The sequence below is a fragment of the Butyrivibrio sp. AE3009 genome (genome assembly GCF_000420845.1).
In the GTDB taxonomy this organism is placed as follows: domain Bacteria; phylum Bacillota; class Clostridia; order Lachnospirales; family Lachnospiraceae; genus Butyrivibrio.
In genome coordinates this window covers 1-42562 of sequence record NZ_ATVS01000030.1, presented here as the reverse complement: position 1 = coordinate 42562, position 42562 = coordinate 1, and the positions used below count along the sequence as shown (strand labels likewise).

Here is a 42562-nt window from a genome sequence, read left to right as displayed (position 1 = left end):
CCCGTTATCTCAATATACTCATGTCCGTCTTTATGAATCTTCTTCTCGTATATAACCATCTATATCTAAAACATCTTTCTCTTAATTACCTTGGCTTGCCACCAGCTCCTGATTGCCGCCCTCAAAAGTCCGCTAAATAACCTTGGCTTGCCATATTACAGCTCATTACACTTAGCCTGCCACCAGCTCCTGATTGCCGCCCTCAAAAGTCCGCTAAATTACCTTGGCTTGCCATATTACAGCTCATTGCCCGGCGAGCCTTGCTTGTATAGATAAATAAACCGATTTTGGTGCTACGAAGAAGAGACCATTGTATCGCAAGTGCCTTATGCACGCCGCGATACAGCGCTTATGGGCTCTTCGCAGTGTCCAGCGCCATGAGGTTTATTTGTCTATACAAGCAAGGCTCGCCGGGCAATGAGCGTCCTCATGTCAATGTATTTAGCTCTTCTGCAATCCTTTGATGAATTTGCCAATGGGATTTTCCTGCACTTTCATTGCTCCCACCAGGCAGTACTCCTGGCAGCAAAAGCACTTGATACATTTGCTCCTGTCAATCGACGGAATCGTGATCTCCTTCTCCGTCCCATTAACCTTCTTGGTATAAGGCACCATCGTAATAGCCTTGGCCGGACAGGTCTCATAACACTTCTTGCAGCTGATACACTCCGCCGCCTTGACCTGAGGCCTTGCATTAAACACTGTCTTCACCGCCCAGGCCGCAATCTTCCAGCCTATGCCCTCACCCTCAAAGGTAATACTCTGATGGCTGGTGGCCCTGTGAAAATCAGGTATCTTCACATCACTTAGGGAAACCCTTCCCACTATATCAACCTCAGCTACAGTCTTCGGTCCCAAACCTCTCTCATAGGCAGCTCCCAAAATAGCACAGTCAGACAGCCCCATTCCTATAATATCAGCGCAGGCCATATCAAGAGCATAGGGTCTCTTGGATGCAAGAAGCGCACCTACATGCCTCTTATCTCCCATGGTCGGTCCGTTTCCTTCCATTCCGTCTACGGCATCCACCACATACAGCACCGGCTTAAAATACTCATTGAGATCCACCATCATATTGGCAAAGGCTCTCTCCTCCGGAAATCTCATATGATACTCCGGCTTGGTGGTACCGGGCACCGTTCCGAACATATTCTTGACCGCACAGCTAAATCCCATCATTGCATGGGTCTTGAGCTTGCAGAAATCTATGATGGCATCCACTTTGTCCAGCCACCCCGTGTAGATAAAGGTCTTGATGGACTCTGCCTCGGGAAATACCGCATTACTTATGGAAAAATCGTCATTTAGCCTGACCTTGCGTTCCCCCGACAGCTCTTTTACCATGTCTGTGAGGCCGCATACTCTGTAAACTCTGTCAAGAACAGCCTGATTGTACAGCTCCCCGGGGCTGTCTCCTATTACCACCTCTGCCCCAAGGTCTGTCAAAAGAATACTCAGCTCCCTCAAAAGAGCCGGATGAGTAGTCCCTGCCTTCCCCGGTTCCAACGCCGTAATAAGATTGGCCTTAATTCCAACCTTCATCCCCGGCTTAACAAATTCAAGCCCGCCGATATTGTCCAGAACTTCCTTAAGGGCGGGCCTTACATCCTCTATACTGTAGCTGTCGCACTTAGCGACGGATACGGGATCAAACATTGATTATCCTTTCTTGCCTGTCATAATGGTTATGGCCTTGTCTATTACTTCTATCTCAGTGGTTCTTGCGTCTCCGCCGTACTCTCCGTCTATGGTCCAGCTGGTGTTCTCATCGGAATAAAAAGTAACTTTGTTAACCTGTCTGAAGGTGATGAAATTACTGTTAACATCTCCCACCGCCAGAGCTGTCAGTATCAGATTTATCTCTCCGATATTCTTGGGTGCGCGAATAAGGATCAGCTCCATCTTGCCGTCATCCTGCTGAACATCTGCATTCTCAAGAAGCTTCATTCCGCCAACGGAGGCTGAATTGCACACAGCCCCGAAGATATAGTCCCCTTCCTCTGTAAGATCATCGGTCTCTATCTTCATATGACAGTTATAACCAATATTCTGAGGGAGCTCCGCAATGGCACTGATTACGTAGGCTGCGTAGCCCAGAACGTTCTTCAGCTCCTGATCCGTAGCATAACTTACCTTGGAAAAAGCTCCGAAGGCAGCTACATAGTTAAAATAGTGATCGTTCATTTTTCCCACATCATAGGAAAAAGGCTCGCCCTCAACCGCAATCTCGGCGGCAGCCAGGTGACCGGACGGAATCCCAAGCCCTCTGGCAAAATCATTGGTACTTCCTGCGGGAATATAGGCCAGAAGCGGTCTCTTTTCCATGTTCATCATGGCATTCATAACGTGGTTCAAAGTTCCGTCGCCGCCACTGCACACAATAAGCTCGGCCTCCGTGTCATATTCGGCCACAAGTTTCTCAGAAGTTAATTCGGTTCCCGGAATAATCGGATAAACAATAGGCTCATAGCCCTTTGCCCCGAGCTTTTCCACAAGCTGCATGACTTCATTGCCGGCCTTGCCCATTCCGGCCTTTCTATTAATCAGAACTAACGCTTTCTTCCTGTCAGCCATAATACCCACCGTTACTTTCTCTTATAGGTTCTGTAAGTATAGGTTATGTCAAAATATACCTGCTCATCGCTCTCATCCACCATTTCCCAGTTCGGGTCTTCGTCCAGATTGGGGAAATAGGAATCTGCCTGATATTCCTTATCGATAAAGGTCACGATGGCAGTGTCGCACTCATCAATAAACTCATTGTAGACACTGGAGCCTCCGATGATAAATACCTCATCGCTATTAAGGCCTCCAACCATATCAAGAAGCTCTTCCTTGTTGTGGGCTACCCTGGCATTTTTAACCGCATAGTCCTCTCTGGTTGATAAAATAATATTGTCTCTTCCGGGAAGAACCACCTGCTGGGGAAAAGTCTCAAGGGTCTTTCTTCCATATACTATTGTGTTCCCCATGGTAATGTTTCTGAAATTCTTCTGATCGGCGGGAATGCTGACAAGGAGCTTGCCCTTGTTGCCGATGGCCCAGTTACTGTCTACTGCTACGATTGCTTTCATAAACTCCTCCGTTTGACTTGTTGTATGATACCCACTACTTTATGAACGATATACGGCTTGCTCCGCTTACGCTCTCGCAATCCTACGCACATTCGGAATCCGCATTACCACGCTACTTCCTCATGTACGTTCGGCCATTTCATAATCACAGCGCTTCGTGCAAGCACAAGCACCGCGATTACTCATGCCCTATATCGTTCAGATCGCAATTGGAATATCCTTGATCTGCTCCCCGGCTACTTCGTAGCCCTCGAGGGATACATCGTTTCTTGTAAATTCATAGAAATCCTTGACGTCAGGATTTAAGTGGAACTTAGGTGCAGGAAGAGGCTTTCTCTCAATAAGCTCCTTGATGAGCGGTACATGTCTGTCATAGATATGTGCATCTGCGATAACGTGCACCAGCTCTCCCACATTCATGTCACAGACCTGAGCCAGCATATGAACAAGAACTGCGTACTGGACAACATTCCAGTTGTTGGCTGCAAGAACATCCTGGGATCTCTGATTAAGGACAGCGTTAAGAGTAAGCCTGTCCTCTCCCTTCTTCTGAGTTACGTTATAGGTAACGCTGTAAGCGCAGGGGTACAGATTCATCTCATGAAGATCTGAGAACACGTAGGTGTTGGTCATAATCCTTCTGCTGAAGGGGTTGTTCTTAAGGTCGTAGATAACCCTGTCGATCTGGTCAAACTCACCCTCTTTGTAGATACTCTTTTGCCCAATCTGATAGCCGTAGGCCTTGCCGATGGAACCGGTCTCGTCGGCCCACTCATCCCAGATGTGGCTGTTAAGGTCGTGAATATTGTTGCTCTTTTTCTGATAGATCCAGAGAATCTCATCCGTCGCACTCTTAAGGGCAGTCTTTCTAAGGGTCATTATGGGAAATTCCTTGGACAGATCGTACCTGTTCACCACGCCGAATTTCTTGATCGTGTAGGCTGATGTTCCGTCAGGCCAGTGAGGACGTACCTTCTCCCCCTCCGTTGATGTACCGTTCTCTAAGATATCTCTGCACATATCAATAAAAATCTCATCTGCTCTTGACATACTCTTCTCCCCTCTTTTTTCATCCTATTTACATCGCAGATAAACACATGGCTCCACTTATCTGCTCCATTTGTCACATAGTGAATTGATCTGATCCGCAAATTTGGCCTTGTCCTTGTTGGATATACCTTCCGATCTGGCAATAATACCCATAAGGCGCGCACCTGCAGCCTTAAGACGGGCATATACATCCGAAACAAGCGTGTACTCCTTCTTCTTGATAGGAATCGGAATACCTTCTTTGGTTATCATTCCGGATATGATGTCGAACTCAGTTCCGGAATAAGGTGCATAGGTATCATAGCCGTATTCCTCTTCAAGGCACTTGGCAAAAGACATACATACACTGTCTTCACCATGCACGATAAATACGCGCTTGGGTCTCTTGACATCAAAGCCCTTAAGCCACTTGATAAGTCCGTTCTTATCAGCATGACCGGACAATCCCTCGAGCTTGCACACCTCTGCCTTCACGTCAATGGTCTCGCCAAAGAGTCTCACCTGTGTAGCTCCGTCGATGATGGCCCTACCCGTTGTTCCAACGGACTGATATCCCACGAACAAAATAGTACACTCAGGTCTCCACAAATTGTGCTTAAGGTGATGTCTTATTCTTCCCGCATCGCACATTCCGGAGGCAGAGATAATTACCTTGGGCTCCGGATCTTCATTTATCGCCCTGGATTCTTCCATAGTAATAGCAAGATTAATTCCCGGGAAAGTTATTGGATTGATCCTCTTTCTGATCAGTTCAAGAGCTTCCTCATCGTAGCACTCAAACTGGTTGTTCTCAAATATCTCGGTTGCTTCAACGGCAAGGGGACTGTCCACAAATACCGGGAAATTAGGATAAGACTTAACCAGCCCATCCTTCTTGATCTTCCTTATAAAATAGAGCATCTCCTGGGTTCTTCCCACCGCGAAGGATGGAATGACCACATTACCGCCTCTTGCAAAGGTTCTGTCGAGAATCTCCGCCAGCTCAGCCACATAATCGGGCTTCTCCTCGGCATGAAGTCTGTCACCGTAGGTTGACTCCATTACAACATAATCTGCTTCTGAGGTGTACTGGGGATCCTTGATAAGAGGCTGGTCGGTATTACCTATATCACCGGAAAAGACTATCTTCTTGGTCACATTTTTTTCCGTGAGCCACACTTCTATGCTGGCACTGCCAAGCAGATGTCCGATGTCTGTGAACCTTATCTTAACACCTTCACAGACCTCTATCTCCTTGCCGTAGGGGCAGGGAACAAAACACTTGATGGTCTTGTCAGCATCCTCCATAGTATAGGAAGGCTCCATTTTGTTAATATCTTTGCTTCTCTTGGCCTTCCTGTTTCTCCACTCTGCTTCCTGCATCTGAATGTGTGCACAGTCACGCAGCATGATGTTGCACAGCTCCGCAGTGGCATCGGTGGAATAGATCTTGCCGCGAAAGCCCTTGGCATACAAAAGCGGCAGATTACCGGAATGATCCACATGTGCATGGGTCAGAAGTACATAGTCGATCTCCGGAGCGGATACGGGAAGGGGAACATTCTCAAAATAGTCCCTGCCCTGCTCCATACCGTAGTCCACCAGGATATTTTTACCCGCGCATTCGATGAAATGACAGCTTCCTGTCACCTCATGATCTGCGCCTACAAATGTCAATTTCATAGAATTATTTACTCCCGTAGCGCTTCTTATAATGTTTTAGTATACCACAAAAAGCGGTCTACTTAGGCAAAAAACATAAGTAAACCGCTTAGTAAAAATCTCGTTATTACAGTTCAACATCCGGGAATATCTCGGGCCCCAGGAAACGAGGATCAAAATAACGACCGGGATCCGGCATTGGTACAGGTCTTACTCCGGGTCTGAAAGGTTCCGGCATGGGAATAGGATCTACTCCGGGAATAGTCGGTGTCGGCATAGGAATAGGGTCCAATCCGGGAATAGGATCTATTACAGGCATAGGTACAGGACCGCCTGATCCACCTGGATAAATAGGCTCAAATCCGGGTGAAGGCATAGGGATAGGATTCACTCCTGGTGTGGGCATAGGGATAGGATTCACTCCGGGTGTGGGCATAGGAATAGGCTCTACTCCGGGTGTGGGCATAGGAATAGGCTCTACTCCGGGGATAAGAGGTTCCGGCATAGGAATAGGCTGTATTCCGGGGAATCTCTCAATCGGAATACCTGTTTCCGGATCAACCGGCATGATATGATCGATCGGAATGGCCGCATCAATTGGCATATCCGGATTAGGCATATAAGGTAAAGGCTCAACTGTTATAGCTGGGTTGCCGATGTTAATATATCCCATTTCGGCCCTCACTTCTTCTGCGCTACCTGAGCCACTTGCGCTACCGGATCCGCTTGCGCTACCTGAGCCGCTTCCGCCGTAGCCGCCTGCTTCTCCGCCGCCATAGCCACCTGCGCTTCCGCCGCCATAGCCGCCTGCGTTTCCACCGCCATAGCCGCCTGAGCTACCTGGATTGCCTGCTGATGCGCCACCGCCAGCCTGTGCACCGGCTGAGCCGCTGTTGCCGCCTGAGCCGCTTCCGCCGTAGCCGCCTGCACTACCGGGGTTTCCACCGCCTGCGTTTCCACCGCCGTAACTGCCTGAGCCACCTGATCTTCCTCCGGCTCCGCCTGTGCCTGCGCCGCTATTGCCGCCGGGTACTCCATCGCTGGGATCGCCCGCACTTCTTCCTTCATAATCGCCACCGGCTCTGCCTGACTCTTCACCGTAACCGCCGTAGCCGCCTGCTTCTCCGGCACCTGAGTCTCCGGGTCTTCCACCGGGCATACCCCAGTCACCAGTGCCAAAATCTCTGCCGGGATTCCACGATTCTCCGGGATTCCAGTTATGATTACCGTCATACTGTGGATTATATATTCCCCTCTGGGATTTGAACTGCTCGATTACTTCCTGTTCGGTTGTAATATAGTATTCAACAATCTGTTTCAATACTTCACTGAATTGCTCCAGCTTGGAATGATGCTTCACAATATCCTCAAGGATTGCTTCCAGCGTCCTACGCACGATCTCGTAAGCAGGTCCTGCCAAAAAAGGAACATTTAAAATCTCCTGAAGAATATCAGCCTGTGACTGAACTGTTGCAGCAGCATCAGCCAGTGTCTGAACCTGCTGTTTAACTGAATCAGGTTTGATACTAAACTCACTCATACTTTTTCCGTTTACCTTTCGTTGTTTAGATCTGTCTATACTTACTCCCACGCTTCAAAACAGATCCTCTTTTCTTATGGGCAACATCCTAACACATAATCATCTTATAATGTTGATTTTCTGACGAATGACACTTGAAATCGGACGAATGACACTTTTGGGGTTCCAAAAACCATTATTCATAATTTTTATGGCATTATCATCCCAACTCTGTTAGAATGGTAATAATGATTTATTTTAAAGGAGATTATGAAAATGTATATTAGAAAATATGCAAAGAAAGCTATTGCTATCGCAATGTGTTCCATTACATTATTATCTGTTGCAGCTTGCGGTTCCGAGGGCGAAAATGCCGGAGAGGATACCGGTGCGGTAGGTGTATCTTTTGAGCAGATTGAGTCACAGAATACAACAGAGGCTACTGCTGAGGCGACCACTGAGGAGCCCGCTGCCGAAGAGGCAGAGGCCTATGTACTTCCCGAGGGAATGTACTTCTCAGAGCTTACAGGCGAGCCTATCAGCGAGGAGCTCAAGGACCAGCGTCCCATCGCAGCAATGGTTGATAATGAGATTACAGCTCTTCCTCACTACGGAACATCAGAGGCAGACGTTGTATATGAGCTTATGAACAGCACCAAGAACGACCGCATCACAAGACTTATGTGTGTTGTTAAGGACTGGGGCAGCATCGAGCAGCTCGGAAGTATCAGATCAACACGTCCCACCAACATCCTTCTTGCTTCAGAGTGGAACGCGATCCTTTGCCATGACGGTGGCCCTTATCACAACGATGCATACTTTGCCAACCCTTGGGCCAAGGATCACATCTCAGGTTACTTCTCAAGAGTTAACAACGGCAAGGCAAGAGAGTTTACAGAGTATATCTTAAAGGGTGATATGGAATCCTGCATCGACAGATTCGGTATCTCCGCTACTTATACAGAATATGCCAACGAAGGCAGCCACTTTAACTTCGTTCCTTACGGTACAGAGGTCAAGCTCGATGAGAAGTACTCAAGATATTATCAGGCTTACAAGGCAATACTTCCTTTCTCTCACAACGGCTCACAGCTTGTATACAACACTGAGACAGGCTTATATGAATATTATGAGTACGGCGAGCGTCACGAGGATGCCGAGGACGGCGCACCTCTTGCTTTCAAGAATGTAATCCTTCAGAAGTGTTCTTTCAACCAGCTTGATGAGAACGGATATCTTATTTACAACTGCATCGATTCAGGCAAAAATGCATGGTATCTCACTGGCGGTATTGCCAAGGATATCACCTGGGTTAAGAGCAGCGAGACAGGCGTTACCAAGTACTACGACGAGAACGGTGAGGAGCTTGCCATCAACACAGGTAAGACTTACATCTCACTTATCCCCGAAGACTCTTGGGAAAACATCATCTTTGAATAATGCATTACCATCTAAAATAGTTTAAAATAGGTCATGACAGTTATCATTTCTGTCATGGCCTTTTCTTTTGGCCTTATCTACCAAAATAATCCGTAAAGGAAGATCGTTACCATGCCTATTTCCATTCCAAAGAAACTAAACGGCAATCTCCTGAAACTGATAGCATGCTTTACAATGCTGATAGACCACGCAACCGCAGGCATTATGCTGCCAATGATAAGGGACGGCCTGTACGCGGGTGGTCTTACAAATCACGAGCTTAATCTCATCTACAAGATTCTTAGGGGAATCGGCAGAACCGCTTTTCCCATCTTCTGTTTCCTTATTGTGGAAGGCTTTTTTCACACCAAGAGCAGGCTTAAATACGCCTTGAACCTTCTGCTGTTTGGAATAATATCGGAGCCTTTTTTTGACCTGACTCTCTACGCCAAGGCAGACAAATACGATTTCAACATAATTAAAGTCCTTACAGCCAACTCTGATATACTTATTTCGCACCAGAACGTCTATTTTACCCTTCTTATAGGATTACTTGTAATATGGGGCATCGAAACGATACAGACCCGATTCGGCCGTATACTGCCCTTATCTGATCCCATGGACATGAACCTTGCAACGGTTGACGGCAACATCAATTTCATAAGCCTTATTCTCTCAGGAGCGCTTGCCGCTGGATGCGCATATCTGGCGCAGCGTTTACACACCGACTACCGCTGGTGGGGAGTTACGCTGATTGTCATTTTTTACCTTCTTAGGGATTTCGGTGTTCTCTCACTACTTGGGGGCTATCTGTTTATAAGCAATCTGGGCACGGAATATCTTTCATTTCCGGCCTTTATACTGCTGCTTTTCTACAACAAAAAACGAGGTAAAAGACTTGGCAGACTCAAATACTGCTTCTACTTCTTTTACCCCGTTCATCTTCTTGTTATACATCTGATACGTTGTCTGTTATTCGGTTTAGCTTAGCTCTCTCTGTGTCTTGCCATTGCCTCCTGGGCGCCGGAAATATCGGTCGTTGACAATGTGTAGTTCTGAAGGAGCTGAGTCTCGAAGGATACGCACTTGTTGCTGTCAGCTGTGGTCACAGCCACCTCTCTGTATCCCTTCTCCTTGTTGCCGGTAAGAATATATACCGGCTGGCCTTCCTCCACGTCCATCTTGACCTGGACTGTTGCCTTGTCGTTCAAAATAGCATTTCTGCTGAATGTAAGCTCATATGTTCCGGGATAAAATGCATCCTGGGACTTAGTCACTGTGCCACTGATCGGTAAGGTACCGCTCTCATCATAGATCGTAACTCTCTGAGTAAGCCTTCCCCTTTCATTCAAAATGCCTTCCTCATTGAGTGTCTGTTCGCCTCCGGCTATAGGATCGTCATCTGTAGAAACAACAAAACTTGCCAGGGAGTTTCCATTCTCCTCCGGAACGTCCTGAGCTGCACCGACTCCTCCCTCCATGTATCCGAACTTGAAGAGGGCTGCCGTAAAGCAGGTACACATCAGGATCACAGCGACAAAGAGCGATATCTTGTACACTCTTGTCTTTGTCATAATATCAAACCCACCTAAACTGTATTTTGAAGTAAAAATGCAAGTCTTTCACAAAACTGAAACAAGTTTATCACAATTTGGACACAATTTTCAATGGGTTTTTTAAAAAAAGTTTATAAAATTTTATAAATGTTTATACTTTTTTTATAATTGTATGCAATGGAATTATTTTTTATTTTCTCCAAGTCTTAGGCTTAATTACGATTAAAATAGGTAACAGCTCAAGTCTTCCTGCCAGCATATCAAACATTAGGACAAGCTTGGAAAGGTAGGAGAACTCTGAATAATTTCCCATTGGACCAACCATACCAAGACCGGGTCCTATGTTGTTCAAGGTTGCGGCAACCGAAGTTACCGTAGTCTGAAAATCAAAGTTATCAAGTGCCACAACAAGGGTTGATACTATGAATGTAATAACGTAGATGCCAAGGTATGCGGAAACCGACTTGACCGTGGTGCCCTCAACAGTATGTCCGTCCATATATACTCTCTTGATGGCCTTGGGATGAACTATAAAGTTCAGCTCATTTCTGGCATTTCTGATCACGATAAGAGCTCTTGAGAACTTGAAACCACCGCCGGTGGAGCCTGCGCAGGCACCGACCAGAGACAGGATGCACAGTATCATCTTGGAAAAAGTCGGCCACTTATCAAAATCCAGGGTTCCAAAACCTGTCGTGGTCATAACCGATGTCACCGCAAACAGCGCATGATGGAAAGATAATCCTGCATTTTGCAGAACTCCCGCTCTGTATATATTTATAGCTATGAGAAGAGCCGCTACAAACATTGTGCCAAAGTAGTACTTGACCTCATCGATTGAAAAGGCTTCCTTGGGCTTTCTGTTAAGAAGGAAATAGTACACGGTAAAATTGACACCGCACATAGCCATAAACACAATTATTATGGCCTGGCTGACAATCGGATATCCACCTATTCCGGAATTGGTAACGGCAAATCCTCCGGTTCCAACCGTTGAAAAAGTAATTGTTATCGCATCATATAAAGGAAGTCCCGAGATGAATAAGCAGGTGATCTCAAGGATGGTAATGCCAAAGTAAATCAGATAGAGAATCTTGGCTGTGTCCTTAACCTTGGGAACAATCTTACCAACAACCGGTCCCGGGCTCTCCGCCCTCATAAGGTGCATGCTGTAGCCGTCTGCCATGGGCACTACGGCAAGAAGGAATACCAGAACTCCCATACCTCCTACCCAGTGAGTGAAGGTTCTCCAGAACTGAACGCTCCTCTCCATTCCGTCCACAGAAGTAAGAATACTTCCTCCCGTCGTGGTAAAGCCTGATACCGTCTCAAACATGGCATCTATGAAATTGGGAATAACCCCTGTCATTACGAACGGAACAGCTCCAAGCACACTTATTCCGATCCAGGCAACGGCTGTAATGGCAAAACCTTCTTTAGCATAAATAACGGTATTGGAAGGCTTTTTTACAGATCCCACATATCCTATTACCAGACAACTCAGAATAAGGACAAAAAAGGCCTTGGCACTGTCATACTCACCGTAAATAAGGGCAACCGCAAAGGGCAGCGCCAATAGCAGTCCCAAAGTTCGCAGCAGTCTGAATAGTACGTATCTTATCATTGAGTAATTCATTTATCGGTTCTCCAGTATATCATTTATGTCTTTAAGGCCCGTAAGCATTGTTACTACGATTACGGAATCTCCGGCTCTTATGATGCTCTCACCACTGGGGGATATGATCTCGCCGTAGTGGCTGATGCAGGCAATAAGAATGCCTTTTCTAAGTGACAGCTGACTTAAGGGAACACCTATAACAGGGCTTCCCGCCTTAACTATAAATTCAAGAGCTTCGACTCTTCCGTCATTTAGCTTGTAGAGAGTCTCGATATTGCTGTCCGCTGAAGCTGACATTCCTCTTACGAACTGGACAATTCTGTCAGCGGTGATGTTCTTGGGATAGATAATACTGCCGATTCCAAGAGAGCCTATAATGTCGCCGTAATTAACCCTGTGAACCTTGGTAATAAGCTTAGCCTTGGGGTTGATGCTCTTAACATACATTGAGAGCATGATGTTCTCCTCATCAAGGTTTGTGAGGGAAACAAAGGACTCGACACTGGTCACGCCTTCTTCCAGGAGCATATCCTTGTCTGTTCCGTCTCCGTTGATGATAAGGGCCTGTGGAAGGAGTTCTGACAGCTCTTTGCACCTTGTCGCGTCCTTATCGAAAATAGTAACCTTGATACCGAAGTTAAGCAGCTGCTTGGCAAGGTAGTAGGCTGTCTCTCCGCCTCCGATGATGATTGTGGAATGAACCTTGGCGGTGGGAAGTCCCAGCTTCTTGAAAAATCCCAGTGTATTCTTACTTGAACCCAGGATAGTGATCTCGTCCTGATCCCTTAATATAAAGTTACCATCGGGGATATAGACCTCGTTACCTCTTGAAACTGCCGCAACAATGACCTGTTTTTTGAGATCTGCGGGAAAATCCTTAAGCGCCAGATCGCAGAGCCTTGACTTGGCATCAATGATAACTTTGACAAGCTCCGCCCTTCCTCTTGCAAAGGTCTCAATCTTGGTGGCGGAAGGGAATTTCAGAAGGCGCTCTGCTTCAGACGCAGCAGCCTCTTCCGGGTTGATTACCATGGAAAGACCAAGCTCCTCCTTGATGAAGTTGATCTCTTTCTTATATATGGGATTGCGAACTCTGGCAATAGTGTGGCAGTTACCGGCTTTCTTGGCAATAAGACAGCAAAGAAGATTGAGCTCATCGGAATCGGTAACGGCTATCATAAGATCAGCTTTCTCGATGCCTGCATCATTCATAATGGAATAGCTGGCGCCGTTGCCAACGATGCCCATTACGTCATAACTGTTAACCACATTCTGAACAACACTGCTCTTTTCCTCAATTACAGTGATGTTATGGCCTTCCTTGCTAAGCTGCTGTGTAAGAGCCTGCCCCACATTTCCGCAGCCCACAATAATAATATGCATACATTCCTCCGGGATACCTGTAAAAAGTATCGAAAAATTATTTGTCTGACAGGCGATTTCTCTGCCTGTAAATCCACATTACATTATATTTACATTGCAATATTTTATCAACCTTCACGGTTTTTTAATTATAGTTTATTGCAACTTCATTGCATTTTATGCCCATGAAATCTACAATTATCATGTCGGTAGATGGCAACATCCCGATTCTGCCTATAGGAGATGGCTATGAGACAGTTTTTTATCAGGTTATTCCAAGGGCGCTACGGTTCCTACGGTACCGATATGCTGACGAGATTTTTACTTTTTGGAGCTTTTTTATGTTTCCTTTTGTCTGTCATTGCCGCGCCGCTTAGTTTTTTTTATTATATTGCGATAGTACTGCTCATCTACTGTTACTTCCGACTTTTTTCCAAAAATATCACAAGACGTTATAAGGAAAACGAACGGTATCTGAGTATAAGAAGAAAGATCACGGGACTCTTCAAAAAACGCTGAGGACACATATGCTGAAATACCTTGTAATATATGCCAGTCAGACCGGAAATACGCAGATGCTGGCAGAAGAAATCTATAATTCCCTGCCTGTATCCTCCAAGGAAAAAAAGCTGGTGGATGTCCGCTCCTGGCACGGAGAGACCGATGCTGAGACCTACATTGTGGGGTTCTGGGCCAACCGCGGATCCTGCTCTCTCGAGATCATAGACCTTCTGTCCTCCCTGTACTGCAGAAATGTGGCTCTGTTTGGGACCTGCGGAATGGGAGCCGGCAGCCGCTACTATGAGTCCCTGGAGCAAAACGCCAGAGTATGGCTCCCTGACAGTAACCGATTCCTTGGTTCCTTCTTCTGTCAGGGTAAAATGCCAATTGAGATAAGGCAAAAATATGAATCCTACAAGGGAAAATGTGATGACGCCCGAATAGACCAATTTCTCGGATATTTCGATGAGGCCGCATCACATCCCGACAGACAGGATTTTATGCATGCCCATATGTTTGTAGAAAAGGTAGTGGAAAAAGCTAAAGAGAATTCTCTTGAATATGCATGAGCCGCAGCTGTGAAGATCACAGCCACGGCTCATTATCTTTTGCATTATTATATCTTAGTTCTGAAGTACTCCGTTCTCATCAAATTCATAGGTCCAGCCCCAGATTTTGATCTTACCGGTAGCCATAGTTCCGTCTGCCTTGAAGAAGTACTTATTGCCATCGATTTCCTGCCAGTTGGACTTAACCATTCTTCCTGATACATCAAAGAAGTAGGTCTTACCATCAATAGTGGTCTTGCCTGTTGCAAGAAGTCCGTCTTCCTTGGCATAGAAAGTTGCAGAATACTTGTTAAAGAAGCCTGTAACCATTGCTCCTGTGCCGTCAAAATATCTAATGCCCTCAGGGAAGTATTCAAATGAAGCTACTGCCAGGTTGTTGCTCTCTCTGAAGAAATAGTACTTGCCGTCAATATTTACCAGCCCCTTTGCATAGGTTCCGTCTGCGTAAACATAGTATCTTGCACCCCATTTGGTCTTCCACTGGCCTGAAACAGGTTCAGGTGTAGGAACTACCTCTTCTGAAGATGCCTCAGATGAAGCTTCTGATCCGGACTCTGAGGAAGCTTCTGATGCTGCCTCTGAGGATGCCTCACCTGCTGCCTCGGAAGAAGCTTCTGAGGATGCCTCAGAGCTGCCCTCACCGGGCTTGTCCTCATCATCTCCTGTGTTGCCGTTTGCTGAAGCTGTCTCAAATACCATATAGAAGAGATTCTCGACATCCTTCTTGGTAAGCTCATGTGCTCCCTTGGTGATATCAAGTACCATTACACTACTTGTATCCTTGAAGTCCTTGCCGTCAAGCTTGATTGAAGAATCCTTGTCACCAAATACAAGTGTAAGTTTTCCTTCTGCAGGAGCTGTGAACTTAATTTGGGTCTTGGACTCAATCTTAAGGCACTGTGTGAGGTTCTTGCCATCATATTTAACACTTCCCTTATTGGTTGCAAGGCTTCCTGTTATAGTAAAGAAATCATCCTTAAGACCTGTTGCTGTAAAGTTGTGAACATATTTGCCTGTTGTATCGGAAGGTACTTCTATCACTACTTCTGAAGAAGCCTCACTGGAAGCGTCACTTCCGCTGTCGCTGGTTGATGCATCTCCTGAAGAATCGCTGGAACCACCGGAAGATGCTTCACTTCCTGAGTCATCGCTCTTTACGCCCTTGCCGCCTACAGAAATGAGATTTGTCTTGTAGGAGTTAAGTTTAGCCTTGAGAGCCTTGTTTACACCGTAGTCTGCATCGTCAACGGAATCATTGAACTCCCACTTGAAGTCGCCGCCGTTTTCTCTTCCGGCTAATTTCTCAACCTTCTCTTTTGCTGCCTGAGGTGAATCAGCCTTGTATGAGTACATGATGTTGGATGTATCGAAGTTGTTATAGCTTGAACCGCCCTTGTATGCCTTAACTTCTGCAGGTACCTTGGCAGTCGCACTTGTTACTTCATATGCATCGAACTCAGTCTTATTCTGCTGATAAGTAACATAGCTCTTGGCACCTGTAATGTAGTTGTTATAGCTCTTGATGATACCGCCATCCTCGCTTGAGAAGGTTCCCATATTCTTCTCATCTCTCTTAAGAGTCGCCCAGTCAGCGATGACATCGGAACCCTGCATGGAGATAAGCATAGGATATTTGCAGTTTCTGAAGTAGTTACCCTCAACAAATGCAGATGCACCCATGGTTACGCCTGCACCATACTTGGCATTGCCGTCATAGAAGTTATTGTAAATATGAACAGAGCAGGTTCTGATACGAGGATGTCTTGAATCTGAGTGATCATACCAGTTGTGGTGGTAAGTGATGTAGTTAGTAGTAGACTCGCTCTTCATTCCCTGAAGATTGCTCTTACCTGTATCATAGAAATGATTGTAGGAATGTGTTACAAAAGTAGACTTCTTGGTATCAAGTGCGCCGTCGCCCTTAGCCTGGTCAGCATCACCACCTGCAAGTCCATAGAAAAGATCACAGTTATGAACCCAAACGTGATCATTGCTCTGCTGAAGTCCAATATCATCACCCTCATCGCTGTTACAGTTCATAAATCCGAGGTTTCTGACTTCAACATTTGAAGCATTCTTAATTCTAAGTCCCCAGCCATCAGCTGTGGCATCCTCTCCTACGCCCTCGAAGGTAATACCGCAGGAAAGTCTCTTACTGTCGCCGCTTCCGCTGATGCAGATATCGCCACCTTCCGAAGTAGCGAAATCAGTGATCTGTCCAACAAATCTCACATCAAGAGGACGTGAGTCATAGCCCTTTTTATAATTATTCAGAATGTTCTGAAGTCCATTGGCATTGGTTGTAGCTCCCTTGGCGTTTGTAACAACATCAAGAGATACACTGTCCTTGGTCTCCTCTGTGATATAGAGAACAACTGCATTGCTTTTAAGTGTTCCATCGTTATTATAAGCTCCGCTGCTGGTGCCATTCACAAAGCCAAAGCCGCTGCGGTCATGGCTGCTAACCTGAACCTGTGATGATTTAGCTCCTGTCTGAGCCTTGCCATTTTCTACAGGCACAACGGTAAATGTATAATTTCCTGCCTTAAGTCCGAGAGCATCGGCTCTGTAATACTTGCCGCCCTTGCCATCGGAGTATAATCTTATAAGCTCATCGTCAAGCTGAACGTCTCCGGATCCTCCGTTAACGTAGACATTATAGCCATCGGCGTTGCCTACTGCCCACTCTACGTAAGCTGACTCCATCCATCCACCGCATTCGGTGATAACAGTCTGAGCCTTGGCAGCACTAACCTCTACAGAAGGTGCTGCAAAAAATGTTGTGGTAGCCATAAATCCGGCCATCACTAAACCCATTCCGATATTAAATTTCTTCCCCAACTTTTTTCCTCCCTTTGATGTTAAAAATTTTAAGATAATGCTTATCCGGTTCTGATAAATTAATTCAGAATTGTAAGCATATACTATAATAAAAGTTTCAGCGGGGAATTACAACGAATAAATGAAAGCGTTTACAGAGAAAATACTGAAGTAAATTTGGTGATTTTTGACAATTTAGTTTTGGAAGTGGTTACAACAAAATCAAATTGCGCCACATCAAGGCTTATGTTAATATTTTGAGGGAAATGAATACATAGTTTTAGAGGGAATTATGGAAGATAATCTTATTTCGGTGATCATACCGGTCTATAACAGAGAAAAATATCTTGATAGATGCATTTGTAGTGTACTTGCTCAAAAAGAGGTTAACACCGAGATCATTCTAATTGACGACGGAAGCACCGATCAATCTCCTGAGATCTGTGATAAATACGCAAAAGAACATTCAAATATAAAAGTAATTCACAATACTAACCATGGTGCATCATATTCTCGAAACTGTGGTTTGGATGTAGCCAAGGGCAATTATATTTTTTTTGTTGATAGTGATGATATCATTACAGAAGATGCCTTAATCAGTCTTCAGACTGCTCTTGTAGAAAATGATGCCGACTATTGCATTGGAAACTTTGACCAATATTTGGAAGACGGAACATGCATCTTAGAAAACAATATACCTCCCGATTTTTCAAACATGATAATCGACGAAAAACGTGCTTGGGATATTATGGTGGATGTCAATAGCTTTCTGATCATAGTCCTTTGGGGAAAGCTTTTCAAAAGAGAAATATGGAACAATCTCCGCCTACCTGACATGCCAATTTCGGAAGATGATAATATCTTATCCGATATACTTGAAAAAACAAATCGAATCTATATATTAGACAAAATCATATATCATCAGACTATGTCCGGCGAGAGCCTCATCAGAAGTGCTTCTGCCGGTAAAAAACTGTACTCCACCAACACGATCATTAAATCTATCAAATACCTGATTTCAAAATCGTATTACAGAGTTGCTTTATTTAGATTTGGTGATGGCACAAGAAGACTCTTGGATAATAAAAGATTTCTTTCAATAGAAACAGAAAAGCATGAATTCCATCGCCAATACAAAGAGTACTGTACTCTATCAAAACAGCTTGAATCCCATACCGGCATGAAAAACCGTGTTAGATTTATGCTTTTTAGGTTCAGTATTCCTTTATATAATGCCGCAAGAAGAGTATTTTAGTTAAGGGTATAAAATGCAAAACAAACTAATATCTATTATCATACCTATTTACAACAGAGAAAAATATATACATAAATGCATTGAAAGTGTGTTGAATCAAGAAAACGTTGAGACAGAAATTATTCTGGTCGATGACGGAAGCTCTGATAGCTCACTGGAAATATGCAATCAGTATGCCCGTAACTATAATAATATTGTGGTCCTTCACCACGACAATCACGGAGTATCCTACTCCAGAAACCGCGCTCTAGATTGCTGCAAAGGCGATTATATCTATTTTCTGGACAGTGATGACTCAATTGCTCCAGGCGCACTCTATAAAATGATGACTGCTCTTGAAGAAACAACAGCAGGTTACTGTGTAGGGCCTATTTCTGTTTATTCTGATGACGGTAAACTTGCTTCAATAAATGTCCTGCCAGAAAGCTATCAGAACAAAGAAGCAGACATCAAAACCTTTTTAGGGCTACTCCGTGTAGTTCATCAAAATATCGTAGTTACCGTAACCGGAAAACTTTTCAGAAAAAACATATGGAAAGATCTACGCTTTCCTGAACTCAAAAGCTCTGAAGATGATTATCTTCTAACAACAATTCTGTCACGGGCAAATACTGTTTATATATTAAAAGATGTTGTTTATGAACAAACTTTATCATCTTGTAGCATTATTAGATCAAATCCATCAGAAAACCTTTTACTTGGCAGTCAAACCAGATTAGACTCGTTGCCATATTTAATTGAAAACGGTTACTACGACGCCGCCCTATATAGGTTTGGCGATGGTACAAGACGACTTATTTGGGCAAATAGACAGCTCAAAAACAAAGCCGGCAAGTCTGAGAACAAGAAACAATATAAAGGCTTCTGCAAAGCATCAAAAGCTCTTGCCAAGCATGTAAGTCCTAAAGAGCAAATACGCCTAATGCTTTTCAGAACAAATCTATCCTTATACGGATTTATTCAAGACAAGGCTGCTAAATAATCTTTCAGCCTTCTTAAATACAATAGACAAAACGATAGTAATAACAAAACACACAACAAAATACACATACTTATTCTCAACTACATTTTTCAAAAGCATCATAGGTATTCTTTGCAATATATATATTTCAAAAACATATTTTCCAAGCCATGACAATATGGGATTACCTATAGCAAACATCATTGTCACTCCGACAATAGTCAAAGCAAAAGTAATATTCTTAATTTCCACAAATACCAGATTCACAAATGGTACCTGTAACTTCTTCTGCGCCAGATGTGCAAAAACACATATAAAAAACATGAGCATAGTAGCTACAGCAGGATATACTTTGCGCTTTCGCAGAAGGGAATTAAGCTTGTCAAAGTATAAAGCATATAACATACCTACCGGAAAACAGAAAATTGTATCATAACAATATCTTGGCTTACCGCCAATTTTCATCAGTATAATATTGACAAAGCATCCAAGACATACAGAAAGAATAAGCATAAGGTATTTCTCTTTGCATAGTTTACCCGCAATAAAAGTAATAATATAAAGACATAGCACCGCAAAAATATACCAGTTACTATTGCCTATTGATTCCCAACCGGTAAAAGCCAACAAAGTATCAGCAAAACCATACTTTTTACCAAGAATAGCATTTGCCACCACAAAAAGTACTATTGCACAATCAAACTGTAACAAAATTCTTACAAACCTTTTTGGAATAGTATTAACATAATTCTTTTTATTTATCATGGAATACATCATTCCATAACCTGAATATAATAAAAATGTAGTGACTATCACTTGCCCAAGTTCATTATCCAAAGCATGAAATATCTGATCATACTTCCCATATTCGATATACTGTCCAAAATGCCTAAGGAAAACAAGTAGCACAAATATGCCGTTTATCGCAGAAGTCTGCTTTATACCCATGTAATCTTCCGTTTTTCTTTCTCTTGGGCACATTTTCCAAATTGACACAGCTAATACGAACAGCAAAACAAAATTCATAACAATTCTCCGATAATAAAGAGCTTCTTTCTACTGGTTACTTAATAGAAAGTGTTCCCGCACTCTCTTCGAACGCATCCTCACAATCATCATCTTCAGCTCTCTGATAAGTCACAGTGAACATTCGGTACTTTGAGATCAGCATGTACACCGTCTGGTGAATCACCTCTTCATCAGCGGGCTGATAACTAGAAACTATCTTAAATCCGGGATAACCGTCTACTTTTATCTTTTCAAAAGATTCCACTTCAAAACCAACCTTCTGCTGATATTCATTATCATAGGCTGCGGACATGGTCTCCTGGTATATCTCCTTGGTAAGATTAAGAGATTCGTCAATGATCTCCATCTCGCCGGAAGCAATAACCGCTGCCTTTTCTCTGTTGGTCAGAATCTTGTCTTTTTCATTGTCATAATAACTGAATTTTATGGAAGAAGATTCCATGGGATAATTCTTATTGATAAATAGTCCCTTTTCAGAACCGGGAACAAATTCTCCGGGCACGATAAAACTGCAGGATGTGGCCGTTTTAAGTTCAGTCTCCGCATTGGCTCTGATTACTCCCTGGTAACTTAAAGATGAAAAAAAAGCCAGAATCACCACTGCCAAAGCCACTACGAAAAATCTGATCTTACCCAACTTACTGATCTTACTCATACTTCCTCCGGGACCTACAAATAGTTAGAAATAATTACTTAGAAATAGGCACAGTACCAAAGGCACTGTGCCTACACTGTTTGAAAATTATGCCTCGTAGCTGTCTATAAGCTCTAAGCTATGCTCCTCGTTCATCTTCTTGCACATTGCAACAAGACCTTCAAGAGGAACGTTCTGGATCTGCTTGTTGGAACCGCGAACATTGATAGAAACAGTTCCCTCTGCAGCTTCCTTATCACCGATAACAAGGATATAAGGATCCTTGTAGTTCTTGTACTTCTTGATCTTCTCCTTCATGTTGTTGTCAGAGTAATCTGCCTCAACACGAACGCCGGCATCCATAAGAGCCTTCTCAACCTTCTTGGCATACTCGTTGTGCTCAACACGGATAGGAACGATACCTACCTGATAAGGGCTGAGCCAGAAGGGGAATACGCCCTTGAAGTTCTCGATGATGATACCGATAAATCTCTCAAGTGATCCGTAGATAGCTCTGTGAATAACTACAGGCATCTGCATTGAACCATCCTGAGCCTGGTATGTAAGGCCGAAGTTATGAGGAAGCTGGAAGTCAAGCTGTACTGTTCCGCACTGCCACTCTCTTCCAAGAGCATCCTTGATCTGAAGGTCAATCTTGGGACCGTAGAAAGCTCCGTCGCCTTCGTTGATCTCATATCCGCCCTCGCCGTACTTCTCATCAAGAATCTCCTTGAGAGCAGCCTCGGCTCTGTTCCAAACCTCAATATCACCCATGAAGTCCTCAGGTCTTGTTGAGAACTCAGCTCTGTAGGTTACACCAAAGGTTGAATAGATCTCATCAGCGATTGCGATTACATCGGCAATCTCTTCCTTGATCTGTGACTCCATTACGAAGGTATGGTCATCATCCTGTCTGAACTCCTGAACACGGAAAAGACCATTCATCTGTCCTGACTTCTCCTTACGATGAAGTACATCGTACTCACTGTAACGGATAGGAAGTTCCTTATAAGAGTGATTGGTTCTCTTATAGGTCATCATAGCGTTAGGACAGTTCATAGGCTTAGCAGCCATTGTATCGTCAAGCTCACGGTTGTAGATAACGGAGCCTGCCTGGATCTTAACGTTTGTAGGAACCTCTGTGGCATCATTGATATTCTCAAGGACGCCGGGGATCTCAGCATCAGCCTTAACCCAGCCTGAAATGCCGGGAACCATGAACATGTTGTTTACATAGTGTGCCCAGTGGCCACTGATAAGCCAGAGCTTCTTGTTGTTAACAAGAGGAGCTGCGATCTCTGTATAGCCGTGTCTCTCCTGTACCTCTCTTGAGTACTTAAGAAGAGCCTGGTACATCTTCCAGCCTCTTGGAAGCCAGTAAGGCATTCCGGGAGCTGTCTCGTCAAACATGAACAGGTCCAGAGCAGCACCAATCTTCTTGTGGTCTCTCTCCAATGCTTCCTGGATCATCTTGATGTGCTGCTTGAGCTCATCCTTGCTGGGGAAAGCATAGAGATAAATTCTTGAAAGCTGATCTCTCTTCTCATCACCTCTCCAATAAGCTCCGGAAATGCTTCTTACCTGGTAAGATACATTCATAAGCTCCTGAGAGTTCTCAACGTGAGGTCCTCTGCAGAGATCAACATAATCATCACCTGTGTAGTAAACAGTGATAGTCTCATTCTCGGGAAGATCATTGATAAGTTCTGTCTTGAACTTCTGATCCTTGAACATTTCAAGTGCTTCCGACTTTGAAACCTCTTTACGTGTCCAATCCTCTCTTCTCTTGATGATCTCGCGCATCTTGTCTTCAATGGTCTTGAAATCATCCTGAGTTACTGCCTTAGGAAGTACGAAATCGTAGTAGCATCCATCATCGATCTGTGGTCCGATGGCATATTGTACTTCCTTACCGTACAGCTCGATCACCGCCTTTGCGAGGATATGCGCCATTGAATGACGATAAACCTCTAAAAATTCTTCTTTTGTCATTTCTTATCCTTTCTTTGCAATACCTACCGGGTAGAGCAATATAAAAATATATTTCTATAAGCCGTTATTGGCCTATATTCAAATTAATTATGCGTTTTTGCCGTGGCACTTCTTGTACTTCTTGCCGCTTCCGCAAGGGCAGGGATCGTTGGGATATACCTTGTTCTCTTTTCTTACGGTGTGAGAAGCCTTCTCCTCTTTGTAGAGAGCCTTTCTCTTGTCCTCATCAAAGATGTCGTTCCACTCCTCAAGGTTATAGAGCCAATCAGCACCTGCGTTGACCATGTTCTTGTAAAGAAGTTCCTTGTCAAAGCCAAGGTTAACCTCTGTATCCTCTGTCATATCGTCGATAGGATTGGGCTCCTTCAAGCTGTCGTTGATACCGTCAAGGAAACCTGTCATTGTCATGATATCAAGACCAAACTTGTCAGCAAGCTCCTTAACTGTTCCCTTAACTACCTCGTCAGGGTTCTTGAGAAGCTCTGCGTATACGTCCTTCTCCTTCTGAAAATAATCTGTCCATAATCTCTGAAGATCGCCCTTGTTAGCGGTCTCAGAATAAGCTTTGTCACGCCACTCTTTTAATAATGCCATAACTTATTACTCCATTTCTTTGAATTCAAAATTATATCTCCAATAAACAATTTCCGTTTATGAGAATATCATTCAATATTTTAATATATTTGCCCCTGTATGTAAACAATCGACATTTCTTTAAATAATAAATATATCCGCACTAATGAATACCTATATCCTATATTTGCAAATATGTTTTCCACTTATCAAGAGCCCGCTGAAAGTTCATTTATTCAGTCTTATCTTCTGAGGATCACACTGGCAGGTAATAACAATATCCGGATTAAATTGATTAATACAGTTTATTATGCTTCCTGTAAAATTACCGTTTTCAATTCTTGTATCAATTAATACAAGTTCTGAACAGGATGCAGCAAAATATGGTGCAACAACACTTGCATACGAATCCCTTATCATGAATACTTTAGGTCCATTCGGGTTGTTATAATTTGTTATTGCAACATAAGGAGGATTTCCATAAAGCACTTTACCATAAGCAGCTCCCCCGCCCTGATTTGCGATATCCTTAATCCCGTCCTGATCAACAAAGAGTTCTTCAAATGAGCCCCTTTCATCAACACCCTTATTAGGAATGACTAGTCTGTAATCAGTATCAAACTTTGGAAATGGTATGGTAAAGTCCTCAGGCTTAACCAATACGTGTGTCACAGTTTCGCCCTGAGCGCCAAACTCTGCTTTTGGAAATGATAGAGTCTCGTATTCTCCAAGTTTCTTAGCATCTGTCAGGGAATACCCATATCTTTCATTTAATTCTTTTGCCATTTGTGACGCCACCCAAAGTCCGGTTTCAGCTGTCCAATGATGATCTGTTTTGAAATACATAGCATAATGATCCATATCATCAGCGTGAATATTGTCTCTCAGATCAACATACTGAATTCCATACAACTTCATTGCTTCCAGATATGTATCAATATTATCATTGTCATAACATATTACACCGTCTGATAATTGATCATCAAACCTGCATACTTTCGATGGTGCACTAAAATACAGAAAATCTATTCCCTTATCAGTAAGGTATTCCTGTAATGAAGCATACACCACAACATCTTCTCTCGCTTCATCCAAGGATAGCTTCTTTGATCTGGCATAAGTTACATACCCATTCCGATTTTTCACATAAATAGTGCCTACTGAAGGATCCTTTAAAAAGGCAGTGGCAGCATATCCAAGCTTTGAAATATCGTCATAAAAAAATGTAAAGCCAGCCCATTCATTACCCACCTTGCTAAGTTTTAATAATCTGTTTTTGAACTTATCCGGTTTTGATCTTTCTTTTTTTTCAACTCCTGAAGAAAGTTCATCTACCAACGTATCATAAGGATACAATTCTTCCCAATTAATCTCGACTACATTTGAGCTTCTTGCGGAAATCAACTTGGCTTCGCTTGTCTTTTTGTAAGAAACTTTTGCAACTATTAATGATGCAAAAAGTGCGAAGGTAAAAGCAATATAGGTCAGCACAAATAGCCTGCTTCCTCTGTTTTTCATATTTGTAATATCTCCTAATTAAAATCCTGCATATAATGGAGCTGAGTATCCCTGACTAATTGTAATTATCATACAGAGAAGGTACATCCCAAACATAGCAAATAAATAGACGCCGCGCGTCATATTATTCTTATATAATTTGTCTCGTATCTTAACACCGATATTGGTCGACAAAACAACTCCGAGCAATAACGGAATAGTATAATATGATATAGTCTGTAGGTCATTTGCTTCAATAAATGCATTTCCCCTTAACATAAACATTGTCTTAATAAAGTACAATGCCTCTCCTACGCTCGCAGACCTGAAAATCACCCAGTCAACAATAACTACAACCATAGTATATACATGTCCGATATGAAGCTTATTAACAAATTTAGCCAATCCGGTATATTTCTCAATTGTCTGTAATACAAAATATATTAGCGCCCATAAAACAAACGTTATATTTGAACCATGCCAAATTGCAGTAACAAACCAAACAACCATAAGGTTAAAAATATGACGTGCTACCGTTTTTACTCTGGATCCTCCAAGCGGGATGTATATATATCTGGTGAACCATTTTGTAAGTGACATATGCCATCTTTTCCAGAATTCAGATATAGATGAAGCCATATATGGATAATTGAAATTCTCAGGTAACTTAAATCCAAACAATAGTCCTATGCCAATGGCCATGTCTGTATACCCTGAAAAATCAAAAAACAGCTGGAAGGTATATGCAACTGCACCGGCCCATGCCATAACACAACTGGGATCGGATGCTGAAAAAACATTCCTTACGAGATAGCTCAAACTATCGGCAATAATAACCTTCTTTGCCAGTCCACTCACCAACCGCTCTATTCCGCCATATACAGTGTCCCAAGATGCTTCTTTTCTTACTCGAATCATTGGAAGTTCATCCTGATAAGTGGAAATCGGACCAGAGACAATTGTCAAAAAGTTGGAAATGTAAATAACAGCATCAAAAAAAGTCCCTTCTTTATTTTGCTTGCTATCAACCACATATGAAATTGCCTTAAAGCTAAAATAAGAAAGTCCTATTGGAAATACGATTTCCGATATATCTTTATGTATAATTGCATAAGAAAGTACCTTATTAATGTACTTAAAAAACAGCAATACTCCTGAATCCACCAAAATCGCAAGGACACGATAAAAATCTTTTGAAGTTTTATCGCTGATTTTTACCAAAAGGTAATTGATCAGTATCAGCCCTATAAGCAGAAAAAAATAAATCGGTTCACATATTATGTATAAGCCAAGACTTGCACAGAAAAGAACAGCTTTTCTAATAGTATTACTCCGCCAAAAAGGATTGTAGTATACAATCAGCAGAATCGGAAAATATATACCCAAAAATGTCAAACTGCTTAAACTCAAATTAACTTACCTCTTATTTGCATGTACTAAATAATAATAATTCATTCCATCGTCATACAACAATTGACTGTCCAATCCGCCTACAACGTCTTCTCTTCCCTCTTCCAGATTGACGATAAGAATATAGTCATCTGTCTGAGAATCCATTACCGACTGCGCATTCTTTTCATCTATAAAAATATATCCGTCAGTATTCTGTAGAATCACAAAATCATATAGGATCTTCCAATCAAGATCCACATAAACAACAGCCTTTTTCCCTGCTGCCGTTTCCACTGCAGCCATCTGATTCTTGTCGGCATAGTCCATAGGAACAGTGAAATTTCTTGTAGAAAGATTGAATATACTGATAATGCAAAACGCAGAGATCACAATATATTCTGCTGCCTTTCCGGTCTTAAATTCCTGCAAAAGATAACGAACTGACAGATAAGCAGAAACAATGAATATCCAGCCTACAGGCATGATATATCTTGTCGTTATCTTTGGACAGATTTTTCCTACCACTACAATATAGAACAATCCACACAAAAACATGATGAATGCATAAGAAAACACCTGCTGCTTCTTCCATACTCTCACAACAACATAGCATAGACCGATCAAAACAAAAACAATTCCGATTCCTGCAAAAGCCTCACTGTTAAGAATTGAGACCATTCCTGTGATTCCGGAAATAAGTCCCCCAAGACTCGTAGCCTTGGAAATAGCCTCTTTTCCTCTGTAACCATTAAATATATGAGCCAGAATATGATACCAGGTAATACCATAAACTAATCCGGAAACGGCCAGCGCAATAATATAATTTCTTACGCTCTTCCCATCCTTAGCCATAATCAGCTTGATACCATAAGCAAGGCACATAAAGAATGCTATAAGAAGGAAATAATAATGTGACAGCATACCAAGAACCAGCGTAACTCCAAGGTTGATCAAAAAGCTCTTCTCCGGCTTCTTATCCCAGTTTTTCTTAAACAGAAGCATAAGCAATACCACAAAGAAAGTGAACTGAGCATACATTCTGATAAGAAGCATGGTGTCCAAAAATACAACCGAAGAAACATATGCAATAACCGCTCCTGTCGTTGCCACAACGCTTTCGGTAAGTTCCTTTATAAGCAGATATAATCCGATAATGGTAAGAATCATCCAGAACATATTCACGCCTATTCCATACCACTTACTAAAGCTCCCCCTAAACACAGAACAAACTGTATGGATAAAGAGATAATAAAGCGGAGGATGAACATCCTTGGCCTGATTCTCCCAGGTGTTGGCATAATGAAAGCCTTCGCCGTCCTGCACCATGGTAAAACTCTTGAAGGGTCCCATGCCGCTATATTCAACGCCTCTATCAAAAGAAGGATTGATTCCTCCCTGATTATTAGATAGACCATATGTCCATATCTCGTCACAATGATAATTTACCTTTTTGCCTCCAAGTATTATCACCAACAGTGCCGCAATCAAAATAATAATTCCCAATGCAATTTTTTCAGATTTTTTCATTCCATCCTCCAACTCACCTATTATCACCGATAATGTTCTTTACACCAATAAATGCATATGTCACAGCAACCGTCAGCAATGTAGTAAGTGCAAATCTCGGTGCCCCAGGCAACTTCATAACATAATTGGTAAGAAAAACAAAATACATATGAATATAATAAATATATGAGCTCGCAGTTCTAAAACACATTTTCTGCATGCCATTTACAACAGGCAGATCTATCAGTGAAAAGAAGATAGCAGTTACTACAATCGGACTCATTATAGTTGCACAGAAGCTATTGGTAATAACACTTGCTACAATTCCTATTATAATGATACCAAGAAGGTATCCCCTTTGAATTTTCTTAATCTTATTTGCATTTATTCCAATCCATAAACATAATGGACCTGTGAGCATACGTCCGCTTCCAATAGTCTTTTTGATTAGAATTGCTATTACTTTGGCTTTAGGAAAATAAGTCATTCCCCCTTCAACCATATACGTCAATATGCTTCCGATAATGTAGAGTGCTATGACAATTCCCCAAATAACCTTATAATTTACATTAAGCCTTTTAAGGATGAATATAAAAATCAGGCTGTACACCGCACACAACAAATACCACAATTGCCAGGACCAATCATGATTCCCCCATACCAAAAAGCCTCTAAAAAAGCAAAACAGATCATTGGCTATACCATTTTTATGAATAATATAACTGTAAACAGTAAGCGGTAAATAAACAGCAGTCCAAATCGTATAGATCTTAGCAAAGGAAACTGCTCTTTTCCAAATTGACGATATGCCCGTCTTGTCAATGCTTCGCCCAACAAAAAAACCTGTACACAAAAAGAAAAAAGGAACCGCCAGATCGGTAATTACCTTCCAAGCATCAAATATCATGGTTCCTTTGAACATTCCCACCGGATCGGTATGTATGGAAATAACCATAAGAGCAGCTATAAATTTCCCTACATCCAGACTTTCATAATATTTTTTCATTTCTTAATATCTCACTTAAGTTTGTATAGTATTATTCTACTTGCGTCGTTTGAACCAATAACATCATCAATAGAATATACTTCATAATAAGAGCTAAGTATCTCACCTATACTTGATTCCTCAGCATTGCTGTACACAATCCACTTAGGCTTCCTAGCTTCAAATTCAGTTACCAGTTTGCTTCTGAAATCCTCACTAAACTCAGCTTGCCAATCCTGCATAACAAAAAATTTGCAAGCCGGAGTTATGTCCATATCCAGATAAAACCATGGGTTTGTACCATAGCCAACTATGGAGTTTCTGTCCTCTTCAGGAATACGACCGACTACATCAAGTAACTGCTTATATTGAAGAACGGCATTGGCCTGTGAATCAGCATAATATCTGTTGTAATAGTTTTTTAGTTTCAGCATTTCCTTACCTGTTCTTGCTCCGGCAATCAGAACTACTCCTGCCATCACTATGATTGCAAGTCTCGTGGTAAGCTTGCCCAAACTATCTGTATCATCCTTACATTCATCAATGTTTTTCTTAAGCGCATAAATTGCAATCGGCAGATATGCAAAAGTGATCATCGAGTAATGACCGTAGTTCATGATATTCATCAGAAGCACTTCTGTGGCTGCGCCCAGTGAAAAATACAGTGTTCCGTCGAAGTACTTCTTTCTGATAATGCAGATAATACCTGCCGCCATGATAGCATAGCTTCCAATCTGTCCGGCTGCACCTTTTATAACAGTCATGATGCCACCCTTTGAGTTAGTGGCATAGGCTATATTATATAAAAGTGTGCCATACCAGAAATCATAGGTTGCCCCCTTGACTGCAAAATAGATCATGAAGGGAGCAACAATAAGTGCGGTTCCAAGAATGAAACCCACAGCATTTTTAAGGAGATTAGCAAATTCCTTTTTGAATATCAGGTACAGCATGATAAAGAATACCGCCACACATACGCCTATAGCATTTGTAAGTCTTGTCATCATGGAGAATCCAAATGTAATGCCGTATACAAACGCATACAGAGGATTGTGGCTATTCTCTCCACTATTCTTATTGTCAATCCATCTTGTTACAAGATACATACTTGCAAGAAGCAAGGGATTACAATACTCTTCGCAGAGATTACCGAATTCGTAATTGCATGCGAAAACAAAAATTCCAAGTGCGGCGATGAGAAACGCCGCCCAGTCCTTGAAAACTCTATTGCAGATCTTGTAAATAATACACTCCGAAGCGAACATGAAGGCTATCTGAATGATAAATACTCCGATTTCACTACCGGCTATTGCATACCCCAAGGTTGATATAAAGAATATGGCAGGTCCCTTCTGATCATATAACTCTTTGTAAGGAACATGGCCTTGGAGCCACCCTTTTCCTATTACCTGGAAAAGTCCGGAATCCCATCCTTTGTAATTGGGATATAGGGGACTTGTTGTTGCCGATGCTATCAAAACAAAGATAGCTGCTGAAACAAACATCAAAACATATATAAATATGTTTCCAAGTGCCTTTTTGTTGTTACTCATTACTACAATACTCCTTAAACATGATTAGTTCTCATATATCAGTCCTCATCAAGATACTGAGTGATATAGTCTCTTAACTTATCCGGCCTTTCCTTAGCAAAGGTCCTGAAGCCTTCCACTTTGTCCTCCCAGGTCTCAACGCTATAACGCCCCTCCTCACTGCTCCCTTTGTGAAACAGTAATTTTATCTTATTAAACCAACCGGTCTTGATGTGCCATCTGGTGTACTGGTCGTCCATCTCCGGGCGATAGAGGTTCGCAAATCTATCTATTTTCTCAAGTACATTATCACTACTAAAAACAGTGTCAAGACTCTTTTCAAACCGGTCAAAAAACTTATTCTTAAATTCCTCATTCTGTATAAGAGCCTGAATCAGTTCTCTGTTCATGTCATGAAAATGCGCAATGGATTTGACACTTTCCTCATCATATTCCTCGTTAAGAACATAATCTATGGTGTTGAAATCAATATATCTAAAAGAATTGTCCAAATCAAACAGTACCGGCCTCCACCTGTTATCTCCCTTATCAAATCCGGTCTGATCTGCTCTGTAGATGCGGTAATTATTTCCGGGCCAGTCATCATTTCCAAGATACATCTGCACCACATAATAATCTATGAATGCATCCACATCTATTCTGTCACAAACATATTTATAGCAATCGGGGTCGCTAAGATCATGACTCTGTACATAATCTATAAGATCCAGATAATCTTGAAGGTCCTGCTCTGTGCCAATCGTAATCTCCGGCTCATGGTCAGAAACTCCTAGATTTAGCTTGATAAGCGCAAGATTCTTTTCCTCTATACCATAATGCCTGAAAAAATAATCTGCATTATAGGTCTCTCTTATATTATGTATTCCCCAAAACTCACCGTTGATAAAAAGAACTGCCTGCTGAGCTGCCTGAGTTGTCACTTCAAGCTTATCTGAGACCAATGACTGAGCCAGTATATCAGCGAACATTGTCCAGTTAAACTCTGTTCCCGCGGCCCTTAGCGCAATCGCATCCATTCCAACACGTGATATTCCGTCACTTACGGGAAGAAGCTCAAACATTCCGCTGGAAAAACTTGACCTGGTCTCATCCATATCCACCTTAATGCCCTTGGCAGCAGACATCCTTGAAGCTGCTCCCATCATGGAGATTACCACGTTGTTGTCAGCCCTTAGAGCGCCATCACTTCCAAATATCTCAATATGTGCCTTAAGCTTTTCATCACTGTTATAATTCCCGGGAGGAAAACTCCAGAAGTTTTCTTTGTTGTATTTCTTCCAGACATAATAGGTCTCACCTGGCACATAGAGACCATCCCACTCATCAAACATTTTATCGGGATCTACAGATAGCGAAATTATGTTAAAGCTTGTGTCCGGTGAAATAAAGTATGACGCTGTCGCAGTCTCATCTGAAAGAACTCCGTCTTTCATTATCCTGGCTTTTACGACAGTACCTTTATAGGTATAGTCATTCTCCCAGGTATAATACATTGAATAAATAGTGGTAGTTTTAATATTTCCTATGGTATTAGGTTCTGCGCTTCTGTCCTTAATCTGGATTGGTCCTTCGTAAACTTTGGATCCGTAAGTAGGCTCTGAGCCATCCAGAGTATAGAGAATCTTCTCTCCTTCCCCTGCACTTAAGACAAGTTCAAATTCCTCGTCATAGATTCCTGCCTGTCTGGAGAACTCCGGAATTCCCAAGCTGTCATCAATTCGGGTGATCAGAGATATTTTCTGAGCATTATTGGGCGCCCCGGGAGTATTAGCTGCAAAAAGTGCAAGCTCCGCCGGGTGCTTCTCTACCCTTCCAACAGAAACTCCGGTATCTACAGTACCATCAAAGTAGAATTCGTCTATACACTCATTATCTAAGTCATAGAGTGTTATGGTATCGGAATTATTCACCATAAAATCAGTGTGAATCTCGCCGTTTGCCGTGACCTTGTCTTTACCTGAAGCCCATACCACAAGATAGTCTCCTGCCTCGATATCAGTTTCCGGGAAGTACCATCTTCCCTTAGTTCCTCTGTGATCTGCAAGAGATATTCCCATAAGATTAACTTTTTTGTCACCGTAATTGTATATTTCTATGTAGTCGCTGCGATCCCCGTCTTCATCTTTGATATATCCAAGATTTGAATATAGAACTTCATTGATACATAGCGTAATGTCTGTGGAATTCTCCGGATAATCGTATCTGTCCTTGACATCATAACTGATACAATCGCACATAAGAAAAAGCGAAGCCACAAACGCGGCACCTGCGAGGATCCTGTATTTTGCCCTGCTCTTCAAAAGATTACCCCGCAATTTCACCATTATAGGTTACAATGTTGATTCCGTTAACGCCTTCCAATGATTTAAGCTCCCCTGATAGCTCATTATCCTTATCTGCAGCCAAAGAAACTTCATAAGTAATGTCACTGCTTACAGAAGTAATGTTCTTCATCTTAAGATTCACCTTCTTGCAGTATTTCCTTACAGTCTCGGTAACCTTCTGCTCATCAAGCTCCTCTGTCCCATGCACGATAACAAGATAAGTACTGTCATCAAGAATATCCTTGCTGATAAAGAACAAAATAATAGCTATTACAATACTGCCAAGGATTGCAATAGAATAGATTCCGGATCCGCAGGAAATACCAACGGCAATGGCCCAGAAAATATAAGCCGAATCCTTGGTATCCTTAACTGCAGTTCTGAATCTGATAATTGAAAGTGCGCCCACCATACCAAGTGATAAGGCAAGATTACTGCCGATTATCATCATTACCATGGTGGTTATCACAGTGATAAGAAGAAGTGTCACATTGAAGTTCTTGGAATACATAACTCCGGTGAATGTCTTCTTATAGACAAAATAGATAAAGAATGCCAGCAGAACTGACATGATAAGGCCGATTGCCACCTCGGCAACAGAAATGTTAGTGTTGTTCTCCAACAAATAATACAAAAGTTCTTTCTTACTCATTAATCTCTCCCTCTTTTTTCCCTCATCCCACCAATTCTCTTGCCATGCAATACTTGCTGACGGAAGAATTTAGTAGTCTTGCGGTGCTGATCGCATCCTTGATAAACTGCGGAAGCACCTGATCGTATTTTACCTCCAGCACCATAACAGGCTCCCTTAGAAGGGGTGTCATTGGAAGATCGCTGTCGTAAATCCTGTCCGAAGCTGCTGCCCTGATATTCTTATCGAAGGTAACTCTCACATTGTGCTCCGGATAGACATATGCTTCCCTCTCGTAATCCACAATTGTTTTGGGTGTATAGATCCCCGTTTCCATGATATTCTTAGCCTTGCGTGCAACAGTGTCTGAATAATTATCCAGGGTCTCATAGTCTCCTGCAATCAACCGTTCCGCAACATCTCTGTCGATAGTCAGAGATTCCTTCAGCATATATTGATTATAACGATTTTTGATCTCAAGCTTGGCCGCATCCGCCTTGGTATTATAGATTCTGATACGGATTTTCTTTCGCATCTCGATTCCGGCCACCTTGGTTACGTAATCGGTATTGTCAACGGAATCAAAATACAAACTTCGTATGTAATACTCCCCCTTATCCTCCATATGAGGGTCCGGAGTCATGATTCCTGAAAGCAGTCCCTTTAAATAATGATACTCCACAAGGCTTATGTAGAATTTCCACTCGCTACGATATACCTTTAAAACATTCTCGCTCATGGACACCTCTACCTTCTTCCAAGGAATCTGTACATATGGTAGATTGCCACAGCATTCCTCGTAAGGATGAAGTGCTTGGCAAAAAGTCTTCTTGACTCAAGCTCTGCAATCCTAAGCGCACTTCGAAGCTTTTCATTGTTACAGATTTCCCGGATCAGAGCCAGTTTCCTGGACTTATCCATATCTGCCTTATTACTTATCTGTTTAAGGTTAGTAGATACAAGCTTTACATACAATTCTGCAAAACTCTTTTTCTGTTTTTCATTGTCCTCATATTTATCGCAGTACTTAAGCGCATTTTCATAAAAGTATGTGACAGAATCAAAATATCCGTCCACATATTTGGTTATAAGACTTCCTGAACTTCTGACATAATATACGTAATATCTCTTACTGTTCACGGCAATTGTCTTAGCATGCTGAAGCATTCTGGAAGCGAAAATTATGTCTTCGTAGATCGGATATTCCGGAAGAAATTCCAGCTTGTTTTCCCTTAGAAATTCAAGCTTATAGAGCTTGTTCCATGGCGCATTGAAAATCTCATGCTTGATGGTCTTCCCCAAATACTTGTGGAAAAACTCCTCCCCTGAGCCCACAAAATCCCCTTCGTAGGCATTTTCCTTCTTATCATCTGTGTCCACGTCGTAATACCAGAAGTTATACATAACAACGTCAGCATCAGATTCAAGTGCTATCATGATATTATCAGAAACAAGATCCGCAGTGATATCATCATCAACATCAACATATACCACATAGTCACCGGAAGCCCTTTTCGTACCTGCGTTTCTGGCGGCGCTAAGACCTGCGTTCTTTTGATGGATAACCACAAACCTGCCATCTTCTGCGGAAACTTTGTCACACATGGCGGCGGTACCGTCACTACTTCCGTCATCCACCAGCACAAATTCCAGATTGTCGTAGGTCTGCGCCTTCAGGTTCTTCACACAGGAATCTATATATTTCTCTCCGTTATAGACCGGAACTACTATACTTACCTTAACACTCATGAAATCTCCCCATTATAACTTCCCGCCTGCCACGGGAATCTTCACGGTAAAAGTGCTGCCCCTGCCAAGGTCCGAATCACACCATACCTCGCCTCCATGCTGTGTAACTATACTCTTTACAATTGACAGCCCAAGGCCGCTTCCTGACTCGCCGGAAGGAGTCCTTGCTCCCGAAACTCTGTAAGTTCTGTCAAATATATATGGAAGAGACTCCTTTGGAATCCCCTGCCCATTGTCCTTCACATAGAAGAAAGCCTCGTTCCCTTCAATTCCTGCACCAAGGGTTATGGTACTTCCTTCTGCAGTATATTTTCTGGCATTAGTAAAAAGGTTATCCAGCACTCTACAGAACTTGGAAACATCTATATTAACCAGAGCATCCAATTCTTCCGGAACCTCCAGTCTTAGATCATAGGCCGCATATTTCTCATCTACTTCCAGAGCAAAAAAATATTCCTCCAAAAACTGCACAAGAGGAACCGCTTGAAGGTTAAACTCTTCTCTGCCACTTTCTATACAGGTCATGTAGTACAGATCGTTTACCAGCACCTCCAGGGTCTTTAACCTGACATCCAAGAGGCTTAACATGGCCCTCCTGTCTTCGGAGGGCATATCACACTGACCGTCTTTACTCTTTTCTCTCATATAGTCCACTGTACTTCTGATAGCGGTAAGAGGTGCTCTGAGGTCATGAGAGATGTTCTCTATCATAAGAGTTCTCTCATGCTCAGCTTCCTTGAGCTTTCTGTTTGCTTCCAATAGTTTGGCTGAAAGCTCAGCCACTGTATCACTTGCAACAGAAGGCTGTTCAAATTTCTTTTTTGTAGCCATAATCTCCCCGAATCTGATGCTTACATAATGCTTACTTTCTGAGTTTCACCAACTTGTAGCCCTTGGACCACACCGTCTCGATAAAATTGTCAATGCCGGTCTGGCTCTCGATCTTTTTCCTGAGCCTTGAAACATTAACCATCACATTACGCCTGTCGGTCTCGATATAACTGCCCCACAGCTGCGTTCCGATTTCCTCAAAGGTGATCTCTTTACCTACGTTCTTGGCAAGAAACAGGAGGAGATCATATTCCTTGTTGGAAATTGGAATCTCTTCCCCTTCGTAGAAAAGCTTGTGCCTCTCTTTATCAATGTAAAAGGGATTTAAATCTATCATTACGCTGGATTTTTCTTTTTTAGCAGAGGCCATGCTCTTTCGAACATGAGAGTTCATCCTTACATACAGTTCTCTAAGGCTGTAGGGTTTTTCTATGTAGTCATCGCCGCCTGCCTCGAACCCCTCAACCTTGTCGTCTTCGGAAACTTTTCCTGACAGGAACAGAACAGGTACATCTGTAACCTCTCTTATCTGTCTGCACAGTGAAAAGCCATCAATGTCAGGCATCATAACATCAAGGAAAATGCACTGAGGCTTGAATCTCTTTACCAGTCCCAGTGCTGCCATGGCATCGCTGCAAACTTCCACTTTGCAGTCCTTTTCCTCAAAGAATCTCTTATTAACCTCTAAAACTTCAAGATCATCATCGATCATAAGAATCTTAATCATAACCCCTCCGGTTATCAAACAGCCACATCACTCATTTTCTTATCAACAATCTGAATCTCTCTGTCACAATACTGAAGAACTGACCTTCTGTGTGTGATAAGAAGACATGTGGGTGAAGGATTCCATTTCCTGATTCCCTCAAGAACACTGAGCTCCGTGCTCTCATCAAGAGAAGAAGTTGCCTCATCCAGGATAAGGAACGGTGCACGCCTTACAAGTGCCCTTGCGATGGCAATTCTCTGGGCCTGTCCCTCGGAAATACCAACTCCCTTCTCTCCTATTACAGTATCTACCCCATCAGGAAGCTCCATGACAAAGTCATAGGCAGATGCACTCTTAAGTGCGACAATTACCTCTTCATCGCTGGCGTTCTTATTGCCCATAAGGATATTGTCCTTAATCGTTCCTGAAAAGAGTGTATTGCCCTGGGGCACATAGGAGATAAAGTTACGGGCATCGGGACTTGCGGGCATCTCCTCTCCCTTTTGGTTATAAAAGGTGATATTACCCTTGAACTTCTGAGTAAAGGCCATTATCAGCCTTACCAGAGTAGTCTTACCAATTCCGGATCTGCCTACAATTGCTGTAAATTCGCCTGGTCTGAACTCAATGTCGGCATCCTCAAATACCAGCTCATCAGTATATCCGAATGAAACCTTAGAGACCTTGACACCCACTGACTCAGGATAAATGCTTCTTCCAAGGTATTCCTCCTTTGGAAGAACCTGAAGCTCAATAATACGTCCTGCAGAAGCCAGCATTCCGATAATCCTTGGAACCAACTGTGCCAGTCCCAGTACAGGAGACTGAATTCTGTTTACCAGAGTAAGGAAAACAGTCATGGTTCCATAGGTTATGCTTCCTCTAGCGATACAGACAGCTCCCCAGGCAAAAGCAACAATATATCCGAATTGAAAGGAAAGTCCCATTACCGTGGATGCAAACAGATTGGTTCTGTTCTTCTTAAGTACCCAATAGATTCTCTCATCACGAAGCTGGGTAAGTCTCTCCTCTGAATAATCCTCCAGGCAGAAACTCTTCTCAATAAGAATATTGGCCAGTGACTCCTGCATAAAGGATCTGTACTTGGACTCTGTCTGCTGAACTTTGATCGTAAGATACTTGAGCTTTCTTCCAAGCCATACGCTTGCAAGCATTGCAACCGGTGCAACCAACAATGCGAAAAGTGCAAGTCGAAGGTCATAGTATGCCAGAGTGAAGAATGTAACAACAAGTTCAACAAACAGCTTTATAATAGTTGGTATTGTTCTGGAAATACCGTCCGACACAGCTCCAACGTCACTGGTAAGTCTTGTCATAAGGTCGCCGGTATGATACTTGGAAATATCAAGCCAGCTGGTATCCAGTATCCTTCTGTATACCTTTTTCCTGATACCAAAGCCAAACTTCTCATATACAACTACGGCAATCAGTTCACTGACAACGGAAAGAGCCTGACTTGCCAGGATAATGATCACATACAGTGCAATTATTGACCACAGCTCAGATATCTTACCGCCGGAAGCCTTATCTATCAGCTGTTTACCTATAACCGCCATTCCGACGGAAGTAAAAGTTGCTATAAGGTCAAAGAAAAGAAGTAATGACAACTGCGGAATGTATGGCCTGGTATACTTCATGACCCATACAAAATATCTGCCCGCATCATCTCTTCTATTCCAATAATGCTTTAATTTTTCTATCTTACCCATCTTACTTATTAACCCTCGCTCTAAATCTATCTACTATTGCATATCCGTCTGCCCCGCCATTACCTCCGGTGACATAAACCTTACCCACACGTATCCAGGCATGGGCCACCATCTTCTTGTTTTCATCCAGCTTGCACCCCAGATAAAGAGTGGATTCTACGCCCTTTTCAGCCAGAAGTTTCTGGGCTGTAAGGGCCCTTACAAGACACTTGCTCTCCCACCTGGTTTTACTGCAGACCTGGTTCACTGCATAGGAAACTTTCCTGCAAAAACGGTATTCCTCCGGAGTGGCTTCATAGGAGGATTCTTCCCCCTCTATTCCCCACTTTTTATTAAGCTTTTTGGTGTCCGCATATAACATCTGAAATCTGTATCTTGCAGATAATACCCAGGCTTTCAGGGTTATTGCCTTGTGTTCATTGTACCTGATGAACCGGTACGTTCTACCTATGATTCCCATATATCTTTACCTTTCAATCCTGTCCCATGTCAGGAACCTCATCACAAATTATAATCGATTTATTAAAAATTTATAAAAAAATTACAGTTTTGATAGATTTCTTTACTATAAAAAAAATACGCATTATCCTTTACTTATAAATTCTAAAGGAGGAAGCTAATATGAAAAATTGGAACGCACCTGAAATTAAAGAACTTACTCTCAGCAGCACAGAAGCTGGTCACGGACACGGCTATATGGATTGGGAGTTCAAGGATCAGTGGGGCAACGTATTCCAGAGCCACAGCGGAACTGATTATAATGTTGATCACAGAGAGAATCGTGAGCCTGTAGACGAGCCATAATTCAGGTATTAAGTTTTCAAGTCGCATGTTTTACATGCGACTTTTTTCTTTGGTCAGAAACTCATTAAGAGTCAAAATTCTTAACAAATTGTCGACATCATCTTCTTCAAATGATTTCTTCGAAAGAAGCTGCAATACCTTATCCTTGTTAAGATATTTCCATAAAACATCCACCAATTCCTTGTTCAAATATTCTTTTCCAAATTGGTTTATCCTATATGTGGCATCAGCGCCCTGAAGTCCTCTCTTTTTAAACTCAAGTCTTACTTTATCCGGAATAATATCATCCAGATAACCTCTCACCAGTCGCCTGTCCAATCCATTATCGCAAAACTCCGATTCAGGCATTCTCATAACCAATTCAACAAGCCTTTTATCAATTGTCGGGTCCTTTAAAATTATTCCGTGAAATAATCCTATCTTAGTATTAAAAATACTCTTGTTTTGGGTGGTTCCTTTATCTGTAATGCTTCGCTTGATTTCCTTATCATTCACAATAAAATGATATCCAAAACGCTTTCCATGCTTTTTAAAGAGCCGGTTCATTCCATGTTTGCGGAGCATTTCTCCTTTAATATATTCTGAATCCATATAATCCAGGTAATCTTTTTTTATGCCAATATCCTGAAATAATCTGCCTGACAATTCGGCTAATGTAACATTAAAAAGTTCCTTTCTGGAAATTCCATGAACGAAACCAAAAGCTGCCAATTGCCTCTTTGCCTCCATAAATCGAAGATGCCTAAGTTCATAATAAACTCTGGAAAGCACATGGCCACGTGATATGGTCGTATTTCCTCCCTGGCCAAGAAGAAGCACTTTACACCCCTTGCCCTTCGCCTTCTCCAAGATATCATCTATCCAGACTGCATTTCGCATCGCCTTAACAGGTACTTCCATAAAATCCACAATTCTGTGAAGCTCTGTCAGTCCGCTTTTTCCTTCATAGTGGTCAAATTCATGCTGTATATTACTATACTGTTCAAGAAAGGTTTTTACTCCCTTTGTTTCGTCAGTCACCACAGTCCAATCATATTTGCTGTTAAAATCAGAAAGCGGAACTGAAGTAAAGCCGTAAAGCTTTCTTCCATCTTCTTTGAGGATATTTGCAGCAACTCCCGAAACAGAAGTTGAATCAAGTCCGCTACTGATTGTGGCAGCAAGTGGAACATCTGTATCCACAGCATCCCTAACACACTCAAAGAATGTATCTCTAAAAAGTTTCCTATATTCATCAGGCTTTAATTTTAACTTAGGAAGTTTTTCAGGATACCAATAGCATTCCTCTTTTGAATATAGTTCTCCTGACTCTTTATGCTTTATATGCACAAAGCTTCCCTGAGTTACCTGTTGTATATTTTTATAAGGCGTTTCCCCGGGATAATAGCACAACTGAGGTGAATCATCTGCCTCACAGGCCACGATCCATCTATCATTTATTTCACGATACTGATTGGATAAAACATCAACAATAGGCGATGTAAGAGTTGAGAAGATAATTCTTCCATCACAGCAAAAATAATTAATACATCTGCTTCCCATATGATCTGCAAAAAGAAAGAACTCATTCTTTTTCACATCAAAAACAGCAATTGCAAAAGCACCGATAATATGGTTAACAAATTCTTTATTCCAGATAAGCCATGAAAGATAAGCAAGATTGCCATCCGGTTCTTTTTCCAGTGCTTCCATAGAGGCTATGCCACTTTCAGAAAGTTCTTTCAGAAGCTTTTTTCGTCCACTTAGAACTATATCCGCTGTAAAAATATAGCCTTTATCATTGTCCCTGATAGGCAGTACTTCCTTTTCTGCTCTGCTGCCATAATATTGAAGGCCACAAGCAAAAAAGCCTCTATCAAAGCAGCACTCGTCATATCTGTCAATGGCATACTTTTCATAAGTACTTTTCATTTTAGTAGCGAATTCATTATTTTCTTTTTCACCTTCATAAGATCCGTTAAGATCGATCATTCCCCAAATTGCTGACATACTCTATTCCTCTCTTGTAACGGAAATAATAATATAATCTACAATCTCATCTTTAGTATTCTTTTCAAGTGGTCGGAAAATTTTGTGTATCTTTGCCTCAGAAGCCAATTTTACGCATTTAAAGACATCTGATGGTTCAAGTCGAAATAATCCCTCATACAATTCCTTTAAAAATAGGTTATCAATAATAGCCTTTAAGGAATCTTCCCCTGTGATATCCTCAATTTCCAAAGTTTCTCCCATATAAGGAGCAATCATATAGATATCTGATACTTCCATACCCTCTTTTACAAAAATACTATTTCTGTCAAGAGCAAACTTATCCTTTTCTTCGTCAATATACCTGAGGGTATCTAAATTCAGCCCCTTCTCTAAAGCAGCATCTCTGCAAAGCTTTTGCTCAGGAAACCCCGGATAGGCCAATGTTTTACCGGTAACCTTATCAATATCAATAACAGAAATGTCATCCGCCAGAAGCTTTGCTCCTCTATCTATTACCCCCATGGCTGTCGTCGACTTACCGGAGCCGCTGCCACCACATATGATAATCGCCTTATTTCCAACAGCAAGTGTACTCCCGTGGATAGCGATTTTTTTCCTCTGAGTCATAGCAATAGCAAGACTGTTGCCAAGTAAATAAGACTGAGCTTCCTGATACTTAATATCCGAACATTTGACACATTTCATGACTGTTTTCCCATTTTGAGTTTCTATCTCAAAATGTCCTGCGCTGTTATCAAACCATATACCGTTTTCTGTAAGGTCAAAGTACTTCCCGGAAGCTTTGATTTCCTCGAAAGATCTTGATAAAGCATCACTATTTTCCACATAGATCTCAATTTCTGTGTTTTCTTCCGGAAAAGGCTCTACCGGCAGAAGCTGTGGGAATTCAATATTCGATTGTGCTACTAATCCATACACCTGATAATAATACATAATACCTCTTACTTATTTGAAAGTAGTTCAACTATCTTTTTATATGTTCTCTCACAGCTGTTCTTGTCGTTGAAAGCAAAGATTCTGTCCATGCGTTCTCTATATACTTCATCCAATGCGCATCCTTTATCAGCCATTTCGATAAGCATATTGGTCAAGATGCTATAGTCTTTTACTACCGGGCCAAAGCCATCCTTCTCATAATCAAAGAAGCCCTTCTTGGTAAATGGGTTGTTTTGATAATACTCATCACCATCAAACTGATAATATATTATGCTCTTTCTAAGATAAGCAAAATCAAAAATCGCAGAAGAATAATCCGTTACTATTAGTTCAGCCTCAGAATACATCTT

General features: G+C 42.2%; 36 protein-coding genes. 6 read left to right on the top strand and 30 right to left on the bottom strand.

Translation table 11 applies throughout. From position 1 onward, the window contains the following. Nucleotides 1-441: 441 nt before the first annotated feature. The 6 genes from G588_RS0113810 to G588_RS21705 form a co-directional block, all read right to left on the bottom strand. Nucleotides 442-1656: a DUF362 domain-containing protein gene (locus G588_RS0113810; protein ID WP_022779327.1), complete on the bottom strand. Its 1215-nt coding sequence runs from the start codon at nucleotides 1654-1656 to the stop codon at nucleotides 442-444. Nucleotides 1657-1659: 3 nt separating this feature from the next. Continuing rightward, nucleotides 1660-2574 carry a diacylglycerol/lipid kinase family protein gene (locus G588_RS0113805; RefSeq protein ID WP_035788576.1) on the bottom strand — a complete coding sequence of 305 codons (915 nt, stop codon included), beginning with the start codon at nucleotides 2572-2574 and terminating at the stop codon, nucleotides 1660-1662. Nucleotides 2575-2585: 11 nt separating this feature from the next. Next, entirely contained in the window at nucleotides 2586-3074 is a 489-nt protein-coding gene (locus G588_RS0113800) for a dihydrofolate reductase (RefSeq protein WP_022779325.1), read from the bottom strand. 198 nt (nucleotides 3075-3272) lie between these two features. Further along, entirely contained in the window at nucleotides 3273-4124 is an 852-nt protein-coding gene (thyA, locus tag G588_RS0113795) for a thymidylate synthase (RefSeq protein ID WP_022779324.1), read from the bottom strand. 57 nt (nucleotides 4125-4181) lie between these two features. Next, nucleotides 4182-5786, bottom strand: a complete 1605-nt coding sequence (locus G588_RS0113790; protein WP_022779323.1) for an MBL fold metallo-hydrolase RNA specificity domain-containing protein — start codon at nucleotides 5784-5786, stop codon at nucleotides 4182-4184. A 106-nt stretch (nucleotides 5787-5892) separates the two neighbouring features. Next, complete coding sequence (locus tag G588_RS21705) at nucleotides 5893-7305, bottom strand: hypothetical protein (RefSeq protein ID WP_022779322.1); 1413 nt, start codon at nucleotides 7303-7305, stop codon at nucleotides 5893-5895. 255 nt (nucleotides 7306-7560) lie between these two features. On the opposite strand from G588_RS21705, the gene G588_RS0113780 reads away from it, so the two are divergent. Beyond that, entirely contained in the window at nucleotides 7561-8724 is a 1164-nt protein-coding gene (locus G588_RS0113780) for a DUF3048 domain-containing protein (protein ID WP_022779321.1), read from the top strand. Nucleotides 8725-8835: 111 nt separating this feature from the next. Next, on the top strand, nucleotides 8836-9693 hold the full coding sequence (locus G588_RS0113775; RefSeq protein WP_022779320.1) for a TraX family protein: 858 nt from the start codon (nucleotides 8836-8838) through the stop codon (nucleotides 9691-9693). On the opposite strand, the gene G588_RS0113770 is transcribed toward G588_RS0113775, so the two are convergent. From G588_RS0113770 to trkA, 3 genes are all read right to left on the bottom strand, one after another. Then, nucleotides 9690-10277, bottom strand: coding sequence for a hypothetical protein (locus tag G588_RS0113770; RefSeq protein WP_022779319.1), 588 nt, complete (start codon nucleotides 10275-10277; stop codon nucleotides 9690-9692). The genes G588_RS0113775 and G588_RS0113770 overlap by 4 nt on opposite strands. Nucleotides 10278-10449: 172 nt before the next feature. After that, complete coding sequence (locus G588_RS0113765) at nucleotides 10450-11895, bottom strand: TrkH family potassium uptake protein (protein WP_022779318.1); 1446 nt, start codon at nucleotides 11893-11895, stop codon at nucleotides 10450-10452. Beyond that, entirely contained in the window at nucleotides 11896-13260 is a 1365-nt protein-coding gene (gene trkA, locus G588_RS0113760; RefSeq protein ID WP_022779317.1) for a Trk system potassium transporter TrkA, read from the bottom strand. Between the two features lie 506 nt (nucleotides 13261-13766). On the opposite strand from trkA, the gene bilS reads away from it, so the two are divergent. Continuing rightward, a complete protein-coding gene (bilS, locus tag G588_RS0113750; RefSeq protein WP_022779315.1) occupies nucleotides 13767-14309 on the top strand; it encodes a flavodoxin family protein BilS in 543 nt (180 codons plus the stop codon). Between the two features lie 54 nt (nucleotides 14310-14363). Here bilS and G588_RS20345 read toward each other — a convergent pair whose 3' ends face one another. Further along, nucleotides 14364-17150 (bottom strand): pectate lyase family protein, encoded by a 2787-nt coding sequence (locus G588_RS20345; protein WP_022779314.1) that lies wholly within the window; start codon nucleotides 17148-17150, stop codon nucleotides 14364-14366. 271 nt (nucleotides 17151-17421) lie between these two features. On the opposite strand from G588_RS20345, the gene G588_RS0113740 reads away from it, so the two are divergent. Both G588_RS0113740 and G588_RS21700 read left to right on the top strand, forming a co-directional pair. Beyond that, nucleotides 17422-18384 carry a glycosyltransferase family 2 protein gene (locus G588_RS0113740; protein WP_022779313.1) on the top strand — a complete coding sequence of 321 codons (963 nt, stop codon included), beginning with the start codon at nucleotides 17422-17424 and terminating at the stop codon, nucleotides 18382-18384. A 13-nt stretch (nucleotides 18385-18397) separates the two neighbouring features. Continuing rightward, the gene (locus tag G588_RS21700) at nucleotides 18398-19366 is read left to right on the top strand and encodes a glycosyltransferase family 2 protein (RefSeq protein WP_022779312.1); all 969 of its coding nucleotides are present in this window, start codon (nucleotides 18398-18400) and stop codon (nucleotides 19364-19366) included. Here the strand turns inward: G588_RS21700 and G588_RS0113730 are convergent. The 17 genes from G588_RS0113730 to G588_RS20330 all read right to left on the bottom strand — a co-directional run bounded on the left by G588_RS0113730 (nucleotide 19331) and on the right by G588_RS20330 (nucleotide 38940). Beyond that, nucleotides 19331-20371, bottom strand: coding sequence for an acyltransferase family protein (locus G588_RS0113730; protein WP_022779311.1), 1041 nt, complete (start codon nucleotides 20369-20371; stop codon nucleotides 19331-19333). The two genes, G588_RS21700 and G588_RS0113730, sit on opposite strands and share 36 nt — an antisense overlap. A 37-nt stretch (nucleotides 20372-20408) precedes the next feature. Further along, nucleotides 20409-21029, bottom strand: coding sequence for a hypothetical protein (locus G588_RS0113725; protein WP_022779310.1), 621 nt, complete (start codon nucleotides 21027-21029; stop codon nucleotides 20409-20411). A gap of 87 nt (nucleotides 21030-21116) precedes the next feature. Beyond that, on the bottom strand, nucleotides 21117-23000 hold the full coding sequence (locus G588_RS0113720) for a threonine--tRNA ligase (protein WP_022779309.1): 1884 nt from the start codon (nucleotides 22998-23000) through the stop codon (nucleotides 21117-21119). Nucleotides 23001-23087: 87 nt separating this feature from the next. Continuing rightward, entirely contained in the window at nucleotides 23088-23594 is a 507-nt protein-coding gene (locus G588_RS0113715; RefSeq protein WP_022779308.1) for an SEC-C metal-binding domain-containing protein, read from the bottom strand. 207 nt (nucleotides 23595-23801) lie between these two features. After that, nucleotides 23802-25091: a DHHW family protein gene (locus G588_RS0113710; RefSeq protein WP_022779307.1), complete on the bottom strand. Its 1290-nt coding sequence runs from the start codon at nucleotides 25089-25091 to the stop codon at nucleotides 23802-23804. Nucleotides 25092-25109: 18 nt separating this feature from the next. Then, the gene (locus G588_RS20335; protein ID WP_022779306.1) at nucleotides 25110-26480 is read right to left on the bottom strand and encodes an MBOAT family O-acyltransferase; all 1371 of its coding nucleotides are present in this window, start codon (nucleotides 26478-26480) and stop codon (nucleotides 25110-25112) included. 6 nt (nucleotides 26481-26486) lie between these two features. Beyond that, on the bottom strand, nucleotides 26487-27989 hold the full coding sequence (locus G588_RS0113700) for a glycosyltransferase family 39 protein (protein WP_022779305.1): 1503 nt from the start codon (nucleotides 27987-27989) through the stop codon (nucleotides 26487-26489). 13 nt (nucleotides 27990-28002) lie between these two features. Further along, complete coding sequence (locus G588_RS0113695; protein ID WP_022779304.1) at nucleotides 28003-28974, bottom strand: acyltransferase family protein; 972 nt, start codon at nucleotides 28972-28974, stop codon at nucleotides 28003-28005. 11 nt (nucleotides 28975-28985) lie between these two features. Beyond that, nucleotides 28986-30506, bottom strand: a complete 1521-nt coding sequence (locus G588_RS0113690; protein ID WP_022779303.1) for a glycosyltransferase family 39 protein — start codon at nucleotides 30504-30506, stop codon at nucleotides 28986-28988. Between the two features lie 38 nt (nucleotides 30507-30544). Continuing rightward, nucleotides 30545-32806 (bottom strand): CotH kinase family protein, encoded by a 2262-nt coding sequence (locus G588_RS0113685; protein WP_022779302.1) that lies wholly within the window; start codon nucleotides 32804-32806, stop codon nucleotides 30545-30547. 4 nt (nucleotides 32807-32810) lie between these two features. After that, entirely contained in the window at nucleotides 32811-33482 is a 672-nt protein-coding gene (locus G588_RS0113680; RefSeq protein ID WP_022779301.1) for a DUF4956 domain-containing protein, read from the bottom strand. A 22-nt stretch (nucleotides 33483-33504) separates the two neighbouring features. Further along, entirely contained in the window at nucleotides 33505-34200 is a 696-nt protein-coding gene (locus G588_RS0113675) for a polyphosphate polymerase domain-containing protein (protein WP_022779300.1), read from the bottom strand. Nucleotides 34201-34208: 8 nt separating this feature from the next. Further along, nucleotides 34209-35210 (bottom strand): glycosyltransferase, encoded by a 1002-nt coding sequence (locus G588_RS0113670; protein ID WP_022779299.1) that lies wholly within the window; start codon nucleotides 35208-35210, stop codon nucleotides 34209-34211. 12 nt (nucleotides 35211-35222) lie between these two features. Then, complete coding sequence (locus tag G588_RS0113665) at nucleotides 35223-36041, bottom strand: sensor histidine kinase (protein WP_022779298.1); 819 nt, start codon at nucleotides 36039-36041, stop codon at nucleotides 35223-35225. Nucleotides 36042-36072: 31 nt separating this feature from the next. Beyond that, on the bottom strand, nucleotides 36073-36768 hold the full coding sequence (locus G588_RS0113660; RefSeq protein ID WP_022779297.1) for a response regulator transcription factor: 696 nt from the start codon (nucleotides 36766-36768) through the stop codon (nucleotides 36073-36075). A gap of 14 nt (nucleotides 36769-36782) precedes the next feature. Further along, nucleotides 36783-38480 (bottom strand): ABC transporter ATP-binding protein, encoded by a 1698-nt coding sequence (locus tag G588_RS0113655; RefSeq protein WP_022779296.1) that lies wholly within the window; start codon nucleotides 38478-38480, stop codon nucleotides 36783-36785. 1 nt (nucleotide 38481) lies between these two features. Then, complete coding sequence (locus G588_RS20330) at nucleotides 38482-38940, bottom strand: lasso peptide biosynthesis B2 protein (RefSeq protein ID WP_022779295.1); 459 nt, start codon at nucleotides 38938-38940, stop codon at nucleotides 38482-38484. A gap of 161 nt (nucleotides 38941-39101) precedes the next feature. Here G588_RS20330 and G588_RS0113645 point away from each other — a divergent pair, with 161 nt between their 5' ends. Next, nucleotides 39102-39284, top strand: a complete 183-nt coding sequence (locus G588_RS0113645; RefSeq protein WP_022779294.1) for a hypothetical protein — start codon at nucleotides 39102-39104, stop codon at nucleotides 39282-39284. A gap of 30 nt (nucleotides 39285-39314) precedes the next feature. On the opposite strand, the gene G588_RS0113640 is transcribed toward G588_RS0113645, so the two are convergent. From G588_RS0113640 to G588_RS20325, 3 genes are all read right to left on the bottom strand, one after another. Next, nucleotides 39315-41273 (bottom strand): asparagine synthase-related protein, encoded by a 1959-nt coding sequence (locus G588_RS0113640; RefSeq protein WP_022779293.1) that lies wholly within the window; start codon nucleotides 41271-41273, stop codon nucleotides 39315-39317. Between the two features lie 3 nt (nucleotides 41274-41276). Continuing rightward, the gene (locus G588_RS0113635) at nucleotides 41277-42209 is read right to left on the bottom strand and encodes an HPr kinase/phosphorylase (RefSeq protein WP_022779292.1); all 933 of its coding nucleotides are present in this window, start codon (nucleotides 42207-42209) and stop codon (nucleotides 41277-41279) included. A gap of 8 nt (nucleotides 42210-42217) precedes the next feature. Further along, on the bottom strand, nucleotides 42218-42562 hold a 345-nt coding region (locus tag G588_RS20325; RefSeq protein ID WP_035788566.1), incomplete at its 5' end, for a CDP-glycerol glycerophosphotransferase family protein.

Coding starts and splice junctions, on each gene's coding strand:
- G588_RS0113765 (WP_022779318.1), bottom strand. CDS start 11,895: ATGAATTACTCAATGATAAGATACGTACTATTCAGACTGCTGCGAACT.
- thyA (WP_022779324.1), bottom strand. CDS start 4,124: ATGTCAAGAGCAGATGAGATTTTTATTGATATGTGCAGAGATATCTTA.
- trkA (WP_022779317.1), bottom strand. CDS start 13,260: ATGCATATTATTATTGTGGGCTGCGGAAATGTGGGGCAGGCTCTTACA.
- G588_RS0113775 (WP_022779320.1), top strand. CDS start 8,836: ATGCCTATTTCCATTCCAAAGAAACTAAACGGCAATCTCCTGAAACTG.
- G588_RS0113790 (WP_022779323.1), bottom strand. CDS start 5,786: ATGAAATTGACATTTGTAGGCGCAGATCATGAGGTGACAGGAAGCTGT.
- G588_RS0113690 (WP_022779303.1), bottom strand. CDS start 30,506: ATGAGTAACAACAAAAAGGCACTTGGAAACATATTTATATATGTTTTG.
- G588_RS0113740 (WP_022779313.1), top strand. CDS start 17,422: ATGGAAGATAATCTTATTTCGGTGATCATACCGGTCTATAACAGAGAA.
- G588_RS0113665 (WP_022779298.1), bottom strand. CDS start 36,041: ATGGCTACAAAAAAGAAATTTGAACAGCCTTCTGTTGCAAGTGATACA.
- G588_RS0113700 (WP_022779305.1), bottom strand. CDS start 27,989: ATGAAAAAATCTGAAAAAATTGCATTGGGAATTATTATTTTGATTGCG.
- G588_RS0113770 (WP_022779319.1), bottom strand. CDS start 10,277: ATGACAAAGACAAGAGTGTACAAGATATCGCTCTTTGTCGCTGTGATC.
- G588_RS0113695 (WP_022779304.1), bottom strand. CDS start 28,974: ATGAAAAAATATTATGAAAGTCTGGATGTAGGGAAATTTATAGCTGCT.
- G588_RS0113660 (WP_022779297.1), bottom strand. CDS start 36,768: ATGATTAAGATTCTTATGATCGATGATGATCTTGAAGTTTTAGAGGTT.
- G588_RS21700 (WP_022779312.1), top strand. CDS start 18,398: ATGCAAAACAAACTAATATCTATTATCATACCTATTTACAACAGAGAA.
- G588_RS21705 (WP_022779322.1), bottom strand. CDS start 7,305: ATGAGTGAGTTTAGTATCAAACCTGATTCAGTTAAACAGCAGGTTCAG.
- G588_RS0113645 (WP_022779294.1), top strand. CDS start 39,102: ATGAAAAATTGGAACGCACCTGAAATTAAAGAACTTACTCTCAGCAGC.
- G588_RS0113715 (WP_022779308.1), bottom strand. CDS start 23,594: ATGGCATTATTAAAAGAGTGGCGTGACAAAGCTTATTCTGAGACCGCT.
- G588_RS0113655 (WP_022779296.1), bottom strand. CDS start 38,480: ATGGGTAAGATAGAAAAATTAAAGCATTATTGGAATAGAAGAGATGAT.
- G588_RS0113680 (WP_022779301.1), bottom strand. CDS start 33,482: ATGAGTAAGAAAGAACTTTTGTATTATTTGTTGGAGAACAACACTAAC.
- G588_RS0113800 (WP_022779325.1), bottom strand. CDS start 3,074: ATGAAAGCAATCGTAGCAGTAGACAGTAACTGGGCCATCGGCAACAAG.
- G588_RS0113710 (WP_022779307.1), bottom strand. CDS start 25,091: ATGAAAAACAGAGGAAGCAGGCTATTTGTGCTGACCTATATTGCTTTT.
- G588_RS0113720 (WP_022779309.1), bottom strand. CDS start 23,000: ATGACAAAAGAAGAATTTTTAGAGGTTTATCGTCATTCAATGGCGCAT.
- G588_RS0113675 (WP_022779300.1), bottom strand. CDS start 34,200: ATGAGCGAGAATGTTTTAAAGGTATATCGTAGCGAGTGGAAATTCTAC.
- G588_RS0113640 (WP_022779293.1), bottom strand. CDS start 41,273: ATGTCAGCAATTTGGGGAATGATCGATCTTAACGGATCTTATGAAGGT.
- G588_RS0113780 (WP_022779321.1), top strand. CDS start 7,561: ATGTATATTAGAAAATATGCAAAGAAAGCTATTGCTATCGCAATGTGT.
- G588_RS0113725 (WP_022779310.1), bottom strand. CDS start 21,029: ATGAGTAAGATCAGTAAGTTGGGTAAGATCAGATTTTTCGTAGTGGCT.
- G588_RS0113730 (WP_022779311.1), bottom strand. CDS start 20,371: ATGAATTTTGTTTTGCTGTTCGTATTAGCTGTGTCAATTTGGAAAATG.
- G588_RS0113805 (WP_035788576.1), bottom strand. CDS start 2,574: ATGGCTGACAGGAAGAAAGCGTTAGTTCTGATTAATAGAAAGGCCGGA.
- G588_RS0113670 (WP_022779299.1), bottom strand. CDS start 35,210: ATGAGTGTTAAGGTAAGTATAGTAGTTCCGGTCTATAACGGAGAGAAA.
- G588_RS0113810 (WP_022779327.1), bottom strand. CDS start 1,656: ATGTTTGATCCCGTATCCGTCGCTAAGTGCGACAGCTACAGTATAGAG.
- G588_RS0113635 (WP_022779292.1), bottom strand. CDS start 42,209: ATGTATTATTATCAGGTGTATGGATTAGTAGCACAATCGAATATTGAA.
- bilS (WP_022779315.1), top strand. CDS start 13,767: ATGCTGAAATACCTTGTAATATATGCCAGTCAGACCGGAAATACGCAG.
- G588_RS20330 (WP_022779295.1), bottom strand. CDS start 38,940: ATGGGAATCATAGGTAGAACGTACCGGTTCATCAGGTACAATGAACAC.